Raw genomic sequence first — 57,059 nt, forward strand, 5'->3', positions numbered from 1 at the left:
ACCTCTTCTCCCGTGCCTTTTTTTGTTGGGGGGGGGGAGGACCCGCTTCATGGGGAGGGGTTGGGGGGGGGGGGGTGGGGCAAACCTTTTGTGGGTTCGTCCCCCACACCCCTGTCATGCCCGGTGATCAGAGCGGGCGGCCGCCGAACGGCGGAAAGCCGTAGTACGTGCCCAGCTCCTCGCGGTACCCCGTGTCGCCGAGGTGCTTCTCACGGTGGAACTCGGGGGCGCCCTTGATCTGATCCTTGGTCAGGTCGACGAAGATCTTCCCGTCCTCCGGGACGACCCGGGTCACCGTGCTCGCCGGCAGGAGGACCTCCTTCCCGAAGATCCACACACCGGTGTCCACGACCAGGTAGGCGTCACCGACCTCGTCGGAGTGCTTGTCGACCTTGCCGATGCTCCCGTCGGTGGCCTCCACCTTGTAACCGGTGAGATCGGCACCGGCCAGGTGGCCCGAGGTCGACTTGTAACTCCACGCATGCTCAGTCACGCGAAAACAACTCCTCCTGTGAAGGGAGGACGGCGAGGAAATTCCCGCCGCCTTTCTTTTCCGTACGTCGTGCGCGGCGGACTTCACGTCCCGCCGAAATTCCGCCTACCCCGGTTCCGGGCTCCCATTCACATCATCCGGATGGGCGCTCGGCGCGGATCGGGGAAACTGGCCGGCTACCACCGATACCATCGACCACTACCGGTCTTGGGACGTGCGACGAATCCGAGAATCCAGACGACGAGCAGGGCGATCGCGATCCACCAGAGAATCTTCAGCGCGAAACCAGCGCCGAAGAGAATCAGGATCAGCAGAAGAACGAGAAGCAGGGGAACCATGATTGTTTACCTCCGGAAAATCATGTGCCCCGGTCTCCTGCTCACACACCTGCGAAATTTCGGGCGCCGAAATCGTCGTACGAGGAAGGGCCTTGCCCCCGGGGAGGGAGGGGTGCGCCGATCTCCGCGACGACGGCGAGCAGTTCATGGCCCGTCGGGGCGGGCGGCCACGACCCGAACAGCGGGGGCGGGCCCGGAGTGCGGACCGGCGGGTCCATAAGGTGGGCCCATGTCTGCCACGTTGAGTTCCACGAAATCCGCCGCCGCTCTGCGCACAGCGGCTCGCGTGTCCGCCGAGTCGTTGTTGGTCCTGCTGCTGGCCGGGGTGGCCCTGTGGATCCTGGGTCGCATGTGGTCGGTCGTCTGGCCTCTCATCGTCGGGCTGATCCTCACGACCCTGACCTGGCCGCTGGCTCGTTTCCTACGGCGGCACGGCTGGCCTCCCGCCCTGGCGGCAGGGGTCGTCACCGTCTCGTTCGTCCTGGCCGTCGCCGGCATCGTCGCGCTCATCGCGGTGCCGGTCGCATCCCAGTCCGGGGAGCTCTCCAAGGGCGTGGTCGAGGGAATCCAGCGACTCCGTGAGTGGGCGGCCGGGCCGCCGCTGAACATCGGCGACGCCGAGATCTCCGGCGCGTTGGACACGGCCATGACCCGCGTTCAGGACAGCGTCGGCAGCATGGTCACCGCGGTCGCGACCGGCGTGGGCACGGTGTTCAACGGCGTAGTCACGGCCTTCCTCGCCCTCTTCCTGATGTTCTTCTTCCTCAAGGACGGCCCCCGGTTCGTGCCGTGGCTCGCCCGCCAGCTCCCCGGGCGGCTCGCCGTCGACGTCCCGATCGTGGCGGAGCGGAGCTGGGACACGCTGGGGGCGTTCGTGCGCAGCCAGGCATTCGTCGGCCTCCTCGACGCCGTGCTCATCGGCCTGGGCCTGTGGATACTCGACGTCCCCCTGGTCCTTCCCCTCGCGGTGCTGACCTTCGTCTCCGCGTTCGTGCCGATCGTGGGCGCCCTGTTCGCCGGCCTGGTCGCGGTTCTCATCGCGCTCGTGTCGAACGGCGTCACCGACGCGCTGATCGTTCTGGCGATCATCGTCGTGGTACAGCAGTTGGAGGGAAACGTCTTCCAGCCCATGATCCAGAGTCGCGGACTCGGCCTGCACGCGGCCGTCGTCCTGCTGGCGGTGACCCTCGGCGGCAGCCTGGCCGGCATCGTGGGCAGTCTGCTCGCCGTCCCGTTGGCCGCGCTCATCGCGGTCTTCTGGAACTACCTGCGTGAGCAGCTCGGTGACGGAAGGCCGGAACAGGACCCCGACGAGGCACACACCCCCGTCCCCGTCACGTCGTGACCTGACGACGGGCCACCTCTCCATATGCCCCGCACGGGAACGAATCAGGGGCCCGACGGGAACAAGTCACGGGCGCCTGGAGGGGGTTCGGCCCCCTCCAGGCGGACCGGGACATCAGCTTCTGCGGGCGTGGAGGGCGTGGGCGCCCAGTGCGAGCGGGGTGTGGCCGACGAGTTCGAGGCCCTGCTCCTCGAGCAGCCGGGCGTAGTGGTCGGCCGTACGCTCGCGGCCTCCGGTGTTGCACATCATGTGGAGGTCCCACGCGGTGGCGAGCGAGGGGGTTGCGTCGGCCGGCAGGAGGCGTTCGACGATGAGGAGGTCCCCGTGCGGGGGCATGGCGTCGGCGCAGTGCCGCAGGATGCTCCGGCAGCGGTCGTCGTCCCAGTCGTGCAGGACGCGGGAGAGGATGTACACGTCGCCGCCCGGTGGTAAGTCCGCGAAATCGCCCGCCCGGTATCCGCACCGCTCGCCGGCCTCGGTGGTGGCCAGGTACGTGCGCGCCGCCGCGAGGACCTGCGGGCGTTCGAGGAGGACGCCGCGCAGGCCGGGGTGGGCGGTCAGGACGCGGCCGAGGAGTTCTCCGGTGCCGCCCGCGATGTCGACGACGGTACGAGGGCGGCCGGAGGCGGTGGCGGCGGCGGTCAGGACCGGGTGCGACGGGAGAGCGTCGAACATGGCGGCGCTCGACACCATGGACTGGTCGAACAGGGTGGCGAGTTCGGGGTCGCGGGCGAAGTGGTCGAAGTGGTTCTCGCCGTAGAGGTGCTCGAAGCCGGGTCGTCCTGTGCGCACGGTGTGGGTCAGGTGTGCGAAGGACTGGTAGAAGGGGCCGCCGTACATCAGCGCCAAGGCGCGCATCGAGCCCGGCGCCTCCGCGTCCAGGAGTGCTCCGGCCCCGGTGAGCCGGAAGCCGTCGGGGCCTTCGGAGACCACGCCCAGCATGGCGAGGTACCGCAGCAGGGTCGCCAGGCTCTGCGGGTCGGCGCCCACGGCCCGGGCCAGCTCCGCGTTGTCCGTCCCGGTGTGACGGTTCATGGCCTCCGGTAGCCGAAGCCGCGCGCAGGCCGCCAGGGCCTGGGTGGTCCAGGCACCGGTCAGCAGCCACAGGAGTGTTTCCGCCGGCTGTTGTTCGCCCGTCTGTCGCACCTGCCCCGCCGGGGCGAGGGGCCGGCCGAGGTGCTCGGTCAGTACGTCCCGGTGGTCTCCGCTCGCGTACAGCTCGACGCGCCGGTAGGCCGTCTTCGTGTCGGCGGGCGCGGTGAAGTAGAACACCGTGCCGTCCTCATGCGGGTTGTAGCCGCCTCCGTCGGCCGCCGCACCGTGCCACGCGAAGCTCGCCAACAGCCCGCGCAGCACCAGTGGGTCGGGCCGCTCGACGTCGAAGGCGAGGTGCGCCTCGTGGTCCAGGCGGCGCTCCTGGGCGGCGATCCCGGACAGCCCGGAACCCGGTGGCACCGTCAACGCGAAGACCTCGACCGCCCGGTGCTCTCCGGCGGGGCCGCGGACCACCGGACGGAGAATCCTTACGTCAAGATCCGCCGGATCGCGGCGGTGGCGGGACGCGAGGCGTTCGCGCACGACGACGCTGGGCTGCGCCGGCGCATCGGCGGGCAGCCCGCACGCCGCCAGGTCCGTCCGCAGCGCCTGCTCGTCCGGCGGAAACACGAGCACGGCGGCGTGCGCGAAGCGGCACCGGTCCGTCAGCGCCCGCAGTTCGGGACCGTCGAGACCGGGCAACACGCGCGAGAGCAGCACGGACGTGTCCTGCTCACGGACGAATGCGGCCGTCGCGCTCAGCCGCTCCGCGTCGTCACCGGCGTTCGCCGTCGTCGTGGTTGCGGGCATGGTGAAGGGATGTTCGGAATGCATTCCCTGTCCGTGTGTGAAGGAGGAAGCCCGGGGCCTGGCCCGGAAGGGGGACGAAGACGGGAGAAGAGAAGAAGTGAGGCCGGTCAGATGCCGACGTAGTTCTCGGCGAACCAGTCCTGTTGGGTACGCGAGGTGCGCAGCGAGGCGATCCGGGAGTGGCGCAGACGCTCCTGGAAGAGGGAGGTTCCCTCGGAGCCCGGGTCGTCGTGCAGGAGGCGGATCATCCAGTGCGAGAACTCCTGCGCACGCCAGATGTGGGCCAAGGACCGCTCCGAGTAGGAGGCGAGCGGCTCGGGGTCGCCGTGGGCGAGGTCTGCGGTCAGGGCCTGGGCCAGGATCTCCGCCTCCAGCACCGCCAGGTTCGCGCCCTTCGCGGCGGACGGGCTGATCAGGGCGGCGGCATCGCCCACGAGGAACAGCGAACCGTGGCGCAGCGGTTCGAGCACGTCGGACTCGAGGTCGACGACGGCGCGCTGGACGACCCGGCCGCGCACCAGGGGTCCGTACTCGGTCGCGCGCATGCGCAGGTCGAGTTCGTCCCAGACACGGTCCTCGCTCCACGCGTCGGCCCGGGTACCACGTTCACACTGCAGGTAGTAGCGGGTGATCTCGGCGGAGCGGGCCATGTGCCCGGCGAATCCGCGCGGGTGGCTCGCGTACCCGACGGCGTCCAGGCTCGGCGGCGCCTCCGCCAGCAGGCCCAGCCAGGACACGCCGTGGTCGCGATGGTGGCGGTGGACCACGCCGGGCGGAAGCGAGCGCCGCCCCGCCCCGTGGCGGCCGTCGCAGGCGGCGACGTACCGTGCCCGCCACCGTCCGGGGCGCCCGTCGCTCTCCCGTACGGTCACCGTGGGCGTGGGGCCGTCCGCGCCGGACACGGCGACCGCCTCCGTGTCGAAGCGGATCCGCCCCCCGGCGTCGATGAACTGCGCCAGCAGATCGGCGACCAGCTCGTGCTGCGGATAGACGGTGTGCGGCTCACCTCGGCCGAGCCGTCGGTAGTCCAGGCGGAAGCGGCCGTCCTCGCTGCGGAACTCGCAGACGCTGTGCTCCTGCCCGCGCCTGCGCAGCCCCTCGTCGAGACCGTTGCGTTCCAGGATCCGCACCGTGTTCGCGGCGAGGAATCCCGCCCGTGCGCGGTTCTGGACGTGGTCACGACCGGCACGTTCCAGCACGACGCAGTCGATTCCGCTGCGAAGTAAGAGGTTCCCCAACACCAAGCCGGCCGGGCCGGCTCCGAGGATGACCACATCGGCCGAGTTCTGGGCGACCCGGGCGTACTGACTCTCTGTCACAACAGTGGATCATAGGCACTGAAAAACATGTGGACAGCCAAATATCACCCGAATGGGTCGCATGATGGGAAAAGGATTCTGCCGATGGCGAGGAACGGGTCGAGCGCGCAGGACCCTGCCGGGTACCCCCTCCGGGCCCCTCTCGCACAGCGGGGCGGCGATGATCCATGTCACTGTCGTGGGTCCTTCAGAAGGCCACGGCGGAGCCCTTAGCGTTGCCGAAACGAGCCGGGCGCGACGCGGGCGCGTGCCGTTCCCAGGCACGAGGTACGCGGGGAGGTGTCGGCGACCCGTTGCTCATCACCGGCAGGGTGAAGGGATCAGGATGTTCCGCAAGGTACTGGTGGCCAATCGCGGGGAGATCGCGATTCGCGCGTTCCGCGCAGGCTACGAACTGGGCGCGCGCACGGTGGCCGTCTTCCCGCACGAGGACCGCAACTCGCTGCACCGGCTGAAGGCCGACGAGGCGTACGAGATCGGCGAGCCCGGACATCCGGTGCGGGCCTACCTCTCCGTGGAGGAGATCGTCCGTGCGGCCCGCCTGGCCGGCGCCGACGCCGTCTACCCGGGGTACGGGTTCCTGTCCGAGAACCCGGAACTGGCGCACGCCTGCGAAGAGGCGGGCATCACGTTCGTGGGCCCGAGCGTGCAGACGCTGGAGCTGACCGGGAACAAGGCGCGTGCCGTGGCCGCCGCCCGGGAGGCGGGCGTACCCGTGCTCGGTTCCTCGGCGCCCTCCACCGACGTGGACGAGCTGGTGGCGGCCGCCGATGACATCGGCTTCCCGGTCTTCGTCAAGGCCGTCGCGGGCGGTGGCGGTCGCGGCATGAGGCGGGTCGAGGACCCGGCGACGCTGCGCGAGTCCATCGAAGCGGCGGCCCGCGAGGCCGAGTCCGCCTTCGGCGACGCGACCGTCTTCCTGGAGAAGGCCGTCGTCGACCCGCGCCACATCGAGGTGCAGATCCTCGCCGACGGCGAGGGCAACGTCATCCACCTGTACGAGCGCGACTGCTCGATGCAGCGGCGCCACCAGAAGGTGATCGAACTCGCGCCCGCCCCGAACCTCGACCCGGAGGTGCGGCAGCGCATCTGCGACGACGCCGTGAAGTTCGCGCGCCGGATCGGCTACCGCAACGCGGGCACCGTGGAGTTCCTCCTCGACCGCGACGGCAACCACGTCTTCATCGAGATGAATCCGCGCATCCAGGTCGAGCACACGGTGACCGAGGAGGTCACCGACATCGATCTGGTGCAGTCGCAGCTGCGCATCGCCGCCGGCGAGACCCTCGCCGACCTCGGCCTGGCGCAGGAGTCCGTCGTCCTGCGCGGCGCCGCCCTGCAGTGCCGGATCACCACCGAGGACCCGGCGAACGGCTTCCGCCCGGACACCGGCATGATCAGCGCGTACCGCTCTCCGGGCGGCTCCGGCATCCGGCTCGACGGCGGCACGACCCACGCCGGTACGGAGGTCAGTGCCCACTTCGACTCGATGCTGGTCAAGCTGACCTGTCGGGGCCGGGACTTCAGGACCGCCGTCGACCGAGCCCGGCGCGCGGTGGCCGAGTTCCGTATCCGCGGCGTGTCCACGAACATCCCCTTCCTGCAGGCCGTGCTCGACGACCCGGACTTCCAGGCGGGGAACGTCACGACGGCCTTCATCGAGCAGCGGCCGCACCTGCTCACCTCGCGCCACTCCGCCGACCGCGGCACCAAGCTGCTCACCTACCTCGCCGACGTCACCGTGAACAAGCCGCACGGCCCCAGGCCCGAGCTGATCCCCCCGGCAAGCAAGCTGCCCGCGCTGCCCGCCGGCGAGCCGGCCGCCGGCTCCCGGCAGAAGCTCCTCGCGCTCGGCCCGGAGGGCTTCGCGCGGAGCCTGCGCGAGTCGCCGACCATCGGTGTCACCGACACCACGTTCCGCGACGCCCACCAGTCGCTCCTCGCCACCCGGGTCCGTACCAAGGATCTGCTGGCCGTGGCCCCCGCGGTGGCGCACAACCTGCCGCAGCTGCTGTCCCTGGAGTGCTGGGGCGGTGCCACCTACGACGTCGCGCTGCGCTTCCTCGCGGAGGACCCGTGGGAGCGCCTCGCCGCGCTGCGCGAGGCCGTGCCGAACATCTGCCTGCAGATGCTGCTGCGGGGCCGTAACACCGTGGGGTACACCCCGTACCCGACCGAGGTGACCGACGCCTTCGTGGAGGAGGCCGCCGCCACCGGCATCGACATCTTCCGTATCTTCGACGCGCTCAACGACGTCGACCAGATGCGCCCCGCCATCGAGGCCGTACGGGCGACCGGGACCGCGGTGGCCGAGGTCGCGCTCTGCTACACGTCGGACCTCTCCGACCCGGCGGAGAAGCTGTACACGCTGGACTACTACCTGCGGCTGGCCGAGAAGATCGTCGCCGCGGGGGCACACGTGCTGGCGATCAAGGACATGGCGGGCCTGCTGCGCGCCCCCGCCGCGGCCAAGCTGGTCTCCGCGCTGCGCGCGGAGTTCGACCTGCCGGTGCACCTCCACACCCATGACACCGCGGGCGGCCAGCTCGCCACGTATCTCGCGGCGATCCAGGCCGGGGCGGACGCGGTGGACGGCGCGGTGGCCTCCATGGCGGGTACCACCTCCCAGCCGTCGCTGTCGGCGATCGTCGCCGCGACCGACCACTCCGACCGGCCCACCGGACTCGACCTGCAGGCGGTCGGCGACCTGGAGCCGTACTGGGAGAGCGTCCGCAAGGTCTACGCCCCCTTCGAGGCGGGTCTGGACTCGCCGACCGGGCGCGTGTACCACCACGAGATTCCCGGCGGGCAGCTCTCCAACCTGCGCACGCAGGCCGTCGCGCTCGGCCTCGGCGACCGTTTCGAGGACGTCGAGTCGACGTACGCCGCCGCGGACCGGATGCTGGGCCGGCTGGTGAAGGTCACGCCGTCGTCGAAGGTGGTGGGTGACCTCGCGCTGCATCTCGTGGGGGCCGGGGTGGCGCCCGAGGACTTCGAGGCGGCACCGAACCGCTTCGACATCCCCGACTCGGTCATCGGCTTCCTGCACGGCGAGCTGGGCACGCCTCCCGGCGGCTGGCCGGAGCCCTTCCGCACCAAGGCGCTGGAGGGCCGCGCCGGCCCCAAGCCGATGCGCGAGCTGACCGCCGAGGACCGCACCGGCCTGGCCAAGGACCGGCGCGCGACGCTGAACCGCCTCCTCTTCCCCGGCCCGACGAAGGCGTACGAGACACACCGCCAGGCGTACGGCGACACCAGCGTGCTCGACAGCAAGGACTTCTTCTACGGGCTGCGCCCCGGGAAGGAGTACACCGTCGATTTCGGGCCTGGTGTGCGGCTGCTCATCGAGCTGGAGGCCATCGGCGAGGCCGACGAACGCGGTATGCGTACGGTCCTGTCCACCCTGAACGGCCAACTGCGGCCGATCCAGGTACGCGACAACGCGGCGGCCGCCGACCTCCCGGTGACCGAGAAGGCCGACAGGTCCGACCCCGGCCATGTCGCCGCGCCGTTCGCCGGCGTGGTCACGCTGGCCGTCGCCGAGGGCGACGAGGTCGAGGCCGGTGCGACGGTGGCGACCATCGAGGCGATGAAGATGGAGGCCTCGATCACCGCCCCGAGGAGCGGACGGGTCTCCCGTCTGGCCATCACCAGGATCCAGCAGGTGGAAGGCGGCGACCTCCTCGTCGAGATCGGGTGAGTCCCTGACCGTTGCGCGGCCGGGGCACCGAGCGGGGTGCCCCGGCCGCACGACGCAAGTTCCGGCGGAGAACCGGGGACCGGTGCGACACTGAGGGCATGTGTGGCCGGTATGCCTCCTCTCGAGCGCCCGAGGACCTCGCGGGTCTCTTCGACGCCCGCCTCGACGCTGACCACGTCCTCGAACCCTCCTGGAACGTGGCACCCACCGACGAGGTGTGGGCGGTCCTGGAGCGGGCGGCCCGGGGCACCGGCGTCGTCGAGCGCCGACTGCGCCCCGTACGCTGGGGCTTGGTCCCCTCCTGGGCGAAGGACCCGGCGGTGGGGTCACGGATGATCAACGCCAGGGTGGAGACGGTCCACGAGAAGCCGGCCTACCGGCGAGCCCTGGCCAAGCGCCGATGCGTGCTGCCCGCGGACGGCTTCTACGAGTGGGTCGCCGTTCCCGCCACGGGATCGGCCAAGGCGTACAAGCAGCCGTACTTCATCCGGCCCGAGACCGGGTCCGTGGTGGCGATGGCCGGGCTGTACGAGTTCTGGCGCGACCCCGCTGTCGCCGACGACGACGATCCGGCGGCATGGCTCACCACAGCCACCATCATCACGACCGAGGCCACCGACGCGGCGGGCCGGATCCACCCGCGGATGCCCCTCGCCCTCGACCCGGACGACTACGAGGCGTGGCTCGACCCCTCCCACCAGGACACGGAAGCCCTCCGCGCCCTCCTGCACACCCCCGCGGACGGCCGCCTCGCGGTGGCGGCCGTGTCCACCGCGGTCAACAGCGTGCGCAACGACGGCCCTCACCTCCTCGACCCCCTCACCCCCTAGGCCCGAGGGCGAATCCGATGTTCCCCGTGACGGGCCACCGGTAGCGTGGCCGCTTGTGAGGGTGGGAACCGAAGAGACCCGGCTGGTCGTGCTGCGCGGCAACAGCGCGTCGGGGAAGTCGTCCGTCGCGGCCGGTCTCCGTGAGCGGTTCGGCCGCGGCCTGGCCCTGGTCGGCCAGGACAACCTCCGTCGTGTCGTGCTCCGCGAGCGGGACAGGCCCGGTGCGGCGAACATCGGCCTGATCGACCTGACCGCCCGTCACGCCCTCGATGCCGGCTATCACGTCGTCGTCGAGGGAATCCTCACCGCCGCCCACTACGGCGACATGCTCGCGCGGCTGCGCGCGGACCACCGCGGTCCCACGCACGGCTTCTACCTGGACGTGCCGTTCGAGGAGACGGTGGCCCGGCACGCCACCAAACCGATCGCCCAAGACGTGGACGAGTCGCAGCTACGCGACTGGTACCGGCCGCGCGATCTGCTTCCCGGCGAGTGGGAGACCGTGATCGGAGCCGACAGCACCCGGGACCGTCGACCGCATCATGCGCGACACCGGCCTGACCCACCTGCCCGCTCTGGACCGCTGACCGTACGATCACCAGGCTGCGTCAGACGCCCGGCCCGGCCGGGCGGAGAGGGAGGGCGGTTCCGGAGGGGGTGCGGTCCTCCGCCGTCAGGACGGCCATCCCTTCCTGACGGTTTCGTAGGCGGCGCCCGCGAGGACGAGGTCCTCCCATGCCATGCCGACGCTCTTGAAAAGGCGGGGACGGTGCCGTTCGGCCGGGACGCCGCCACGCGCGAGTTCGGCGAGGGTCCAGAGGTCGTCCGGGCCCAACACCCCTGCCCGGATGGGCTGGATGATGTCGCCGGCCTCGCGCAGGGCGGCGGAGCGAGCCTCGACCACGACGGTCGAGCGGCGCACCGTCACCTCGTCGACCTCGCGGGCGTCGGGCTCGTGCGAGCCGACGGCGACCACGGTGGCGTGGTCGGCGAGGAGCGAGCCGTCGAAGAGCGGGGCGCGGGCGGTGGTGCAGCAGGCGACCAGGTCGCCTCCGGCCACCGCGCCGGCGTCCCCGGCCTCGACGGTGAGGCCGGAGCCCTCGTAGCGATGGAGGAACTCCTCCGTCCGCCGCTCGTTGCGCGCGATCACCGTGACATGGCGGAGCGGGCGGACGGCGCGCAGGGCCTCGACATGGCTGTGCGCCTGCGGGCCGGTACCGAAGACGACGAGGCGTGCCGCGTCCGGCTCGGCAAGGAGGTCGACGGCTGCGGCGGAGACGGCGGCGGTGCGGATGGCGGTCAGTTCGACCGCGTCGAGGGTGGCCAGCGGCGTGAGCGTGACCGCGTCGAGCAGCAGGTAGGCCCCTTGGACGCGAGGGAGCCCCCGGTCGGGGTTGCCCGGCGCCACCGAGGCGACCTTCACCCCGGCGAACCGGCTCGACTGCGCGGGCATGAGCAGGAGTTGGCCGGCGTCGACGGGCACCACGTCACGCGGCGGGTCGGTCTCGGGGTCGAGTCCGCCCCGTAGCGCGTCCTGGATGGCGGCGACCGCCACGCGCATCGGCAGGGCGGAGCGCACGTCACCGGCTCCGATGGCGGGGGTGGTGCCGTCGGTCATGTCGACCTCCGTTCAAGGTGGTTCACCTGTGCACTGTTGCCTTGCATGTGCCCCCCATGATCACCGCTCCTCGTCCGTCGCCCGGCCGGACGGACGTGCCCGTACGCGGACGAGCTACATCTGCATGCGGATGCCCCACCCGCGGGCCGTCGCGACGGAGTAGGCGACGTGCGCGGCTGCGACGTCCAGGGCGGCGTGGCCGGTGGACTTGAACAGGGTGATCTCTTCGGCATCCCGCCGGCCCGGGTGGTCGCCGACGAGGACGGAGCCGAGGAGTGTGACGGACTTGCCGGGGGGAAGGTCCTGGAACTCGTGGGAGCCCGAGGGGGGCCGGGTCGTGGCGGCGCCGGGCCACTCGGCGAAGAGGGCCGCGTCGCGGACGGTGTCGGCGTCCAGTTCAGGGCCGTGGGAGCCTCCCACCGAGCTGACGTGGGTTCCCGGGCCGAGCCAGACGCGGCGGACCACGGGCTGGACGGCTCCGGTGCAGCAGAAGACCCGGTCGGCGCCTCGGACCGCCTCCTCGATCCCGGCCCCCGCCCGCGCGGCCGGGTGAAGTGCCGCGGTCTCGCGGGCGCGTCGCGGATCACGACCGGCCACGACGACGGGCGTCGCCGGGTCGAGCGCGGCCAGGATGCCGACCTGGGCGCGGGCCTGGGCGCCGGTCCCGATGACGGCGACGCGGGCGGGACGGGGTCGGGCCAGGGGCCGGGCCGCCAGTGTCGCGGTGACCGCCGTGCGCACCTCGGTCAGGGATTCGGCGTCCATCAGTGCCAGGGGGCGGCCGTCCGTCTCGTCGAAGAGGGCGACCACCCCTCGGTGGCTGCTGCGGCCGGGCGCCGCCCGGTCGGCGAACACGGAGACCAGCTTGGCGCCGAGCCCCAGTCCGGGGACGTACCCGGGCATGGCGCCGAGCAGTCCGTCGGGCGCGCGTGCGGCGATCCGGGGCGGCGCGGAGACCTCTGACCGGGCGATGGCGATCAGCGCCGTCGCCATGGCGTCGACGAGGCGGTGCGGGTCGAGTGCGGCACGGGTCCGTGCGCCGTCGAGGAACAGGATCTCGTTCACTCCGGGGCGTCCGAGGAGAAGGCGGGCGTCGGGTGCGGCTGCGCGGCCGGCTCTCCCCGGGTGGAGAGGACGCGTGCGAGCTCGTCGGCCGCCTCGCGCAGGAGCTGCCGCAGTGGGGGGAGCCGGGCCGCGTCGAACTCCGGGCCGAGGCCGACGAGGGTCAGCGCGCACATGGGCGAGCCAGGCCGTGGGACGACGGCACGGCTGAGGGAGGCGACGGGCTGCTCGTTCCGCCCGTACTCGACCGCGAACCCGGACCGCTCCGTACGCTCGATGTCGGCCAGCAGCCCTTCGGGCCCCTCCAGTTGGCACCCGTCCTCCTCGGCCACGCGCAGGTACGGCGCCCGGTCGGCCGGGGCGAGCGCCGCGACGAGGGCGAGCGGGCCCGCGAAGCGGTGGACGGGCAGAGACCGGCCCATCAACCGGCTGACCATGGCCAGGCGATCGGGGCGTACGACGTCGATCACTCGGGACCGGTCCGCCTCCGGCACCTGCAGATTGACCATCATGCCGGTGCGTTCGGAGAGCTCCGCCAGGACCGGTCGGGCCAGGACCCCGAGTGAGTTCCGGGACGCGGCGGTCGACAGCTGGAGAACGGCGGCGCCGGGGAGGTACCGGTCGCCGGCGCGCAGCACCCAGCCGCGCCGGACCAGGTCGAGGAGGACGCGGTACGCGGTCGCGCGGTGCAGGCCGACCTCCTCGGCCAGATCGGTGAGGCGTGGCGGCTGGGACGCGCGGGCCACGGCCTCGACCAGGTCGAGGGCCTTGTCCACGGCCGTGCGGGGCGCTTCGGGCAATCCGACCACTCCTTGTGGCGTCGGGGGTGCGAGCGTACGGTAGCGCACGTTGCAACCAGCGATACACCTGTTACGTAGAGCGTAACAACTCTGGTCGAGTACGCGAGGTGGAGATGACCAGCGAAACCCCGGGCGCACCAACCCCCTACGCTCCGGCACGGAAGGGGGCGGTCGCGGTCTACCGGAACGCCACCCTGTTCGACGGCACCGGGCGGCCGCCCACGGCCTCGACATCGATCGTCGTCGACGGCCCCACGATCCGCGCCGTCGCCGACGACGCCGAGATCGCCGCGCGGCTCCCGGCCGACGCCCAGGTCTTCGATCTGGACGGCCGCTTCGTCATTCCCGGCCTGATCGACACCCACCAGCACCTCGCCACTCCTCCCGACCGGCCGGCCGCCGAGGCGGTGCTGCGCCGGCTCGTCCACAGCGGCGTCACCGCGATCCGCGACATGGCCGACGACCTGCGCCAGGTGGGAGACCTCGCGCGCGCCACGCTGGTCGGGGAGATCCCGGGCCCCGACATCCGGTACGCCGCGCTGATGGCGGGACCGGGGTTCTTCGACGACCCGCGTACCCATCAGGTCTCCCAGGGAGAGATTCCGGGCACCGTGCCGTGGATGCAGGCTGTGACGGGCGAGACCGACCTGCGCCTCGCCGTGGCCCTGGCGCGCGGCACCCACGCCGCCGCCATCAAGGTCTACGCGGACCTCGACCACGCCACCGTCGCCGCGATCACCGCCGAGGCACACCGTCAGGGCATCCCCGTCTGGGCCCACGCCACCGTCTTCCCCGCCACGCCCCGGCAGGTCGTCCTGGCGGACGTGGACAGCGTCTCCCACGTCACGCTGCTCGCCTTCGACGGCGCCGACGGACAGTTGTCCAGCTACAAGCACAAGCCACCCGTCGACCACGCGAGGTTCGCGGACGGTGACGACCCCGGCATCGAGGAGCTCTTCGCCCTGATGCGACGGCACGGAACCGTCCTCGACGCGACCGCCGCGATGTGGGCGAGCGACGTCATGGCCGGCTCGGGCCCGCGGGACGCGGCCCGAGCGGCCGCCAACACCGAACTCGCCGCGTGTCTCACCGCCCAGGCCCACCGGGCGGGCGTCGACATCTGCACCGGCACGGACTACGAGACCGACCCCGCGGACCCGTTCCCCGCGCTGTACGCGGAGCTGGCCTTCCTCGTCCACCGCTGCGGGATCCCTCCCGAGCACGTGCTGCGCTCGGCCACCCTGATCGGCGCGCGCAGTGCCGGTGCCGAGGACACCATGGGCAGCGTGGAAGCGGGCCGACTGGCCAACTTCGCCGTCCTGGAGAGCGATCCGCTGCAGGACATCGACCATCTGCGCACGATCACCCTCACGGTCAAGCGCGGTCGCCGCTTCGAGCGCGGCGCCTACACCCCCGCCGGCGGCCGCACCCCGGCTTCCCACGGTGTCGAGGAGACCCGATGACCACCACGCCCATGATCATCAACGCTCTCGGCCAGCTCGACAACCCCAACGCTCCGCGCTCCGCCGAGGCGGCCGCCGAGCTCAACCAGTCGAGCGCGCAACTCACCATCGACGCACGGACCCTGGCCGACGCCCGCGCCTCCGGCCTCACCGCCGTCAACATCACCCTGGGCTACACCATGGGTGACCTGCCTCCCTACGAGCACACGCTCCATGAACTCGACGTGTGGGACGGCATCATCCGGGACAACGCGGCCGACCTCACCCCGGTCCGCAGCGTCGCCGATCTGCGCCGCGCGAGAGAGGAAGGCCGGATCGGCATCATCTACGGATTCCAGAACGCCGTCGCCGTCGGCGAGGACACCGGACGGATCGCCACCTTCGCCGACCGGGGCGTCCGGGTCGTCCAGCTCACCTACAACCAGGCCAACCACATCGGCGACGGCTCCATGGCACCGGAGAACCGGGGCCTGACCGACTTCGGCAGGAGCGTCGTCGAAGCACTCAACGACCACCACCTCATGGTCGACCTCTCCCACAGCGGTGAGCGCACCTGTCTGGAGGCCGCGAGGGTCTCGCGCGCCCCCGTGTCGGTCAACCACACCGGCTGCCGTGCCCTGGCCGATCTGCCCCGCAACAAGACCGACGAGGAACTCCGCCTGGTGGCGTCCCGCGGCGGGTTCGTCGGCGTCTACTTCATGCCCTTCCTCAGCCTCTCCGGGCACGCGAGCTCCGCCGACGTCGTCGAGCACATCGACCACGCGGTGAACGTGTGCGGCGAGGATGCCGTCGGCATCGGTACCGACGGCACCATCACCTCCATCGACGACCTCGACTCGTACCGCAGACACCTCGCGGAACACGTGGCGCTGCGCAGTGCGGCAGGGGTCGGCGCGGCCGGGGAACGCCCCGACACCCTGCCCTTCGTACTCGACCTGCGGGGGGTGGACCAGTTCCGCGAACTCATCCGTCTCCTGGAGGCGCGCGGATACCGCTCCTCGCGTATCGAGAAGATCATGGGGAAGAACTTCGCCGACTACGCGGAGAGGGTGTGGGCGCCGGAGATCGCCTGATCAGTGGCGGAACGCGGCACGGGCTCAACGCAGTGTCGAGGCGCCCCGCGGAATTCGTCCATGCTCCCCGACGGAGCCGCACCGGACATCGTGGAGAGTTCTACGCGCGTCCGAATAGGCATCGGCATATCGGAAAACACCACTCGGAATCCTCCCCGTTGGAGCTATCACCACAACTGTTCGGCAGGGGGCGAAACACACACCGGATCAGGAGAGAATTTCGGACGCACTGTCCGAAAAGATCAAGAGGAAAGATCCATGCGACGAAGACTCTTCGGCATGACCGCCTCCGTGGCCGCGTTGGGACTATTGGGCTCCCTCGTCACCGCCTGCGGCTCGTCCGGGAGCGACGGCTCGACACTGCGTCTGGTGGTGCCCGAGTACGGCACCAGCCCGGCGACCAGCTCGAGGGCGTACTGGGACAAGCTGGCCGCCGCCTTCGCCGCCGCCCACCCCGGCAAGAAGGTCGAGGTGACGCTCAGTCCGTGGACCGACGTCGACCGCGAGGTCACCCGCATGGTCCAGGAGAACAACGCCCCGGACGTGGCGCTGATGGGCGCGTACTCCGACTTCGCCGCGCAGGGCCGCCTCTACGCCGCCGAGGAGGTGATGTCGATCAGGGCGGAGGCGAACTTCCTGCTGCCGCTCGCGGAGGCGGGATCGGTCGACGGCACCCTGTACGGCTTGCCGTTCGTGGCCAGCAGCCGGCTGCTCTTCTACAACAAGGAGCTGTTCGACCAGGCCGGGGCGAAGCCGCCGAAGACGTGGTCGGATCTGAAGGACGCGGCCGAGACGCTGAAGAAGGAGGACGTGCTCTACCCGTACGCCCTGCCGCTCGGCCCGGAGGAGGCGCACGCCGAGGCCATGATCTGGGAACTGAGCAACGGCGGCGGGTACACCGACAGCACCGGCGGGTACAGCATCGCGTCCGAGCAGAACACCCAGACCTTCCGCTGGATCAAGGACAACCTGGTCGTGCCGGGTCTGACCGGCCCGGTCCCGCCGGCCGAGCTCAACCGGCAGGACGCGTTCGCCGCCTTCCTGCGCGGCGACGTCGGTATGGTCAACGGCTATCCCTCGCTGCTTCACGAGGCCCGGGCGAAGGGCGTGAAGGTCGGCACGCTGCCCATGCCGGTGTCGGACACGCTGGATTCCAGGGAGGCCCCACCGGCGGCAGGCGTCGCCGACTGGATGATGGCTTTCAAGCACGAAGGAAATCGCGAACTGGTGGGCTCTTTCCTGGACTTCGTCTACGAGGACAAGAACCTCAGCGAGTTCGCCGGGCGCTATCACCTGTTGCCGTCGACGGTCTCCGCCTCCCAGGCGTCCCGTTACGCGGCGGCGGACCCCAGCGCCGAACAGTTCCTGACCGCATTGCGCAGTGCGCAGCTGTACCCGGTCAACGACCCGTCCTGGCTTCAGGTCAGCGATACCATCAAGCGGAACATCGGCAGGGCCGTCGCGCCCACCGCCGACCCGAAGACCGTGCTGGAGCAGATCGCCCAGCAGGCCCAGGACGTGGCTCGGCAAAGGTAGCGGCCGCCGGAAATCCGGGGACTATTTCCGCCCCTCCCCCGCCGCCGGTTCTCCCTTCCGGTTCATTCGTCCGCACTTCGTTCTCGCTTTCTCTCCCGCATCCCGTCCGGATGCGCATCCGGGCCGTACGGCGTCGACCGGACGCCCGTCTCGTCGCTCCCGAAGCACCCACAAGGTGCGCGGAGCGACGACCCTTCTCGGCGGCGGCTCGCGCGACGTCGTCTCAGGGGACCGAGCGGATGCGGCGCACCAGGACCGAGCCTGCGACGGCCAGGGCGCCCGCGAGCGCGTACAGGGCCGTGTATCCGCCGAAGTGGGTGACGACCGGGGCCGCGATCACGGGGGCCAGCACCTGGGGCAGGGCGTTGGCGATGTTGATGACGCCCAGGTCCTTGCCGCGGTCCTCCGCCGTCGGCAGGACGTCCGTGAGCAGGGCGAAGTCCACGGCCGTGTACACACCGAACCCGAGGCCGAGCACGAGCGAGGCGACGACCGCGCCCGTCCAGGTCTGCCAGACGGCGAGCAGCAGGGTGGCCGCGGAGATGACCAGCCCCGACCAGATCACGTAGGACTTCCGCCGGCCGCTGCGGTCCGACCGGACACCGCTGATCACCACGGTGGAGAGCAGGGTCAGCGCGTTGAGCGCCGTGAGGATCAGGACGCCGTTGTCCGCGTCGCCCTCGTAGTGCACGGCGTCGGTCAGGTAGTAGAGCAGGTACATCGTGCTGATCGAGTACGACAGGTTCATCAGGAACCGGGTGAGCCAGGCCCACCCGAAGTCGGGATGGCGCCGCGGGTCGATCCAGAAGCCGCCGAGGAACGACCCCCACCGGAAGGCCGGCCGGGCGGCGCGGGAGAGCGGGGTGTCGCGCCGCATCAGGAGGTACGGAACGGCGGCGAGCACCGAGAAGACCGCGCAGGCCAGATAGCCGGCGACCACCCCGCCCGCGGCCGTGGCCAGCGCCGTACCGGCAAGGACGCCGCCGACCTGGGAGACACCGAGCCAGCCGCCGACCAGACCGCGCTGCCGCGCCGGCACCTGGTCGGGGACGGCCGCGGTGAGGGCGGCGAAGGCCGCGTTGAGGGCGAGCTGGACCAGGCACCAGCCCGCGATCACGGTCGCGACGTTCCGGGCCCCGGCGAGGACGAGCAGCCCGGCCGCTCCGCCCGCCACTCCCCCGGCCACCCAGGGGATGCGCCGGCCCACGGACGCCGTCGTCCGGTCGGAGAGCGCGCCGAAGACGGGGTTGGCGACCATCGACACGGCTGCTCCGACCCCCGTCACCAGGGCGAGGGTGGACGCCTTGTCGTCGGGGGTGAGGTGCTCGGCCTGGCGTGCCAGGAGCAGTTGCAGCGGGCCGAACCAGCCGACCCAGACCCCGAGGTTGGCGAGGGACAGCGCGCCCACCCAGCGCCCGCAGGACGGGGCACCGGTCGTGGGGGCCGGCTCGGCCGCGGTGCCCTCCGCCGTCCCCTCGGCGGTCATCTGCCGCTCTTGATCAGGTCGCGGTACCAGGCGTACGACTGCTTGGGGGTCCGCGCCAGCGTCTCGTAGTCGACGTGGACGAGCCCGAACCGCTGCCGGTACCCCTCCGCCCACTCGAAGTTGTCGAGGATCGACCAGATGAAGTACCCGCGGACGTCGGCGCCCTCCGCCATCGCCTCGTGCAGCGCGCGCACGTGGCCGTCGTGGTACGCGACGCGGCGGGCGTCGTCGATCCGGCCCGTGTCGGGGTCCGGACCGTCACCGTACGAGCAGCCGTTCTCGGTGATGTACAGGGGCGGCAGCCGGTCGCCGTAGCGCTCGCGCATGGTGGCGAGCAGTTCGCGCAGTCCGTCCGGGACCACCGGCCAGCCGAAGTCGGTGAGTTCACGCCCTTCGATCTGCCGGATGGCGAAGGGGAGGTCCGACGGTATGCCGATGCCGCCGAAGGAGGTGGCGTCGGCGTTGTCGGCGGTGGGCTGCGGGGCGCCGACGAGCATCGGGTTGTAGTAGTTGATGCCGTACCAGTCCAGCGGGGCCGAGATCGTCCTGAGGTCCTCCGCGACCGGGCCGGGGAGGAGAGAGGCCAGGCCCTCGTCCGGGTAGGCGCCGGTCAGGACGGGGTCCGCGAAGAGGCGGTTCGTGAGGGTGTCGTACAGCTCGGCGGCTGCGCGGTCGTCGTCGCTGTCTCCGGCGGTCCAGACGGGACTGTGGGAGGCGGCGATGCCGATCTGGCGGGCGCCCGCGGAGCGCAGGGCCTGGACGCCCATGCCGTGGGCCAGGAGCTGGTGGTGCGCGGCGGGCAGGGCGTCGAACACGAGACGCCGGCCGGGGGCGTGCTCGCCGAGGCCGTATCCGAGCAGGGTGACCTCGGCGGGCTCGTTGATGGTGATCCACATGGGCACGCGGTCGGCGAGCCGCTCCGCGACCACAGAGGCGTACGCCGCGAACCGCTCGGCGGTGTCCCGGTCGAGCCAGCCGCCGTGCCGCTCCAGGGCGAGCGGGGTGTCCCAGTGGAAGAGGGTGGGCACCGGGGCGATCCCCGAGGCGCACAGCTCGTCGACGAGCCGGTCGTAGAAGTCCAGCCCCTTGTCGTTGACCCGGCCGTGGCCGTCGGGCAGGACGCGGGACCAGGAGACCGAGAACCGGTAGGCGTCGACGCCGAGTCGGGACATCAGCGCCACGTCCTCGCGGTAGCGCCGGTAGTGGTCGGTGGCCACGGCGGCGTGCGAGCCGTCCTTGACGCGTCCCTCCTCCCCGGTGAAGGCGTCCCAGGAGGAGGGACCACGGCCGTCGGCCGTGAGGGAGCCTTCGATCTGGAAGGCGGAGGCGGAGACCCCCCAGAGGAAGTCGGCCGGGAACTCGGGTACGGGTGCTGTCATATGGACTCGCTTCGATCGCCGGGTGCGGGTTGCTCACGGCACTTTCGGGTCCCAGGGTCCGCGCTGTCAATGGAAAGTGAACAACTCTCAGCTTTTCCCCGGCGTGTCCCACCAAGGCCGCGCGGTTGGGTCGCGGCCGTCAGGTCCGTGCGGCCGGCCAGGCGCAGCGCCCCCGGGCTGAGGGTGAGGTCCGGCCGACAGCCCACCGCCGGTCCGCGTCCGTGAGGGCGGCACTGCCGGGCCTTCCCGCCCCGCCGAAGTGCGTCGCGGGACGACGGGGGTCAGATTGGAGGTATCCGACCCACGGGACGGAGACGCGGGCAGACGATGAAGGAGCCTGTCATGACAACCCACACGGGAGCACCCGGCCGACAAGGGGAGACCCACAGCAGCGGCTGGCTGGTGTTCGCCGGCGTCATCATGATCTTCAGCGGCGTGATGACGCTGCTCGGCGGTATCTCGGCCATCGCCAAGGACGACGTGTTCCTGGCCACGCGCAACTACGTCTACGAGCTCGACCTCACCGGCTGGGGCTGGATCCATCTCATCCTGGGCATCCTGATCGCGCTCACGGGTGCCGCCCTGTTCACCGGCGCCACGTGGGCCAGGGTCGTCGGCGTGGGGCTGGCCGGTCTCAGCATGATCGCCAACTTCATGTGGCTTCCCTACACGCCGTGGTGGGCGCTGTTGTTGATCGCCATCGACGCACTCATCATCTGGGGACTGTGCGTCGCTCCCCGGCCGGTGAGGGACTGACGTCCGGGAACGGCACGCGTGGCACGGGAAGCAGCGACCGGCGAGCCGCCGCGGATGGTGCTCGTCGTCGGTGTCGCCGGGTCGGGCAAGTCGACGGTGGGGCGTCTCCTCGCCGAGCGGCTGGGCTGGGCGTACCGGGACGCGGACGAGTTCCACTCCGCGGCCAACCGCGCCAAGATGGCCGCAGGTCAAGCCCTCACGGACAGCGACCGGGGGCCGTGGCTCGCAGCGGTCGGCGAGTGGATGGACCGACTGGTCGCGGCCGGCCGGCACGCCGTGGTCTCCTGCTCCGCGCTCAAGCGGAGCTACCGGGAGGTCCTGCTGGCGGGGCGCACCGGAGTTCTTCTGGTGTACCTGCACGGCTCACGGGAACTCCTGGAGTCCCGGCTGGCCGCGCGGGACGGCCACTTCTTCCCGGCGGACCTGTTGGACAGCCAGCTCGCGGTTCTCCAGGAGCCTGAGCCCGACGAGCACCCGCTGGTGGCGGAGATCGACCAGCCTCCGGAGGCCGTCGTCGCGGCGGTGCTGTCGCTGATGCCCCGGGATCACGCAGCCGGGGCACCGGCGGCCGGGCCGGACACGGAGCGAGCCGCCCTTGCCGGCGCTTCCGCGTCCCCCGGCCCCACGGGCGCGTCGTGGCGGCTGGTCCGCGGAGACCAGAGCGCGGTGGTGGTGCAGCTGGGCGGCGCCCTGCGCGACTACGGCGTGAACGGCCGACCGCTGCTGGACGGGTTCCCCGCGGGTTCCCCCATCACGGGCGGGCGGGGGCAACTGCTCGTCCCCTGGCCGAACCGCGTGGGCGACGGGCGCTACCGCTTCGACGGCAGGAGTCTGCAGCTCCCTCTGAGCGAAGTGGAGAAGGGCAACGCGATCCACGGACTGCTTCGCTGGGTCCTGTGGCGGCTGCTCGCCCGTACCGAGGACTCGGTGATGCTCGGCACCACGCTCTGTCCCCAGCCGGGATATCCGTTCCTCCTCGATGTCCGTGTCGAGTACCGGCTGGGTCCGGACGGTCTCTCGACCGCCGTCCACGCCACCAACACCGGCACGGGGCCGGCGCCGTACGGGGTGGGGCAGCATCCCTACCTGACGGTCGGCACCGACCTCGTCGACAGCGCCGTGCTGACCGTTCCCGCACGCTACCTGCTGCGTACCGACAACAGGGGCCTGCCCATCGGGCGGGAGCCGGTCGACGGGACCCCGTACGACTTCCGCACCGCCCGGCCCATCGGCGATCTGCGGCTGGACACCGCCTTCACCGGGCTCGACCGCACCCCTGACGGGCGGGCGACCGTGCGGCTCGCACACCCCTCCGGGCTGCGGGGCGTCGATCTCCGGCTCGGCGAGGGAACCCGCTGCGTGCAGGTGTACACGGGCGACACCCTGCCCGAACCCGAACAGCGGCGAGGGGTCGCCGTGGAGGCGATGTCCTGTCCGCCGGACGCCTTCCACAGCGGCACGGACCTCACCGTCCTGCAGCCGGGCGCGACCCATGTGCTCCGATGGGGCCTGAGCCCATGGGGGTACGCGTGACCCCGTCCGAGGAGCCGGTGACAGCGGGCGGGATGAGCGCGCACGACTTCCGGGTGCTCTACGAGCGACTGCGGAGCCGGGCATCGCCTCCGGCGGTGGAAGGCCGGTGCGGCGCGCTGCGCCATCTCACTCCCGAGCGGGTGGCGGCGGCCGCCGCGGAGGTCCGCAGCGGACGTACGGTCTCGCTGGCGGCTCCCATCGACACAGTGCCGGGCCTCGACGACCCCGAGCCGGCGGTGCACAGGATGACCGGACCGAGCCCGGACGACATCGGCTCGGACGCGCTGCACTTCGCCACGGACCGCTTCGCCATGAACGTGCACGGGGACGCGGACAGCCATCTCGACGCGCTCTGCCATGTCCTGTTCGACGGAGAACTCTACGGCGGTGTGCCCGCGAGCACCGTGACGGCCGAGGGTGCCCGGAGGCTCTCCGTGGACCTGCTCGCGGCCGGCATCGTCGGCCGGGGTGTCCTGCTGGACATCCCACGGCTGCGCGGGGTGCCCTGGCTCGAACCGGGCGACCACGTCACCTCGGGCGATCTGACGGCTGCCGAGGCCGCGCAGGGCGTCCGCGTCGGCCCGGGAGACCTGCTGTTCGTCCGGGTGGGGCACCGTCTTCGGCGCACCGAACGCGGGCCGTGGAACGCGGCCGAGGCACGGGTGGGGCTTCATCCGACCGCCGTCGAGTTCCTGGCCGAACGCGAGATCTCGGTCCTCGGCGGAGACGGCAACAACGACACCGCGCCCAGCGCCGTGCAGGACATGCCCTTCCCCGTACACGTCCTGGCCATCCACGCCATGGGCATCCACCTCATGGACTATCTGCGGTTCGAGGACCTGGGCGCGGCCTGCGCGGGGGCCGGCCGCTGGAGTTTCCTCTGTGTGGTCGCCCCCCTGCGGCTGCCCGGAGCCACGGGGTCGCCCGTGAACCCGATCGCGGTGCTGTGACCGGGGCAGCGGGGTCGCGGACCGGGGCGCCCACCGGCCGGCCCGCTCGGGTCGCCGACCACGGGGAAGGCGGCTACGTTCGAGGGAGGTGGGACCTCTTGGGACTCTCGCCCAGGGGGGCGCCCGGTGCCTGACACCCGGTCGGGGCCATGACCCCAAGGACGGTGGTCGCCGTGGGCGACACCCCTCACTACGACGTCATCATCATCGGTACCGGTGCCGGCGGAGGGACCCTCGCCCATCGCCTCGCCCCCACGGGCAAGCGTGTGCTCCTCGTCGAACGCGGCGGCTACCTCCCGCGTGAGCGCGACAACTGGGACTCGACGGCCGTCTTCGTCAAGGGCAAGTACCGAGCCCCGGAGTTCTGGCTCGACAAGAACGGCACCGAGTTCCCGCCCGAGGTCAACTACTACGTCGGCGGAAACACCAAGTTCTACGGAGCCGCCCTCTTCCGGCTGCGCCCCGAGGACTTCGGCGAGCTCCGCCATCACGGCGGCATCTCTCCCGCCTGGCCGATCCGGTACGAGGATCTGGAGCCGTACTACACGCGGGCCGAGCACCTCTACCTCGTCCACGGACGGCACGGCGAGGATCCCGGTGAAGGGCCCGTGAGCGCGCAGTACGCCCATCCGCCCGTGGAGCACGAGCCGCGCATCCAGCAGCTGAGCGACGACCTCGAGAAGCGTGGCCTGCACCCGTTCCATCTGCCGATCGGCGTCAATCTGAGCCAGGAGAACGGGGGCCGGCCCACCCACTCCAGTGTCTGCATCCGGTGCAACCGGGTCGACGGCTTTCCGTGTCTGGTACGCGGCAAGTCCGACGCCGAGGTGATCTGCGTCGAGCCGGCTCTGCAACACGCCAACGTCGAGATGGTCACGGACACACAGGTGGTGCGCCTGGAGACCGACGCCCGTGGGCGCAGGGTCAGCGCGGTCGTCGGCCGGCTCCCCGACGGCTCGGAGGTCCGGTTCACGGCCGACGTGGTCGTCGTCTCCTGCGGGGCGGTCAACTCCGCGGCGCTGCTGCTGGCCTCGGCGAACGAGCACCATCCGCGTGGTCTCGCGAACAGCTCCGACGTGGTCGGCCGGTTCTACATGCGGCACAACAACCTGGCCCTGATGGCGGTGTCGAAGGAGCCCAACGACACCCAGTTCCAGAAGACCCTGGCCCTGAACGACTGGTATCTCGGTGCGGACGACTGGGACTTCCCCCTGGGCGGCATCCAGATGCTGGGCAAGTCGGACGCCGAGCAGATCCACGGCGAGGCCCCCCGGTGGGCCGGTGCGGTGGCACCCGACATGCCGTTCGAGGTGCTGGCACATCACGCCGTCGACTTCTGGCTGTGCGGTGAGGACCTGCCGCTGGCGGACAACCGGGTCACCCTCGACGGCGACGCGCGGATCCGGCTCGCTCTCGACGAGACGAACAACGTGGAGGGCCTGAGGCGCCTGCGGCACAAACTGCAGGGAATGCTGGGCCACTTGGGCATGCACGAGCACCATCTGCTGTCCCACAGCATCTACCTGCACAAGGGCATGCCCATCGGAGCGACGGCGCACCAGGCGGGCACCGTGCGCTTCGGCACCGATCCCGCCGCCTCCGCGCTCGACGTGAACTGCAAGGCCCACGATCTCGACAACCTGTACGTCGTCGACACGAGCTTCTTCCCAAGCATCGGCGCGGTCAATCCGTCCTTGACGGCCATCGCCAATGCCCTCCGGGTCGGCGACCACCTCGTGGACCGGCTGGGGTGAGAAGACGCCCGGCCGGGTCGCGAGCGGCGCCCGGCCGGGTGCGGAACGACGTCGGCCGGGTGCAGAACGACGTCGGCCGCTCATCCGTCCGGACGAAGATGCTGGACCCAACGGCCTAAAGCCGATTCCGAGGACATGCCGACCGCCTCACCGGGTGGTTGCGTGACGGTGCCCGGCCGAGCCCGACGCCGGGCCCGGCGCATCCGCGCAGCGAGGAGGCAGGACGGCATGGATTCCAGCGTGGAAGCACCGCAGGGTGTGATCCCGGCGCGTTTGCTGCGCGGCCAGAAGGCTCTGGTCACCGGCGCCAATTCGGGCATCGGCAAGGCCACGGCGATCGGCCTGGGCCGGGCTGGCGCCGACGTGGTCGTCAACTACGTGGCGGACCCCGAGGCCGCGGAGAAGGTCGTCGAGGAGATCGCCTCGTTCGGGGTGCGCGCGTCGGCGTACCAGGCGGACGTGTCCCAGGAGGACCAGGTCGTCGCCATGATGGACCGGATGGTCCAGGAGTTCGGCACCATCGACATCCTCGTGGCCAACGCGGGACTGCAGCGGGACGCTCCGTTCACGGAGATGACCCTCGCCCAGTGGCAGAAGGTCCTCGACGTCAATCTCACCGGCCAGTTCCTGTGCGCGCGGGAGGCCGCCAAGGAGTTCCGTCGCCGGGGCGTGGTCCCCGACGTGTCCCGGTCCGCCGGGAAGATCATCTGTATGAGTTCGGTGCACCAGCTCATCCCCTGGGCGGGTCACGTCAACTACGCGTCCTCCAAGGGCGGCGTGCAGATGATGATGGAGACCCTGGCCCAGGAGCTCGCGCCGGAGAAGATCCGGGTGAACGCGGTCGCCCCGGGCGCGATCAAGACGCCGATCAACCGCGCGGCGTGGGAGACGGCCGAGGCCCGGGAGGACCTGCTGAAGCTCATCCCGTACAAGCGGATCGGTGACCCCGACGACATCGCCTACGCGGTGGTCGCCCTCGCCTCCGACCTCATGGACTACGTGGTGGGAACCACCCTGTACGTCGACGGCGGCATGACGCTCTTCCCCGGATTCGCCACCGGCGGATGACCCCCTCCCGGCCCTGCACATCCACGAACGGCGAAGGCGCGTATGCCCACCTCGCTCCACCTGCTGGCGGATGCCCCGGCGCAACTCCTGCCCGCCCGGGAGCTCATGGCCTTCACCCTGGCCTCCCACATCATCCTGGTACCCCTCGGCGTGGCCTTCCCCTTCATCACCCTGGTGATGCACTACCGCGGACTGCGCCGCAAGGACGCCACGGCACTGCTCCTGGCACGGCGCTGGTCGGCTGTCATGGCGGTCCAGTTCGCGCTCGGCATCGTCACGGGCACGGTGCTGTCGTTCGAGTTCGGCCTGTTGTGGCCGGGACTGATGGGGCGGTGGGGTGATGTCTTCGGGGTCGGGTTCGGCGTCGAGGCCTGGGCGTTCTTCCTCGAAGCCGTGCTCATCGCCATCTACCTGTACGGATGGCGGCGGCTGAAGCCGCGGACGCACTTCCTCCTCGGGCTGCCCCTGCCATTCGCCGCGCTGCTCGGGGCGTTCGGCATCCTGGCGGCCAACTCCTGGATGAACACCCCCCAGGGCTTCTCGCTCGACTCCGAGGGCAACCCCGTCGACGTGAACGTCTGGAAGGCCATCTTCACGCCGATGTTCGGACCGCAGTACTGGCACTTCGTCGTGGCGATGATCCTCACCGCGGGCTTCATGGTGTCCGGTGTCTACGCGATGGGCTGGCTGCGCGGCCGCCGGGACCACTACCACCGACTCGGCTTCGCCGTCCCGTTCACCATCGCCGCTGTCGCCGCACCGGTGCAGTTCTTCCTCGGCGACTTCATCGCGCGGTCGGTCTTCCACAAGCAGCCGGTGAAGTTCGCCGCGCTGGAGATCGTCTGGAAGACAGACACCCGTGTGCCGGAGTACCTCTTCGGGAGGCTGAACGAGGACGGCACCGTCTCGGGCGGCATCAAGATCCCGCTCCTGGACTCGATGCTGGCCGGATTCAGTGCGAACACCGAGGTGAGGGGGCTGACCTCCGTCCCGGCGGACCAGCGTCCCACGGTGACTCAGGCGACCATCGCCCACTGGGCCTTCGACCTCATGGCCCTCATCGGGTCCGTCCTGGTGCTGCTCGCCCTCTGGTACGGGCTCGTCTGGCTGCGGCACCGCCGGCTGCCCGCCTCGAAGTGGTTCTACCGCTCCGCGGCCTGTGCCGGTGTCGCCTCCGTCGTGGCCGTCGAGTGCGGCTGGATCGCCACCGAGGTGGGACGCCAGCCGTGGATCGTGTACCAGAACATGCGCGTCGCCGAGGCCGTGACCTCGACCCGCTCCACCACCCTGTGGATCATGCTCGGGGTGGTGATCGTCGTGTACGTCTTCCTCTTCGGCTCGTTCCTCGTCGTCCTGCTGAAGATGCGCACGCGCTGGCGGCTCGCCGACGAGCGGCAGGCCGCGACCGGTCTCCACACGCCGGAGGCCGACATCCCCTACGGGCCGCGGGGTTCCCTTCCCGCCGGTGACGTGCCCGCCGGCAACGGAGCCGGACGACCCGGGGGTGACGGCCCATGACCGCCGACCTCATCGCCGTGGTGCTGCTCCTGGCCGTGACCGCGTACGCCTGCGCGGGCGGCACGGACTACGGGGCCGGCTTCTGGGACCTGACGGCCGGAGGGACGGAGCGCGGCAGGCGTCCCCGCTGGCTCATCGACCACGCCATGGCTCCCGTATGGGAGGTCAACAACGTCTGGCTGATCTTCGTTCTCGTCATCATGTGGACCGGGTTCCCCGTCCTGTTCCAGACCGTGTTCACGGCGATGTGGCTCCCTCTGGCCCTGGCCGTCGTGGGCATGGTCCTGCGTGGCGCCGGATTCGCGCTGCGCAAGCCCTCCCGACGGCTCGCCGGCCGGCGGTTGTACGGCGCCGTGTTCGCCACGGCCTCGGTCGTCACACCGTTCTTCCTCGGTGCGGCCGTCGGCGGGGTCGCGTCGGAACGCGTGGCTCCCGGCACCGAGGCCTCGGCGGACGTCTGGACCGGCCCGACCTCGCTCGTCTTCGGACTGGTCGCCATCGCGACCACGGCGTTCCTCGGCGCGGTGTTCCTCAGCGGGGACGCCCGCAGGTTCGACGCGCCCGATCTGGTCGGCTACTTCAGGCGGCGCGCGCTGTGCAGTCTCGCCGTGCTCACCGTCCTGGCCGTGGTCACCGGTTTCGTCACCCATGAGGACTCCCCGTACGTATGGCACGGACTGACCCGCGGTCTGGGGCTGTTCTTCGTCGTCGTGGCCGGGGTGGCCGCTCTCGCGACCGTCTGGCTGCTCCGGCGGACGCCGGGAACGTGGGTGCGCGTCACGGCGGTCGGAGTCGTCGCGTCCGCCGTCGTCGCCTGGGGCATGGCCCAGCGCCCCTACCTGCTCCCCACCTCGCTGACCGTGGCCGAGGCCGCGGGTTCGCCCTCCACGCTCACGTGGCTGGCGATCGTCACCCTGGTGGCCCTGGTGGTCGTCGTGCCGGCCGTCGTCCTCCTCTACTGGCTGGACACCCACGGCGAGCTGGAAGAGCTCACCGAATCCGAGCTGCGCCGAGGAAGCGGCACCGCGGGTGGCGGTGCGGTGGACGACGGCTGACCGTCCGCTCGTGTCCCGCCCGGACGTCCCCTTCGCCCGCCCCCGACGGAGGAAGCCACAGTGACCGACGACGAGATCCTTCTCGGCCTCGCCCTGACGGTGGTGCTCGCCACCGGCTCGCAGATCCTGGCGGGCAGACTGCGCGTCCCCGCCCTGATCATCCTGCTTCCCGTCGGGTTCGCCGCCGGTGCGATGACGGACGTCATCCATCCGGACAAGCTGCTTGGGCCGACGTTCTCCGCCCTGGTGTCGCTGTCCGTCGCGGTGATCCTCTACGACGCCGGTCTGGGACTGGACCTGCGCAAGCTGGCCCACCACACCCGGGGGATCGTGGGCAGGCTGCTGGTGTACGGCGTGCTGCTCACCTTCCTCGTCACCGGGGCGGTGGCACCGGCGATGTTCGACATGCCCCTGCGCGTGGCCGCGATGCTCGGCATGATCCTCGTCGTGTCGGGACCCACGGTCGTGGGGCCGATCCTCGACTTCGTGCGACCGAGCGACAAGGTGCGGCGCATCCTGATCTGGGAGGGGACGCTGACCGACCCGATCGGCGGCATCCTCGGCGCCCTGACGTTCCACGCGGTCGCCTCGTCGCACCAGATCGACATCGGTCGGGGCTACCAGCTGGGCCAGTTCCTCCTCAGCATGGCCGTCGGGCTGGCCGGCGGGGCCGTGGGCACCGCTCTGCTCTGGTTCACCCTGCGCACCCTCCGGCTCGGCGAGACCCTCGGCACGCTGGCGCAGCTCGCCATCGTGATCGGCGTGTCGGCGGTCTGCGACGTCGTGCGGGACGACACGGGACTCATCGCCGCGATCGTGGCGGGACTGGCGGTCGCCAACATCCGGGGCTTCGACATGCCCTCGCGCCGGCCCTTCTTCGAAACGCTGGTCCAGCTGATCATCGGGCTGCTGTTCGTCTCCATCTCCTCCACCGTCACCCCGGCGTCCGTGGTGCCGGTCCTCCTTCCCGCGCTCGGCCTGATCGCGATCCTCGTCCTGGTGATCCGCCCCCTCGTGGCCTTCGGCGCAGCGGCGCGTTCGGACCTGTCACGGGGGGAGCGCGCCTTCATCGGATGGATGGACCCACGCGGCATCGTCGCGGCGTCCACGGCCTCGGCCTTCTCCGCCGGTCTGGTCCAACGGGGGGTGCCCGGGGCGTCGAAGATCCTTCCGGTGACCTTCCTGGTGATCGTCGGAACCGTTCTGTTGTACGCGCTGACGGCGGCGCCGGTGGCAAGACGGCTGGGGGTCGTCAAGGCGGCGGGCACGCGCGTTCTCCTGGTGGGCGGCCAGCCCTGGGTCGTCGACCTGGGCAGGGCGCTGCGGTCCGCCGGCCTCGACATGCTGATGTGGGCGGGGCTCGACGAGGAGCGGGAACGCATCAAGGGAGCGGGGCTCGAACTGGCCAAGGGCGATCTGCTGGCCACGGCCATCAACCCCGGGGCGCGTCTGGAGGGCGTGACGGCCGTCTTCCTGGCCACCGACGACGACGACTTCAACGCGCTCGCCTCGATCGTGATGCAGGACAACGTGGACGGGCCCGTCTACCGGGTGGGTCCCCCGCACGACAGCCACGGCGTGGTCGCTCCGTACACCGGCGGCGACATCCTCTTCGGCACCTCCCTGGTCCGCCATGTGCTCGCGGAGCGCTACGCGCGGGGCGCCCGGTTCGTGGTGCAGCCGGCCGCCGCCCCGCTGCCACCGGAGCACGAGACGCTCTTCGTGGTGCGGGCCGACCACCAGCTCGTACCTGTCACGGAGACCAGGGAGAGCGCCCCACAGGAAGGGGACACCCTCGTCCTCCTCGGGCCCGCGCCGCCGGCGGCGGCCACTCCCCCGCTCTGAGCACTCGTGGGGCGGCTCCGCGCTCTAGACCTCGTCCCGCCGCTCCTCCCGGAGCATCGAGTCCAGGGTGATCGCCGCGTCGATCAGTGCCAGGTGCGTGAACGCCTGAGGGAAGTTGCCCAGTTGTCGTCCCGTCAGGTCGATCTCCTCGGAGTAGAGGCCCAGGTGGTTGGCGTACGTGAGCATCTTCTCCAGCACCAGCCTGGCCATGTCGGTACGCCCGGCCCGTGCCAGGGCGTCGACGTACATGAACGTGCACAGGGAGAAGGTTCCCTCGGAGCCGCGCAGCCCGTCGGGGGACGCCTCGGGGTTGTAGCGGTAGACGAGGCTGTCGCTGACCAGCTCACGTTCCATCGCGTCCAGGGTGGACTTCCACCTCGGGTCGCCCGGCGTGATGAAGCCGACCGTCGGCATGCGCAGCAGCGCCGAGTCGAGCACGTCGTCGCCGTAGTGCTGCACGAAGGCCTGTTTGCCGGTGTCCCACCCCCGGTCGAAGACCTGCTCGTAGATCTTGTCCCGCGCCTCCACCCAGCGTCCGCCGGCCGCGGGACGGCCGTCGTCGTACGCCATCCGGAGAGCACGGTCGAAGGCCACCCAGGACATCACGCGGCCGTAGGTGAAGTCCTTCCGGCCGCCGCGTGTCTCCCAGAGCCCTTCGCCGGGCTGATCCCAGTGGTCGACCAACCAGTCGAGCAGGGTGTGCAGCGCGGTCCAGCCCCCGTGGTCGAGATGCATGCCGTGTTCGTGCGCGAAGTAGATGCTGTCGAGCGCCTCACCGTAGATGTCCAACTGGAGCTGGTTCGCCGCACCGTTGCCGATACGGACCGGGGCGGAGCCTCGGTACCCCTCCCAGTGGTCGAGGGTCTCCTCGACCAGATCGGCCGAGCCGTCGACCCGGTACATGATGTTCAGCGGTCCGGAGCTGTTCGCCTGCCCGGCCTTCTCCTTCACCCGGTCGTGCAGCCAGTTGATGAACGCTGCCGCCTCTTCCTTGAAGCCCATGCCCAACAGGGCGTACACCGAGAACGAGGCGTCACGGATCCAGGTGAACCGGTAGTCCCAGTTGCGCTCTCCGCCCAGTTGCTCGGGCAGGCCCGTCGTGGGGGCGGCGACCAGGGCGCCGGTCGGCGCGTACGTCATGAGCTTCAGCGTGACGGCCGAGCGTTCCACCGCCTCCCTCCAGCGGCCGGAGTAGGTGGACTGTCCCAGCCAGGAGCGCCAGAAGTGGACCGTCTCGTGGAAGAGCCGATCGAACTCCTCCACCCGGACCTCGTGCGGGGGGCCCGCGGGGGACGATTCCATGATCAGGCCGCGCCGCTGACCCGCCCGCAGGGTCAGGGAGAAGCGCAGGTCGTTCCCGTCGACCGAGAGGACGTTCAACAGCCGTTCGTCCTCCGGCTCACGGACGGGGTGGACGGCGAGGTTCAGGTCCTCCGAGGTGAACACGGCCCCGTGCTCGGTGGGGTGCAGCTCGTGGGGCTTACGGCCGTAGTCGAAGCGCGGAGCGATCTCCCCTTCGAACGTCATGCTGCCGCGGACGCAACGCAGCAGACGGACGATGCGGTGCCGGTCGGTCGCGGTCGTTCCGGTCACCGGCATGAAGTCGACGACTTCCCCCGCCCCCGCCTCGGTCATGAAACGGGTCACCAGAACGGCGGTGTCCGGATGGTAGAGCTGTTTGGTGGTGTACGTTCCCGCGGCCGGCCGCACGGTGAAGTGGCCACCCTTGGTCCGGTCGAGCAGGGCGCCGAAGACGCTGGGCGAATCGAACCGCGGACAACAGAACCAGTCGATCGTGGCATCGGTCGTCACGAGGGCCGCCGTCTGCAGATCACCGATCAGTCCGTGGTCCTCGATCAGGGGAAACTCGTCCATCGTCGACCCCTTTCAGCCCCGGTCGACCACACTCGGGGCACCGTCACGCCGCGGACGAGGTGGGCCGGGCGCCACTCGCTCAGCTTAGGCCGCCGACGACGGTCCGTCCTGACAAGGGGTTCGCCCGAGGTGGCGGCGGTGCTGCCGCTGCGCGGGTGGGGGAATCGCCCTACCGTGAGGTGATGGCGCTCCCGCCTGGGGAGCCCGCCGTCCCGTGTGCCTCGAGAGCACCTGACTCCTCCGGTGAAGGGGGCGTGGCGTGGGTGTCATGACGTCCTGGGCCGCCCGATTCAGGCTGCGCCAATACGTCAAGGCAAGCCTGTGGATCGTTCCGATGCTCGGTCTCGTCCTCGGCGCCCTTCTCGCCGAACTCGCCCTCGCCGCCGACAGCGCCGATTGGCTGCCCAGCGGCTGGCACTACTCCGCCACGACGGCGAGCGGGGTGCTCGCCACCATCGTGGGCGCGATGGTGGCGTTGCTCGGGTTCGTCGTCACCATCGGCGTGCTGGTGGTGCAGCAAGCCACGGGAACCCTCTCCCCCCGGTACATGCGCCTGTGGTACCGGGACCGGCTGCAGAAGGCGGTTCTGGCTACCTTCACGGGGACGTTCGCGTTCGCCTTCTCGTTGCTGCGCAGCATCGAGTCCGACTCGGTTCCGGACCTCGGGGTGACCCTGGCCGGCGCGGCCGTGGCCGTCAGTCTCGTGCTTCTGCTCATCTACCTCAACCGGTTCACCCACAGTCTGCGGCCGGTGGCCATCGCCGAGTTGGTGGCGCGTATGGGAGAGGACGTGTTCACGCGGGGCGCCGAGGCGATCCGGGGCGCGGCGCCACGCGAAGCCCGAGCAGGAACGGAAGCAGGAGGGGAAGCTCAAGCGGAAGCCGGAGCCGTGTCCGAGGTCGGAGCCGTGCCGTCCGGCGGTCCTGTGATGCGCATCCGTTCCGCACGGGGAGGTGCCATCCAGGCCCTGGATCCCACTGGTCTGGTCGCGGAGGCGGTGCGTCACGACTGCGTCTTCGTCGTGACCCGGCTGATCGGAGACTTCGTACCGCCCGGCACCGTGCTCGTCGAGGTCCACGGAGGCAGGTCCGTACCGAACCCCGTGCGCGTGACCGGACTCATCGCCCTCGGGCCCGAGCGCACCATCGAACAAGACCCCGCCTTCGCTCTGCGGGTCCTCGTCGACATCGCCATCCGGGCGCTGTCCCCGGCGGTGAACGACCCCACGACCGCCGTACAGGTGATCAACTACATCGAGTGGTTCCTGCACACGGCGGGCAAGTCTCCTCTCCCAGGTCGTTACGTTCTCGCCGACGGTCAGGGGGAAGCCCGGCTCGTGCTGCCGGGGCGTGACTGGGACAACTACCTTCAGCTCGCCGTCTGCGAGATCATCGACTACGGCAGCTCGTCCGTGCAGATCTGCCGCAGGCTGCGCGCCATGCTCGACGGCCTGCTCGACGCCCTCCCACCGCAGCAGCACCCCGCGGTGCGCACGCTGTCGAGCCTGCTGGAGGAGTCGGTCGAGCGGGAGTTCACCGACCCGGCCCGCCGGGCCATCGCCCAGCAGGCCGACCACCAGGGAATCGGCGGTCGGCACTCCCCCTGACCCTCGCAGAATCTTCACCCCGGTGGCGCACGTCGCACGGCATCCGGGGAAGCCGCACCGGAAGAGGACGACTGGGACACGCAGAGGAGGCAAGGCCGTGACCGCCGTCGCCATACTGTTGATGCCCACGCTGGCGCTGCTGCTCTACGCGATGGACCGGCTCGAGGACCGGATGACGGACGAGGACGCGGCGGAGGTGCCCTCGGGGCGGCCCCGGCACGCCCGGCCCCGGCATCTGCGTCCCGTACCGGACACCTTCCCCCGCGCGGACGAGCCCGCGCACGGCGACCGCCCGGACGCGGCGGACGCGGCCGACGCAGCCTGAGGGCCTACCCGCGTGCGCTGCGGGCATCGCGGGCCCGGCCCCGGGCCTCCGTGCCACGGTCGCCCGGGTGCCACTCGGTGAGCAGGATGGTGGCGTCGTCGCGCAGCTTGTGGTCCTGGTGCTGCCGCAGGCCCTGGATCAGACGGCGGAGGGCTTCCGGGGCGGGGTCGCCCGCCGCGGTGGCGCGGATGACGGTGTCGGCCAGCCGTTCCTCGCCGTACAGGTCCCCTTCGCGCGAGCGGGCCTCGGTGACGCCGTCACTGTAGAGGAGGATCCGGTCACCGGGCTGGAGGCGCTGGGAGTGCTCGGTGGGCGGTGATTCGGCGACGAATCCCCACCCGAGCGGAAGGTCGGGCTCCCGGGCCAGTACCTGCGGCAGAACCCTTCCTTGACGGATGAGCAGCGGCGGCGGATGTCCGCAGTTGATCCAGGTCAACCGTCCGTCGGCGGTGTCCAGATGGGCGACGACGGCGGTCATGAGCCGGTCGGTGAACCACTGTTCGAGGATCCGGTCGATCGCCGTGACGATGTCGGTCAGCGAACCCCCGGAGCGGCGCGTCGCGCGGCAGGCGGCCAGCCCGGCGGCACTGGCTCCGCCCGAGGCGAGGTCGTGGCCCATGGAGTCGATGACAGTGAGGTGCAGGCCCCGGTCGTCCAGGGTGTGGTCGAAGGTGTCGCCGCCGATGTCGTACGCGGGCTCCAGCACGGCCGAGGAGGTCACCTCCGCCGTGCCGATGGTCCGCGGCGGCAGGAAGGCCCACAGCAGTTCGGCCTGTACCGTCATGGCCCGCATGCGCTCCGCCTCGACCAGTATGTCGCTGTGGGACGACTTCGACACCAGGAGCAGGGCTGCCACACCGGCGAGCGTCTCGCTGCGCTTGAGCAGCGCGTCGTCCAGCGAGGGCGCCGTCACCATCAGCACGCCGAGGCGTTCGATTCCGTCGATCATCGGCAGCCAGGCGGTGCTGCCGTCCCTGGACCGCTGCGCCTGCTGCGTTCGGTAGGCCAGGCCCGCCAGTGACGTGTCGACGTCGACCATCTCGGGCCGCGTGGCACCGGGCTGGGGCAGCGCGACGAGCCGGATCTGCTGCAGGTCCGCCACGTACATGGCTGTCCCCTGGAGCCCCAGACCCCGACCGGCGTCGTGAACGAGGCCGGCGAGGTCCCGCCCGGACAGCAGGTGGGAGCGGGCCAGCAGATCGGCCAGGACATCCTCGTACGTCGACACACGACCTCCGCGGCTCTCCCCGGACGTCTCGCGAGGCGGCGGCAGGGTGCTGCCGTCCTCCCCAGGCGTCCCTTGGAGTGGCTCTCAGGCTACGCAGACCGTCCGGTGATCGCCTCCTCACGGGCCGGGCGCTCCGCCAGGTGGCGCGTCGGGACCCGGACCTCCCGGGCGGGCTGGAGGCGTGAAGGAGGGCCCGCGCTCGCCGAGCACGGACCCTCCTCACACGAGCCACACGCGAACCTCAGACGAACGTCACGCGCGACGACTCAGACGATGCGGCCCCCGAAGGGGCCTCCCAGCCCGTAGTACGCACCCAGCTGGTGGTGGTAGTCGGGGTCCCCGAGGTGCTTGTCACTGTGGAACTCGGGAGCGTCCTTGATCTGCTCCTTCGTCCGGTCGACGAAGATCTTCCGGTCGTCCACGTCGATCCGCACCACGGTGCCGGCCGGGAGGAGGACCTCCTTGCCGAAGATCCAGACCCCGGTGTCCACGACCAGATAGGCGTCACCGACCTCGTCGGAGTGCTTGTCCACCTTCCCGATGCTGCCGTCGATCGCCTCGACCTTGTAGCCGGTCAATTCGGTTCCGGCCAGATGACCCGAGGTCGACTTGTAGCTCCACACGTGCTCAGTCACGCGACAACAACTCCTCCGGTAGGCGAGGGCAGCCGGCGGACCGCCGGCTCCCTCCTCTTCCGTGTGCCTTGCGGGGCGGGGTGAATGCCCGCCTGAACTCCGCCTGCCCCGACCCCGGCATCGCATTCACCCGATCTCGCGCCGAGCGGAGAAGCGGCCGTCGCGCGCGCTCACAGGCCGAGGTCGAGGAGGGCGTTCTCCACGACCTCGGTGAGCGCGGGGTGGATCCAGTACGGAGACGTGGCGAGGGTCGCGGCGTCGATGCCGAGGGTCGCGGCCAGGACGAGGGGCTGGATGAGGGTGGAGGCCTGCGGACCCATCAGGTGGGCGCCGAGGAGCCGCCCGGTCCCGGCCTCGGCGAGTACCTTGCAGAAGCCGGTGATGTCCTCCATGGCCCAGCCGTAGGCGACGTCGGCGTATTCGGCCCTGCCCACCAGATAGTCCAGGCCTTGGTCGCGGCACTCCTGCTCCGTGGCGCCGACGGAGGCGATCTGCGGGGAGGTGAAGACCGCCGCCGGCACCAGGCCGTGGTCGGCGGAGATCAGGTCGTCCGGGTGGCGGAGGTTGTGCGCGACGACCTTCGCCTCGCGGTTGGCCACGTGCTTGAGGGGCACCGGCGAGCAGATGTCGCCGAGCGCGTAGACACCGTCCGCGGTGGTGCGCTGGTGTTCGTCCACGATCACCCGACCGTCGCCGTGGGTGGCGATGCCCGCCGCCTCCAGGTGCAGCCGGTCGCTGTTCGGGACTCGGCCCACCGCGACGAGCAGCATGTCCGCCTCGACCGTGGACCCGTCGTCCAGGTTCAGGCGCAGCTCGCCCGGGCGGCCGCCGACCGCCGTGAGCTCCTGGCCGAGCCTGAGGTCGTATCGGGAACGGACCAGCGCGGTGAACCGCTCCGCGACCGTCTCGTCCTGCGGGCCGAGCAGATGGTCCTCCTTCTCGACGATGGTGACGGAGCTTCCCGCCGCGGCGAACACCTCGGCCAGCTCCGCGGCGATGTAGCCGCCCCCGAGGATCGCGAGCCGCCGGGGCGGAGCGTCGATCCGCATGACGGTGTCGGACGTCTCGTACGGCAGGTCCGCGTCCGCGACGGGCTCGGGCACGAGCGGACGACCGCCCGCCGCGACGACGATCTGCCCGGCGCTGACGTCCAGAGCTCCGTCCGCCCGCTCGATCCGGAGCGTCCTGGGGCCCGTGAACCGGGCGCTGCCCTCGTACACGGTGACCGAGTCGTCTTCGATTCGGCCGCGGCGACCCCGCTCCCTTTCCGCGTCCAGCCGCCCGAAGACCCGGTCGCGCACGTCCCGCCACCGCACGGCTCTCAGGGCCGCGTCCACGTCGAACGCCCCGGCCTCCCTGACACTCCGTACGACGTCCGCGGTGTGGGCGAGCATCTTGCTCGGAATGCATCCGGCGTTCAGACAGGTGCCGCCGAACCAGCGCTCCTCGACGACTGCCACATCGAGATCGGCCATTGAGTCGTCGACGACGGCGTTGCCGGATCCCGCACCGATGACGACAAGATCGTGGTGGCGCATCCGTCCAGCGTACGAGGGCGCGCGCCGATCAGGCGCGAGGGCACGCCCGGCCCCTCGTGCGCAAGCGCGGAGCCCACCCCGGTAAGGGAGTTCGTGAGGGAACGCGGCAGCCGAGCCTTCCGGCCGCGGGCGTGCCTTTCACGCCCCGCTCCCGGAAAGCATGCGTGAAATCCTCGTCCGGGGTTACGAGCGAGAGTACGGCGCCGTTCGGGTTTGCGGCGCAATCTCCCCGACGGAACTGGTGACGATGTCTGAACCGAGCCGGCAGCACGAGACCACCCAGCCGCCCCCGGCGCCACCGGTGCGGGAGTGGCACACCACGGCCCGTCAGGTCCAAGGAGGGATCGGCGTGCCCGTCGAGGCCACGTTCCACTACGACCCCGACGACCCCTGGGCGGTACGCATCGCCTTCCGGCTTCCGCTGGGCAGCGTCGTCGAGTGGACCTTCTCCCGGGAGCTGCTGAGCTCCGGAGCCCGGGTCCTGAGCGGCGAGGGCGACGTCCGGCTGTGGCCGCTGCGCCTCGGTGGCAGGGAGGGCCGCGTCCGCATGCGGCTCGGCCCGGCAGGGGCGTTCGCCGTGGTCGACGTCGACCGCGCGGGCCTGCGGAGCTGGCTGGGCGAGACGTACGCCGCCGTGCCCGAGGGGGCGGAGGCCGCGCGGATCGGCTGGGCGGCAGAGACCTCTCAGCTCTTCGCTCGGCCGTAGAGCCGGAGTTCCGCGCGACGGACAGAGACGAATGCTTGTGACAGGAGGAACTGATGCTGGACAGCTGGCGTGCACGTGCGGCCTGCCAGGATGCCGACCCCGACCTCTTCTTCCCGGTGGGGACAGGCGCACCGGCGCTCATCCAGGCCGAGGAGGCCAAGGAGATCTGCCGGCGCTGCCCCGTACGCGAGGAATGCCTGCGCTGGGCCATGGACGACTCCCGCCAGGTGACGGGTGTGTGGGGCGGCCTGCGCGAGGACGAGCGGCAGTCGCTGAAGCGCAGGCGCCGCCGGGCGAACAAGGCGAATTGAGCGCTTGTACGAAGCGCGCGGCGCCACGCCGTGACGGCTTGGCGTCGGACCCGAGCCGGGTCGGCATCGCGGGTCCGGGCGACACCGGACACCCGGATGGGAGACGAGACGACGGAATGGGACGGACGACGGGATGGGCAGACCGGATGGACGGACGACGGGTGGGCGCTGAGCGGACATCGCCGGCGCCCGCTCGTGCAGGGCGAGTTCACGGCGACAGCGCCGTCGCAGCACGGAACGGCCTCACCAGAAGGGCGTTGGTGAGGCCGTTCCGCCGAGGGCGAGCCGTCGGCGCCGGTCCGTGGCTACGACTGGTCGAGCATGCCCTTGCGCAGGTGTGCCAGATTGCGGGAGAGCAGTCGGGAGACGTGCATCTGGGAGATGCCGAGCTCTTCACCGATCTCCGACTGCGTCATCTCCTCGACGAAACGCAGATGCAGGATCCGGCGGCTGCGGTCGTCGAGCTCGACGAGCAGCGGCGCGAGGGTGTGGAAGTCCTCGAAGAGTTCGAGCGCCGGGTCCTCCACGCCGATGAACTCGGCGAGCGCCGCGGCATCGTCTTCGCCGTCGGGGCCGATGGCAGCGTCGAGTGACGCCGAGTTGTACCCGTTCGAGGCTATCCGCGCCTCGATCACCTCGTCCTCGGAGACGTTCATATGGCCCGCCAGCTCCGCCACGCTCGGTGCTCGTCCGGGCCGGGAGCTCAGCTCCTCGGTCGCCTTGGCCAGCTCCAGCCGGGCTTCCTGCAACCGGCGCGGTACATGGACCGCCCAGGTGGTGTCCCGGAAGAAGCGCTTGATCTCACCGACGATGTAGGGGATGGCGAAGCTGGTGAACTCCACCTCCCGGGAGAGGTCGAACCGGTCGATGGCCTTGATCAGACCGACGGTGCCGACCTGGACGATGTCCTCCATCTCGTCGCTGCGGGCCCCGCGGAAGCGGCCGGCCGCGTAGCGGACGAGCGACATGTTCATCTCGATCAGGGTGTTGCGTGCGTACTGGTACTCATGCGTGCCCTCTTCCAGCACCGCCAGCTTGTCGAAGAACACCTTCGACAGCGTGCGCGCGTCCTTCGGAGCGACCTTGCGGGGAGAATCGATCACGGGAAGGTGCTCCGTACCCGTCTCGACACCTGCCCTCGTCTCCGTCGTCACCTCAGTCGGCACTCTGATGACCTTCTCTCGTCGGTTGGCAACGGTTGTGCCCCCGTGGGGATTTCGCCTACCCCCACTTCCGCGAGACATGTCACCGCTCACGACTACGGCAGCGCGGCGCCGCGGGCGGAGATCCACAGGGCGTACCACTCGTCGTGGCTCAGGTCGGGCTCGCTCGTCGCGGCGTCCCGGCAGGCACGGATGCGTTCCGGGTTCGACGTTCCGATGACGGGGGCGATACGGGCGGGGTGGCGCCGCAGCCACCAGAGCACGATCGTCTCCGGCGTGGTGCCCTTGGCCTCGGCGAGCGAGGTCACCAGCGCGGCCGTGGCCGTCTCCTGCGGGGTCTCCTGTGCCCCTGTGTAGCGTCCCTGGGCCAGCGCCCCCCACGCCTGGAGCCCGATGGCGTGGGTCAGGCAGTGCTCGACCGTTCCGGCGGGGAACCCGTTGCCCGCGGACTCCGGGGTGTTGACGAGGACGCCGTCCTCCAGCCAGGCGCGCCGGTGCAGACTCATCTCCAGCTGGTTGGCCACGAGCGGCAGGTCCATGTGGGCCTGGAGCCGGGCGATCTGCGCGGCGTTCATGTTCGAGACCCCGAAACGGCGCACGAGCCCCTGCCGGTGGAGCGAGGTCAGGGCATCGCCGATGTCGGCGGGGTCGGCCAGCGGGTCGGGACGGTGCAGGAGGAGGACGTCGAGGACGTCGGTGCGCAGCCGCTCCAGGCTCGCCTCGACGCTGCGGACGATGGAGGTGCCTCGCAGGTCGTACAGGCCCGGCCGGTCCCCCTCGGCCAGGCGGATGCCGCACTTGGTCTGCAGGGTGATCCGCTCACGCAGTCCGGCCGAACGGGCCAGGACCTCGCCGAAGACGGCTTCCGACTTTCCACGCTGGTAGATGTCCGCGTGGTCGAACGCGGTGATGCCGCTGTCCAGCGCCGCCTCGACAGCGGCCTCCGCCGCGTCGATGTCGGCGGCCGTGTGGGGCCCCGCGTCCCAGCCTCCCCCCAGGCCCATGCAGCCGAAGAGGAGGCGGTGGTCGGTCTTCTCAGGCGTCGTCACCAGGTCACCTTCGCACACGTACTCGACACGGTGCCACGGGACGGCGTGCGAGGCCGGCCCTGGTCAGGTGGTGCGCCGCGACCACCATCGGCGCCGGCGTGGATACACCGCCCGGCCCATGCGACGGCCCACCAGGGCGTAGCCCAGCAGCGCTCCCGTGGTGTTGAGCAGGACGTCGTCGATGTCGAAGGCGCGCCCCGTGATCAGCGCTCCCTGGATCAGTTCGACCAGGAGCATCGTCGCCACCGTCAGCAGGGCGACGCGTACGAACCCGCGGGTGCGGGGGGACACGACCGGCAGCAGCAGGCCGAACGGCACGCCCAGAAGAATGTTGCCGCCGAGCTGCTTGACGGTGTCGCGGAAGGCGGGCTGCTCGAGGTAGGCGCGGATCGAGTCCCCCGGCCGGAGGTTGTCGTGGGTGAGCATCTCCGAGGCCGGCGACGGCTGGAGGGTCAGCCGGGCGAGGACGACGCCGAAGGCCACCATCGCCGCGAGAGCCAGCACGGTGATGCCGAAGCGCAGCAAGGGCCCGGGTCCCGCCCCTCGGGTCTTCTCGTTCTCTCTCTCCTCCTGTCGCTGCTTCTGCTTCTGCTTGAGCTTCTGCCGCCGCTCGGACATGATGCGGCGCCCTGCGATACGTGATGTCATGGTCCCCAACTCAGCTGTAGTTCAAGAAGGTTGCGTATACGTGACGGTGACCTGTTCGAAGCCGAGGGCACGGAGCAGGCCTTGGAGCATCGACGTGGTGTTCTTCTCGGCGCGCAGCGTCAGATCGCTCTCCTTCGCGGCGTCGCCGATGCGGTCGGCGGCCAGGATGTGGACGGCGCGCTCGTCGGCCGGGTTGTCGGAGAACAGGTCTCCCAGTCGGTCGATCAGGCCGCGCTGCTTCGAGACGGTGTAGGAACGCTTGGGGTCCACGGTCGGCTCGGCGAGCTGCGCGTGCGGCAGACGGAGGGTGGCGGTGGTGCGCTTCTCGTCGACGGTCACACTGCCCTGGCCGATGCCGGCGAAGTCGACGTACGCGGCCACGCTGCCGCTCGCGACGAAGAGCGTACGCGTCCCGCGTATCGAGTCGGGCAGCAGTCGGGCGTCCTTCTCCAGGTCGACGACGACCTGGTAGTTGCCGGCGGCGCCCTCGTACCGGTGCATGTCCTGGATGGACTTCAGCACCGCTGGACCGGAACGGTCGTGTGTGTCGACGCCGAACAGGTCGTCCAGGCCCGGCACATGGACGAACCGCCCCAGGAGGAAGAGGACCAGGGACAGCACGACGAGCACGGCGGCCGCGGTGCGCCAGCCGCGCGAGGCCCGATCGCGATCGCGTTGCGGCGTTCTGCGCGGTGGCTTGTCTTCTGCGTCTTCTCGCATGGGTTGCTGGTGCCCCGCGAGTGGGTGGTCACTCCCAACCTGACTCATTCTGGGGCTGGTTGACGTCCCCGGGGCGAATGCGGCGCGCCACCGGTGCACCAGCGAGGAAGCGGCATGGCAGAAGCCCCCATGGCGTCCGGTCCATGGGGGCTTCTGCGCTCTGTGGCGGGTGGTGCCGGGTCACGCCCGGAGCAGCCGTTCCGTCACCTCACGGTAGGTCCGCAGGGTGAGCCGGAGCTGCTCGGTGTCGGGGCCCGGCCCCTCGGGATCGCCGTTCTCCTGCCAGCCCGCCCGCAACGCGATGCGTCGGTCCCTCAGGGAGGCGACGAGCTGTTCCTCCGCCGCCGCGAGGACCTCGGCCGCCTCGGCGACCGAGTCGCGGGGCGAGTCGACGAACCCTGCCAGTGCGTGGTGCAGGCGCTGGCCGAGACGGTCGCGTTCGCCGTCGCCGAGCAGCTGACCGGCCGGGCCTCCGCCGCCGTCGACGGCGGGCGCGTGTCCTGTACCGGACGCAGGGCCGCCCAGACCGCCGACGTCACCGCTGACGTCGTGCTCGCCTCGGTCGCCGTGGCGCGGGCCTCGGCCGTCGCCGGGGCGGTCCGTCGTGTCCCGCCCGCGCGGCGCGGCGGGGGACGCGGTGGGAGCGTTCGTACGGCTCCCGCCGTTCCGGCCCGTGGCACCGGGGTCGTCGGACGGGACTGCGGACTGTGGCGCCTGCGACAGCGGCACCGCCGGAGGCGGAGGCGGGGTGGCCGGCGGGGTGGCCGGCGGGGTGGCCGGCGGTGCGGTGGGAGGTGTCGCGGGATGGCCGGTGCGCTGGGCCGGCACGGCCTCGGCAGGGGCTCCCCCGCTGCCGACGCGCGCCGGACCGCCCGCACCGCCCACCGCGCCCGGGGCCCTCGGCGGCGGCACGGGCGCGCGCCGCCCGTCTCGCTCGGCCTCGTCCGCTGTCCACCGGTCCCGGTTCTCGCGTGCCATCACGCGCCACTTCCCTTCGGCTTGAGGAGATGCCCGCGGTTTCGGCCGGACGCCGGGCGGGTGCGGGTGGCCCCGGTGCCGGCCGGACTCCCGACCGCCGTCAGGTCTTCGAACAGGGCGCGTGCGTGCACCAGCGCCTCTCGCAGCTCCTCGGTGGACGCGGACGTGGAGTGCATCGCACGGCGTACCGTGCGCAGGCCCTCCACATGGTGCGGATGGTGCACCGACAGGGCTGCGAGCTGCTCGTCGGGCCGGTCGGGCTCCGGGAAGCCCCGGGTCGCGGCGATCCGCGTGAGGAGTTCGTCGGCGTCCGCGACGGCCTGCCGCGGCGCGTCGACGAAGCGCTCCTGGAGCATGGTCCATTGGGCGGCGTAGTGCTCGCGGACCGCCGGCTCCAGCGGCAGAGTGCGCAGGCCGCCGTGGCGCTCGACCCGCTCGCGCAGGTCGTGCTGGGCGGACTCGCTGTCGCCGCCGTGCCGTTCGAGGGTGCGGTCGTACTCGGGACCGAAGCGGCGCTTGAGGGACCGCGTACCGCTACCCGGGCCCGTACGGGCCCGGAGCACGAAAGCGGCCGCCAGTAGCGCGGCGACCGTCGCCACGATGATGAGAACTGCGGTCAGGGTCGACATGGCTGCCTTCCTGGATGGTGGTGACTCCTGGCTGGCTGTTGGTCACTTCTTGCTGGGCGCCTGTCGATTCGGCTTGCCGCTTCTCGGGCGGTCAAACCCGAGCCGGGCCAGAGGAGTGAAGGCGAGGGAGGCAGCTTGTTCCAGATGTGTCGACATGCCGCGGGCGTGTGCCCCGTCAGCCCTTGTTCCGCGGGCTGTAGGGCTGAAGGAGCTGGTCGACAGGTGCGTAGTCGTCGGTGAGCACGTGAGCATCGCCGATCCAGGAGGTGAGGTCGCCGCCCGTGACGATCTTCCAGCCGGTCTGCCGGGCGTCCAGCGCTTCCTGGGTCGCGCGCACATCGACCGGCCGGTCGGACGCGAGCACCACCAGATTGCCTCCCTTGGAGGTGGCCGTCGGATCGAGGCCGATGTCGGCGGGTTCACCCATGAGGGCGATGTGCTCGAAGGTCGCGCCGAGGGTGGCCACTTCGGCACGTGCGAAGGCCAGCTCACCGTGATCGATGAGGTTGGCGACGTACACCCCGTCCTCCTTGAGCACCCGCCGTACGTCAGCCATCGCTTCCACCGTCGTGAGATGCCACGGCACGCTGACGCCTCCGAAGGCGTCGCCGACGACGAGGTCACGACTGGCGGCGTCGAGGCGCCGCAGGCCGAGCCGACCGTCCTCGACGCGTACGTCGATACCGTCCTGTGCTCTCAGGCCCAGCTGGTCGCGGTCGATGCGCACGACCCCGCTGTCGATCTCGGACACCAGGCTGCGCGTCCCGGGCCGCGTGGCCGCGAGGTAGCGGGGAAAGGTGAGCCCGCCGCCGCCCACGTGGTGGGCGGCAAGCGGCTCGTCTTCGGGGAAGGCTGCGTCGACCGCCGACGCGATGGCGCGCACGTACTCGAACTCCAGGAAGGTCGGGTCGTCGACGTCGACGTAGGAGTGGCGCACGCCGTCCAGCACGAGCGTGCGACCGCTGCCCCGGTCGGGGTCCGCGACGAGCCGCGCGCAGTGGTACCGGGTCTCCGTGTCGCAGCCACCGGGCGCGACCATGGTGCCGAGGCTGCCGGCAACCACCACGAGCGTCAGGGCAGGCGTGATGCCCCACCGGCGCGTTCGCCACTCGACCAGCGCGGAGCCGACCACCAGCAGTGTTCCGAGGCCGATCAGGATGCCGCTGACCGGCCACCGCGCGATGAGGACGAAGCCGGTGAGGACCGTGCCCACGATGGCGCCGACGGTGCCGACCCCGGACAGCCGGCCGACGACCGTTCCGGTTTGGGTGAGGTTCGTGAGACGCAACTTGGTCACGATCGGCGTCACCGCGGAGAGCAGCGCGCCAGGTACGAGGATGGTCAGCGACGCGATCAGCAGAAGCAGCGCCGGTGCCCACTCCGCAGTGGTCCGCAGCACGGCAGGGGTGAGCGCGACGACCGCTCCCGACACTCCCAGCGAGGGGCCGATGAGCCGACGTGGATCGACCTGGTCCGCGATGCGCCCACCCAGCCAGGAGCCGACGGCGATCGCGGTGAGGGCGATGCCGATCACCATCGTACTGGTCTCGAGGGTGAGGCCGAGGTAGGGAGCCAGCAGTCGCAGAGCGACGATCTCGACCACCAGGACGGCGGCCGACGACCCGAACACGAGCGCGGCAGCGGTACGGGGACCGAGGCCGTCGCTGCGAGGCGTGTCACAGGCGGCAGGTGAGGAGGACAATCCGGTCACGGGCGACATCCTTGTAGGCGAATCATCGACAACACGGCAGAGGTTCTCACCACCTTGGCGCACGAAGGCCCCGTCGGTACGTGGGATGCGAGTCCCGGGTGCCCACCGCGGGCCGAGCCCTGGAAGAGCGGGGCCTGGGCGACGAGTTCGCCGAGCATCGCCATGGTCCCGGAGACAGCACCGAGGTGTTCTCGAAACCCACCGGCATCACTCTCCCGTGGAACCGGGCGTCCTCCGCGTTCACCGGGGTGACCGGTGTGGATGAGGCTCGACATGGCTAGGCTCGGAGCATGGCTGGTGACGGCGAGTTCAAGCGGGACAAGAGCTACATCACGACACGCATCACGGCCGACGGTCGCGACGGGTATCCCGTGGAGCCCGGGCGCTATCGCCTGATCATCGCCCGGGCCTGCCCGTGGGCGAACCGGGCGGCGATCGTCCGGCGCCTCATGGGTCTCGAGGACGTGGTGTCGATGGGTGTCGCGGGGCCGCTGCACGACGAGCGGAGCTGGTCGTTCCATCTGGACCCGGGCGGCAAGGACCCGGTGCTGGGTATCGAACGGCTGCAGGAGGCGTTCTTCGCCCGTCAGCCCGGCTATCCGCGCGGCATCACCGTGCCCGCGATCGTCGACGTCTCCACGGGCCAGGTCGTGACCAACGACTTCGAGCAGATGACACTCGACCTGGGGCGCGAGTGGTCGGACCACCAGCGGGACGGCGCGCCGGACCTCTACCCGGAGGAATGGCGCGACGAGATCGACGACGTGGCGGACAAGGTCTTCCAGGACGTGAACGACGGTGTCTACAAGTGCGGCTTCGCAAGCTCGCAGGAGGCGTACGGCACGGCGTACCAGCGGTTGTGGGAGCGGCTGGACTGGCTGGAGCGGCGCCTGGGGAGCCGGCGCTACCTGGTGGGCGACACCATCACCGAGGCCGACGTGCGGCTCTTCCCGACACTGGTCCGGTTCGACGCCGTCTACCACGGCCACTTCAAGTGCAACCGGCAGAAACTGACCGAGCTTCCGGCTCTGTGGGCCTACGCGAGGGACCTGTTCCAGACGCCCGGTTTCGGCGACACTATCGACTTCGAGCAGATCAAGGCCCACTACTACGTGGTGCACCGCACCATCAACCCGACCGGGATCGTCCCCGAGGGCCCGGATCCGAGTGGCTGGCTCACCCCGCACGGTCGGGAGTCTCTCGGTGGGCGGCCGTTCGGCGACGGCACACCGCCCGGTCCGCCACCGCGGTCCGAGCGGGTGCCCTCGCTCACCTGAGCCGGGCGGCAGCGGCCACGTTCGCAGGGGCGTGGGCACGCCGGCACGCAGGAGCCCGGACCGGTCGAACGGCAGGCTCCTGCGTGCTCCGTGTCGGATGTCAGATGCGCGTCAGCAGCGCCTCGACGGCCTCTGCCGTGGTGGGGTGACGCGCCATCAGGGCCAGGCCGGACCGGCCGGTCGCCGCCGGCTCCCACGGGCCCTCGCAGCCGAGCAGTGCGGCGACCGCGTCGCAGGCCGCGGGATGGGCGTCGAGCAGGATCGCGCGGTCTCCGGCCCCCGGGGCGGACGTCGTGCGGGTGGGGATCGGCTGCGTCTCCCGCCACGGCGGGACCCAGCTGTCCAGCTCCCCGAGCCGCGAAGGGAAGATCCTCCCGGCCTCACGGATGAGGAGCGGGGCGAGGTCGGCCCCACCGGCGCGCAGGGTGGTGATCAGGGTCGGCAACCAGGGCAGGAGCACCGGGTCCGGCAGCCGGCCGAAGGCGTTCGACACCGCTTCCACCACGAAGTCGGTGAGAGCAGGTGCGGGCTCCAGGGCGTGCAGGAGGCCGCTGAGATAGCGCGGGTACGTCGGCAGGGCCAGGGGGTTGTCGAGGAGTCCGTCGCAGCGCTCCCTGAGCTCGCTCCGGGTCATGGTTCCGAGCTGGGTCTGTGCGGCCCACAGCAGCGCGGTCTTGGACGGGTCCTCCGGGTGTGACTGCGCGACCGCGAGCTCGAGCTGGGTGCGGTCGCAGCCGAGCGACAGCGCCAGGGACTCCATGCTGAACAGGAAGCCGAGCATCGCCGCCACCTGCCGTACGCCCGCGTCCTCGTCGGCGAACGCGGTCGGCAGCAGCGTGCAGTAGTGGGCATAACCCGTCTTCACGAAGGACTCGATCCACGCGGGCAGCACCGGCTCGCTCGTCCGGTAGTACGCGAGGAGCCGGCGGACGCGGCGGAGCACTTCGGGCGCTCCGTCGACGCTCCGCTCGGCCGCGAGCACCTCCAGGGCGCGCGTGCCCAGTTCGTCGGATAGGCGGCGGCTGCGCAGATGAAGGGTCGCGTCCTCGACGGCCTGGAGCACGGTCGCGGCGGTGGCCTGCGGTCCGTACGCCGCACGACGCAGTCGCTGTTCGAGGACCTGCTCGATGCTGACGCCCTCGTAGCCGAGCTCGATGAGGGCGCGTTGGTGGGTGCCGAGGGCGAGGTCCCAGGACTCCTGGATCGGGCGCTCGCCGAGGGTCCGCTCGCCCATGATCGGGCGCGCGGCGCCGTGGGGCATCAGGTACCGCAGCATCCACAGCACATCGGAGCAGGGCTCCAGCTCAGGCCGGGCGGCGATGTCCAGGAGGGCCCGCTTCACGCCTCGTGCCTCGAGTTTCAGCCCGAGCGGTGCGAGCCGGTCATGGACGTCGCGGGCGAGGGGCGGCAGGGCTTCGTAGCCGACCTGCCCGATCCGGTCCCCGCCCATCATGATCTCCACGAGCCGGCGCACGTCGCGCCGCCCGGGCACGGTGTCCTTCTCGATGCAGGTGACGGCCGCGTCCTGGAAGTCGTACGGGGTGGGCCTGGCCCGGTCCCGCATTCCGGCGAGCAGGATCGACGTCTCGAAGACCGCGATGGCGTCGGCGGTGGAGGCGAGATAGCCGTTCCGGCGGGCCGCGCGCACGATGTCCACGGACCAGCCGAGCAGTTCGGACTCGTCCAGCCGGTCGAGGACCGGTGGCTGCCGAAGGAACCCGGTCAGCATGTCCGCCGGCTCGGCGCTCGACGCGCTCGTCACGGCCGAGGTCTTCCTCGGCCGCGCCTTCTTCGCGCCCGCCTGCCCCGCCAGCCGGAAGGGCTGGACGCGGGTGCGCCTGAGGTTCTTCGCCCACACCGTCGCCGCGATCGACACCGAGCCCGCGGCCAGCCCGAACTGCGCCTCGATCGCCGCGTGGCTCGACGGGATCAGGCCGTACTGCCAGGTGGTGCCGGTGCGGGGGCTGATCTCGAAGGTGTCGCCGCCGTCCACGCCGAACTCGGCCACGCGGCTGGCGGCGTGGAAGGCGCCGCAGACGTACAGACAGTCCGCCGGGTCCGTGCCGGTCGCGGCCAGGTGCTCGCGCATCCGCGTCCACATGTACCGCTCGCGGTCCTCGTCGACCCGTACGCGCTCCGCGTCACCGGGGGCCAGGCGCCGGAAGAGGCTTCCGATCAGGAACATGGCCTGGCGGTACGTGTCGTGGTCGCTGTCGCCCAGCGGCAGTTCGACGTACTGGTGCCACCACTCCGACCAGTGCCGCACCCGGCCGTGCCGCAGCAGATGCTCCTCGAGTTCGGCGAACCTCGGCCGCAGGTCGCCGATCTCCACGCCGACGGCGTCGCCGTGGAGCGCCGCCTCCTCCTCGGCCGCCGGCGTGTCCGTCCCGGCCGTCTCCGCGCCGCCGCGGCGCGTGTCCCACTGGAAGACGTGGTCCGAGGAACGGTCCACGAGGACGAGCTCCACCCCCGGGGTGTCCAGCGCGTACGCGATCGCCTGGTACTCGGCCGACGCCTCCGTGATCGGGGCGACCACCGACAGGGGCGCCCATTCCTCGGGGAAGCCGTCGAGCCGGGACGCGAACGCCTGGACCGCGACCGGGAGCCTGCAGTTGCGCAGTTCGGTGAGCAGGGGCGTCATGTCCTCGCACAGCTCCAGGTACACGACCTTCGGCTGCTTCTCCCGCAGCCGGCGTGCCATCGCGAGCGCGGAGGCGGGCGAGTGGTGGCAGACCGGGAAGATCTCCAGCGGCTCGCGCGCCGCTCGTTCGACGTCGTCGACGAGTCCGAGGAGGATGCCCTCCAGGGCCGCCGGGCCGTCGGCGAACGCGGCGGCGGCCTCCTGGAGCTGGACGCGGAGAGCCTCGAAGGTCCCCTCCTGGTGGCCGCTCACGACAGGTTCGCGATCGCGTCGCGGCCGCCGTCGAGGAACTCCGGCCACAGGCCGCCTTCCTCCTTGCCCCGGGGCTCGACGACGCCGTGCAGGTACTTGTTGAGAATCGCCAGGTCCTCGGGCTCCCGGCGGGCCAGGGAGCCGACGAGGGAGGAAGCGAGGGTGCGGGCGGTGAGGGCGCGCTCACCGAAGAAGTTGGAGTGCAGGATCGCGTCCTCCAGGACTCCGATCTGCTCGGCGGTGGACAGCGCGGACTCCAGCTTCTCGTCGTCGCTGGTGGCCGCGGTCGCCGAGGCGCGCAGGTCGGCGAAGCTCTGCAGCAGGACGTCCAGCAGGTTCGGCGGGACGTCCAGTTCGATCTGGTGGCGGCGCAGGAGTTCCTCGGTGCGGAAGCGGACGATCTCCGTCTCGCTCTGCTTGTTCGTCACGACCGGGATGCGGACGAAGTTGAAGCGGCGCTTCAGCGCGGAGGAGAGGTCGTTGACGCCCCGGTCGCGGCTGTTGGCGGTCGCGATGATCGAGAAGCCGGGCTTGGCGAAGACGATGTTCTCGCCGTCGGCGCTGTCGAGTTCGGGGACGGAGATGTACTTCTCGGAGAGGATCGAGATGAGCGCGTCCTGCACGTCGCTGGTGGAGCGGGTGAGCTCCTCGAAGCGGCCGATGGTGCCGGTCTCCATCGCGGTCATGATCGGCGAAGGGATCATCGACTCGCGGGACTGGCCCTTGGCGATGACCATGGACACGTTCCAGGAGTACTTGATGTGGTCCTCGGTCGTGCCGGCCGTGCCCTGCACGACCTGGGTGGAGTTGCGGCTGATCGCGGCGGACAGGAGCTCGGCGAGCCAGCTCTTGCCCGTACCGGGGTCGCCGATGAGCAGCAGGCCGCGGTCGGAGGCGAGGGTGACGATGGAGCGCTCGACGAAGCTCCGGTCGCCGAACCACTTCTGCGCGATCTCGCGGTCGAGGCCGTCGGCGCGCTCGGAGCCGAGCACGAACAACCGGACCATCTTCGGGGACAGACGCCAGGAGAACGGCTTGGGGTTGTCGTCGATCGACTCCAGCCAGTCGAGTTCCTCGGCGTACTTGATCTCGGCAGGGGCGCGCAGCAGATCGGACATGTTTCGGAGCCTTTCGTGCAGGTCTGAGGCGGCACGGGGCCGCGTGTCTCTGGGCGCGCCGCGAACGTGGGGCGGCGCGAGAAGGAATCGGTCAGGTGAGGAAGTTCTTCAGCTCGTGGACGAGCTTGCGGATGTGGCCGGACAGCACGGGCGTGCCCTGGTCCTTGAACCGCTCTCGGAACCACGGGTTGACGCTGCCCCGGCCGGCGCTGGTCACCGAACCGACCGGGATGAACCTGGCCCCGGAGCGATGCACGGCGGCCATGGAGGCGAAGAGTTCCTCGCTGCGCCATTCGTAGAAGTCGGAGATCCACACCACGACGGTGTTACGGGGCTCGGCGATCTTCGGCTGGGCGAGCGCCATGGCCACGGTGCCGTCCGTGCCGCCGCCGAGCTGGGTCCGCAGGAGGGTCTCGAAGGGATCGTGCACCCAGGGAGTGAGGTCGAGGGCCTGAGTGTCATAGGCGATGAGGTGGACGTCCACCTTCGGCAGCCCGGCGAAGATCGAGGCGAGGATGGTGCAGTTCACCATCGAGTCGACCATCGAGCCCGACTGGTCGACGACCACGATGAGCCGCTGGGGCGTCGTCTTGCGAGACGTGTGCCGGTAGTAGAGGCGGTCGACGTACAACCGCTCCTCTTCCGGGCTCCAGTTGGTCAGGTTCTTCCAGATCGTCCGGTTCACGTCCAGGTTCCGGAAGACGCGCTTGGGCGGGACCGAGCGGTCCAGTTCGCCGACGGAGGCCTTCTCCACCTGCGTACGCAGGACCTCGGCGACCTCGTCGACGAACCGCCGGATCAGTGCCTTGGCGTTCGCGAGCGCCACCCCGGAAAGGTTGTTCTTGTCCCGGAGGAGCTGCTCGATCAGCGACATGCTGGGCGTGAGCCGGGACGCGAGCTTCGGATCTGCCAGCACCTCCCGCAGATGCATCCGCTTGACGAGGTCCGCCTCGATCGCGCCGAGCTCCGGCCCGATCTGCGGAATGAGCCGGCTCAGGTCCGGCGTACCGCCGCGCCCGCCGGTGCCGTAGGGACTGACACCGGGCCCACCCGCGCCGGCGCGACCCCCGCGCAGGTCACCGGGTCGGCATCCGAGGGCGCGCTCCAGCCATCCCGCGTCGGACTGCCAGCCGGCGAGCTGCCCGGCGCTGACGGATCCCGAGGGGGACGCGAACACATTGAGCAGGACCTTCGACAGCAGTGCCGCGCGGCGTACCTCGGCGGCTCGGTCGCGCGGTCCGTCGCCGTCCTCGGGCACCATCAGCCCGTCGAACTCGTCCGCCAGCTCGGGGTGGCGCTGCACGACGGAGTCGACGGAGGCCTGAGGGTCCAGCAGGCCCGGCGGCAGCCCGATGTCCTCGACGACGGCGAGGCTCGCGGATTCGAGTCCGGGCTGCTCCTCGGCGTCGAAGAGACGCGCCAGCAACCGCCAGTACAGCACCTGGCGCCGGTTCTCGTCCGCGTCGGCGAGGGCGACCTCGGGAGTGGTGTCGGTCATGCGCGCAACAGCCTTCCCGCTCGCTCACGCAGAACGGCGACAGCGTCGGTGGCGGCCTTCTCGCCCTTGGCGCCCGCCTTGTCGGTGGTCCCTCCGGCCCAGGATCCGGCGTGGATCGCGAGGCTCTTCTTCCGTACGGTCGTCTCGACCGCGAGAGGCTGTACGTGGAACGCTCCGGCGTCCCAGCGCAGGAGGCCGATGCACGCCCCGGACGCTGCGACGTTCTCCGGGGTGAGCGGGCCGGCGGCCGGGATGCGGTCGGTGTCGACGGCGAGCGGATGACCGGCGACCGTGAACGTCAGCCCGTCGCCCTCCCGGGACACGGCGTACCCCTCGAGGAACACCGGCTCCGCGATCCGGGCGGGGTGCCGATCCAGCGGGGCCGGGGCGGTGCCGACCGCCGTGGGCAGGACGACGCGGGCGGTGGCGAAGGGGTCGGCCGGCTCGCCCGCGCGGGCGAGGGCGTCGTCCCAGATCAGGTCTCCCTCGGCCGTGATGGGCATCCCGTCCAGCTCCATCGCCCTGCCCTCGCCGACAGCGGCCAGGAGCGACATGTGGGGCCGCAGGAGCTGCCACAGGCCCGCACCGACGACGGTGTCCGGCTTCGGCGCGGAGACGGAGGCGCGCACCAGCCGGGCGGTGCCTCCGTCGGCCGGCTCCAGCACTCCGTGGACCTGCGCCTGCACGGCCGTCGCGTGCTCGTGCAGGTCGACGCCGAGCGGGAGAAGACGGCCGGTCACGGTGTCCGTGGTCGGCACATCGGCTGCTCCGGGCAGTGTCAGGAGCAGAGCGCGCGACCACAGGTCGGCCCAGCGGCGCTCCGGGACCCGCTCGAGCGCCGCGCCGGGGCAACAGGCCGCGAGCTCGGTGGCGAGGCCGTCGAGCAGGACCGCCGGACGGCGCAGCGACGGGTCCGGCAGCATCGCCGAGACCACGGGGGCGGCACCGGACACGGTCTCGTGATCCAGCCCCCGCCAGCCGGTGCGCACGAGGTCGCACAGCCATGACCGGGCGGCGGCCAGCACGTTGACCGGCTCACCGCCGGGGACCGGCCGGGGCGCGTCATCGGCGGTCGTACGGCCCGTTGCCGCGTGCACCCGCTCGGCGAGCGCGTCGTGGACGGAGCCGAGGAGGGCGGTGCGGGCGGCGGCGAGGGCGACGAAGTGCTCCTCCCCGGCGGCGCCCGCGGCGGTCTTCTCGGCCGCCTCGCCGACTCGGGCGGCCAGCGGGGTGCCCGCGACGGCGTCGGCGAACGCGATCAGGCCACCGGCCTGAGCGGGCCGGGGACGCAGGAGGCCGTCGGTCAGAAGGGCGTCGAACGCGTCGACTGCGGCGAGTGCCTCGTCGAGGCCGGGAACCGGCTCGGTGAGCAGGTCGGCGCGCATCAGGCCACCTCTCGGGTCGGAGGGAACCACTGCATCTCGGGCAACGGGCCGGTCGACGGCTGGAGTTCGAGGTAGGACAGATGCCGCAGGAACCGGCTGAACACCGGTGCCGCGGCCGCCGTTCCGCCGGCTGCGGCCGAAGGGCGGGTGGTGGACATGGCGCTCGACACGCCGGCGGCGTGGAGCTGCTCGTCGCCCGGATCGACCTTCAGGTACCGGGCGACACGCTCGGCTCCGTACTGCAGCACCGCCTCACCGATGAGGGCCCGGATGTGGTTGCAGAAGGAGCCCCGAGCGCCGCCGCAGGGCCGGTTGTTGTTGGTGCTGCACGAGAAGGCGTAGTCGCCGGCCGCGACCGACGAAACGTAGACCCGGGCGATGTCCGATCCGCTGGACACCACACCCTGCAGGCGCCCGTCGGCCAGCTCGACGAACGGAACCTTGGCCAGCTTCCGTGGGCGGGCGGGCTGCAGCACCCGCGTCAGACTCGAAGTCTCCCAGTGGGACAACGCAGATCTCCTCAGGGCATGGGAAGGGTAGGGGAAGGCCCACGCCTGAACGGCGGGACGAGTAAGAACCTAGTAGCCGCCACTGACATCGCACCGCGCGCGGGTTGTCGGCGTGACGCGACCGATCCGCCGGACGCTGTGCCGAGCGCCTCCGGGCCGGGCTGCGTGGCCTGCGGTACAAGGAGAGGGAAGGGGGTTCCTCATGACGCCGAAACAGCCCAGGACCGAGCTCGACGCCCGCTACAGCTCCGCGCTCAACCCGCGCCCGGGCGCGGAGGACGTGGTCGCCACCGACTGGGCCGAGGCCCAGCGCCGGCTGCGGGCCGCCGAGGTCTTCTGGATCACCACGGTCCGGCCGGACGGACGGCTGCACGTCACGCCGTTGATCGCCGCCTGGCACGACGGGGCGCTGCACTTCAGCACCGGGCGGGGCGAGCAGAAGGCGAAGAACCTGGCCGGCAATGCGCACTGCGCACTCACCACAGGGCACAACTCGCTCTCCGAGGGCCTCGACATCGTGGTCGAGGGCACGGCGGAGCGGGTGACGGATCCAGCGCGGCAGGACGAGGTCATCGCCGCGTTCGAAGAGCAGTACGGGGAGCACATCACCTCGCCGGAAGGGACCTTCCACGGTTTCGGCGACAGCATCCGCCAGGGCGACGACCTGCTGTTCGCCGTGGCACCCGGTACGGCGTACGGCTTCGGGCACGACGGCCAGGTGTTCAGCCACACCCGCTACACCTTCTAGGGGGCCGGGGTGAAGGGGTACAGCTCGTCCGTGCCTGGCTGAACGATTCTGTAGCTGCTCTCCGGCACCTCGTTCCAGGCGCCGGGCAGGTCGTCGAGGGGTTCGGACACGATGAGGCGCGACTCCTGGGAGATGTCCCGCAGGAACGAGATGTCGGGATGCAGCTCGCGCAGGTCGTCCACCCTGCTGCTGTAGAACAGCGAGCGCGACGCCCGCTCGCTGGAGTAGCGGAACGCCCAGAGGCGTTCACCGTCGGTGATCGCCAGGGTCATCTGGAGCGGGAACTCCACCCCGTGATCGCGGCCGACGCGCTCCACGGCCCCCGCCATCCGGGCCACGGCGGCGGGCGGGTCCTCGTCGAGGCCGAAGGTCAGGGCCAGGTAGAACATGACCTCGGAGTCGGTCGTTCCCTCCAGGTCGGCGAAGAGCGCGGGGTCGATGAGCAGCGAGAGGTCACGGCGCATGAGATGGAAGTCGGCGATGGCTCCGTTGTGCATGAACATCCAGCGGCCGTGCCGGAAAGGATGGCAATTGGACTGCTGTACCGCACTCCCGGTCGATGCCCGGATGTGGGCGAAGAACAGCGGGGAGCGAACGTGATCCGCCAACTCCCGCAGATTGCGGTTGTTCCAGGCGGGGCCCACGTCTCTGAGCAGCGCCGGGGTGCTGCTCTCGTCCGTGTACCAGCCCACCCCGAACCCGTCGCCGTTGGTCGTCTCCACGCCGAGCTTGGCGTTCCGGCTCTGGTCGATCAGCGAGTGGGCCGGCTTGTACAGGATGGTGTCGAGCAGCACGGACGTTCCCGAATACGCGAGCCATCGGCACATACGTGATCACCTGGGTCTCTACAGCACCGTGGAGAGGGATTCGCCGTCCCGCTCCGGCATGGCGCTGCGCACGACTGTCCCGCCCACCACGGGGTGGTGAGCGCCCCCGCAGGGGCTGTTCCTCCCACACGCGGCGGGCGACTTCCGCTGTGAACGCGTCCGACTCTCATTGTCTGCTCCACCCCCCGCTCGGCGCCACGCGGACAGCCGAGCGGAGCCGGCCTCACTCGGATCGGAGCCCGTCGCGCAGGCTTTCCCGAGCGGTCCGTGCCCGGCCCTGACGTCACCGTCTTCGTCTCAGCGCACGCATCATCCGTGGCAATTCGTCGTTGATCATCCGGCCGCACAGCGCACCGCCGAAGACGACCACGCCCACGGCGACGAGCCAGGTCTCGATGACGAGGAACGCTCCGAACGGGCCGTAGCTGACCGCACTGGACGCGATCAGCGGGGAGAACACGAGCCGGGAGAAGACCCTGAGCCCGAGCAGGCCCAGTGTCGTCGCCAGCGCCCCCGGCAGCAGTGCGATCCACGCGACACGGCCGCCCAGCAGCAGACGCTGCGACCACCACATGAACAGGGTGCCGCCCAGTGCCGTGATGAAACCGCGGGTCGGGTTGTCGCGCCAGAAGGAGGGGACGGCGATCAGATAGAGGAGACCGACGAGGACGGCGAGCCACACCACGTGCCGCCACCGCGCCCGCCACCGCGCCGGGGGTAGATTCCAGGCCTTCTCGTAGCCGCTCTGCACCACCGTGCCGAACGAGATCCCGAAAGCGGCCAGCAGGGCGAGGCCGAACGCCGTCGTGGTCCGCCGCACCTGCCCCGGCAGAGCGAACAACCGCTCGATCTCGCCTCTGGCGCCATCCGACATCCCGACGCCGTCCGCGAGCCACTGCGCGAACCCTTTCCCGCT

The 57,059-nt window shown here is 70.9% G+C and carries 47 protein-coding genes and 1 pseudogene (1 of these 48 cut by a window edge); 21 read left to right on the forward strand and 27 right to left on the reverse strand.

Features of this window, described 5'->3' with window-relative positions; genetic code table 11:
• Window positions 1–127: 127 nt before the first annotated feature.
• The gene (locus tag ACZ3OF_RS24345) at window positions 128–493 is read right to left on the reverse strand and encodes a PRC-barrel domain-containing protein (RefSeq protein ID WP_361674326.1); all 366 of its coding nucleotides are present in this window, start codon (window positions 491–493) and stop codon (window positions 128–130) included.
• 176 nt (window positions 494–669) lie between these two features.
• On the reverse strand, window positions 670–831 hold the full coding sequence (locus ACZ3OF_RS24350; protein ID WP_361674324.1) for a hydrophobic protein: 162 nt from the start codon (window positions 829–831) through the stop codon (window positions 670–672).
• A 229-nt stretch (window positions 832–1,060) separates the two neighbouring features.
• Between ACZ3OF_RS24350 and ACZ3OF_RS24355 the strand changes: the two genes are divergently transcribed.
• Window positions 1,061–2,176: an AI-2E family transporter gene (locus ACZ3OF_RS24355; protein ID WP_361674322.1), complete on the forward strand. Its 1,116-nt coding sequence runs from the start codon at window positions 1,061–1,063 to the stop codon at window positions 2,174–2,176.
• Between the two features lie 114 nt (window positions 2,177–2,290).
• Here ACZ3OF_RS24355 and ACZ3OF_RS24360 read toward each other — a convergent pair whose 3' ends face one another.
• Together ACZ3OF_RS24360 and ACZ3OF_RS24365 are read right to left on the reverse strand one after the other, a co-directional pair.
• Window positions 2,291–4,021: a methyltransferase gene (locus ACZ3OF_RS24360; RefSeq protein WP_467306738.1), complete on the reverse strand. Its 1,731-nt coding sequence runs from the start codon at window positions 4,019–4,021 to the stop codon at window positions 2,291–2,293.
• Window positions 4,022–4,128: 107 nt separating this feature from the next.
• Entirely contained in the window at window positions 4,129–5,340 is a 1,212-nt protein-coding gene (locus ACZ3OF_RS24365) for a 4-hydroxybenzoate 3-monooxygenase (RefSeq protein ID WP_467306740.1), read from the reverse strand.
• 325 nt (window positions 5,341–5,665) lie between these two features.
• Between ACZ3OF_RS24365 and ACZ3OF_RS24370 the strand changes: the two genes are divergently transcribed.
• The 3 genes and pseudogenes from ACZ3OF_RS24370 to ACZ3OF_RS24380 all read left to right on the forward strand — a co-directional run bounded on the left by ACZ3OF_RS24370 (window position 5,666) and on the right by ACZ3OF_RS24380 (window position 10,457).
• Window positions 5,666–9,040: a pyruvate carboxylase gene (locus ACZ3OF_RS24370; RefSeq protein ID WP_361674316.1), complete on the forward strand. Its 3,375-nt coding sequence runs from the start codon at window positions 5,666–5,668 to the stop codon at window positions 9,038–9,040.
• A 98-nt stretch (window positions 9,041–9,138) separates the two neighbouring features.
• Window positions 9,139–9,870 carry an SOS response-associated peptidase gene (locus ACZ3OF_RS24375; protein WP_361674314.1) on the forward strand — a complete coding sequence of 244 codons (732 nt, stop codon included), beginning with the start codon at window positions 9,139–9,141 and terminating at the stop codon, window positions 9,868–9,870.
• Window positions 9,871–9,925: 55 nt separating this feature from the next.
• Window positions 9,926–10,457: pseudogene (locus ACZ3OF_RS24380) on the forward strand (AAA family ATPase).
• An 86-nt stretch (window positions 10,458–10,543) separates the two neighbouring features.
• On the opposite strand, the gene ACZ3OF_RS24385 reads toward ACZ3OF_RS24380, so the two are convergent.
• From ACZ3OF_RS24385 to ACZ3OF_RS24395, 3 genes are all read right to left on the reverse strand, one after another.
• Window positions 10,544–11,488: an ornithine cyclodeaminase family protein gene (locus ACZ3OF_RS24385; RefSeq protein WP_361674310.1), complete on the reverse strand. Its 945-nt coding sequence runs from the start codon at window positions 11,486–11,488 to the stop codon at window positions 10,544–10,546.
• Between the two features lie 114 nt (window positions 11,489–11,602).
• Window positions 11,603–12,553 carry an ornithine cyclodeaminase family protein gene (locus ACZ3OF_RS24390; RefSeq protein WP_467306744.1) on the reverse strand — a complete coding sequence of 317 codons (951 nt, stop codon included), beginning with the start codon at window positions 12,551–12,553 and terminating at the stop codon, window positions 11,603–11,605.
• Entirely contained in the window at window positions 12,550–13,350 is an 801-nt protein-coding gene (locus ACZ3OF_RS24395) for an IclR family transcriptional regulator (RefSeq protein WP_361674306.1), read from the reverse strand. Before ACZ3OF_RS24395 ends, ACZ3OF_RS24390 begins: the two co-directional genes overlap by 4 nt.
• Before the next feature lie 113 nt (window positions 13,351–13,463).
• Between ACZ3OF_RS24395 and ACZ3OF_RS24400 the strand changes: the two genes are divergently transcribed.
• From ACZ3OF_RS24400 to ACZ3OF_RS24410, 3 genes are all read left to right on the forward strand, one after another.
• Window positions 13,464–14,813 (forward strand): amidohydrolase family protein, encoded by a 1,350-nt coding sequence (locus tag ACZ3OF_RS24400; RefSeq protein WP_467306746.1) that lies wholly within the window; start codon window positions 13,464–13,466, stop codon window positions 14,811–14,813.
• On the forward strand, window positions 14,810–15,886 hold the full coding sequence (locus tag ACZ3OF_RS24405) for a dipeptidase (protein ID WP_467306748.1): 1,077 nt from the start codon (window positions 14,810–14,812) through the stop codon (window positions 15,884–15,886). Before ACZ3OF_RS24400 ends, ACZ3OF_RS24405 begins: the two co-directional genes overlap by 4 nt.
• Before the next feature lie 258 nt (window positions 15,887–16,144).
• Window positions 16,145–17,422, forward strand: coding sequence for an extracellular solute-binding protein (locus ACZ3OF_RS24410; RefSeq protein ID WP_467306750.1), 1,278 nt, complete (start codon window positions 16,145–16,147; stop codon window positions 17,420–17,422).
• Window positions 17,423–17,645: 223 nt separating this feature from the next.
• Here ACZ3OF_RS24410 and ACZ3OF_RS24415 read toward each other — a convergent pair whose 3' ends face one another.
• Both ACZ3OF_RS24415 and ACZ3OF_RS24420 read right to left on the reverse strand, forming a co-directional pair.
• A complete protein-coding gene (locus ACZ3OF_RS24415) occupies window positions 17,646–18,908 on the reverse strand; it encodes an MFS transporter (RefSeq protein WP_467306752.1) in 1,263 nt (420 codons plus the stop codon).
• Window positions 18,905–20,287, reverse strand: a complete 1,383-nt coding sequence (locus ACZ3OF_RS24420) for a GH1 family beta-glucosidase (RefSeq protein ID WP_467306754.1) — start codon at window positions 20,285–20,287, stop codon at window positions 18,905–18,907. Before ACZ3OF_RS24420 ends, ACZ3OF_RS24415 begins: the two co-directional genes overlap by 4 nt.
• Window positions 20,288–20,629: 342 nt before the next feature.
• On the opposite strand from ACZ3OF_RS24420, the gene ACZ3OF_RS24425 reads away from it, so the two are divergent.
• From ACZ3OF_RS24425 to ACZ3OF_RS24460, 8 genes are all read left to right on the forward strand, one after another.
• Window positions 20,630–21,043 carry a DUF7144 family membrane protein gene (locus tag ACZ3OF_RS24425; RefSeq protein ID WP_361674294.1) on the forward strand — a complete coding sequence of 138 codons (414 nt, stop codon included), beginning with the start codon at window positions 20,630–20,632 and terminating at the stop codon, window positions 21,041–21,043.
• A gap of 18 nt (window positions 21,044–21,061) precedes the next feature.
• Window positions 21,062–22,576: a gluconokinase, GntK/IdnK-type gene (locus ACZ3OF_RS24430; protein ID WP_467306757.1), complete on the forward strand. Its 1,515-nt coding sequence runs from the start codon at window positions 21,062–21,064 to the stop codon at window positions 22,574–22,576.
• Window positions 22,577–22,608: 32 nt separating this feature from the next.
• Entirely contained in the window at window positions 22,609–23,526 is a 918-nt protein-coding gene (locus tag ACZ3OF_RS24435; RefSeq protein ID WP_361674350.1) for a cyclase family protein, read from the forward strand.
• A gap of 149 nt (window positions 23,527–23,675) precedes the next feature.
• Window positions 23,676–25,280 carry a GMC oxidoreductase gene (locus ACZ3OF_RS24440; protein ID WP_467306759.1) on the forward strand — a complete coding sequence of 535 codons (1,605 nt, stop codon included), beginning with the start codon at window positions 23,676–23,678 and terminating at the stop codon, window positions 25,278–25,280.
• A 228-nt stretch (window positions 25,281–25,508) separates the two neighbouring features.
• Complete coding sequence (locus ACZ3OF_RS24445) at window positions 25,509–26,348, forward strand: SDR family oxidoreductase (protein ID WP_467306761.1); 840 nt, start codon at window positions 25,509–25,511, stop codon at window positions 26,346–26,348.
• Between the two features lie 42 nt (window positions 26,349–26,390).
• A complete protein-coding gene (locus tag ACZ3OF_RS24450; protein WP_361674286.1) occupies window positions 26,391–27,866 on the forward strand; it encodes a cytochrome ubiquinol oxidase subunit I in 1,476 nt (491 codons plus the stop codon).
• On the forward strand, window positions 27,863–28,921 hold the full coding sequence (locus ACZ3OF_RS24455; protein WP_361674284.1) for a cytochrome d ubiquinol oxidase subunit II: 1,059 nt from the start codon (window positions 27,863–27,865) through the stop codon (window positions 28,919–28,921). Before ACZ3OF_RS24450 ends, ACZ3OF_RS24455 begins: the two co-directional genes overlap by 4 nt.
• Window positions 28,922–28,981: 60 nt before the next feature.
• A complete protein-coding gene (locus ACZ3OF_RS24460; RefSeq protein ID WP_467306764.1) occupies window positions 28,982–30,766 on the forward strand; it encodes a cation:proton antiporter in 1,785 nt (594 codons plus the stop codon).
• 24 nt (window positions 30,767–30,790) lie between these two features.
• On the opposite strand, the gene ACZ3OF_RS24465 is transcribed toward ACZ3OF_RS24460, so the two are convergent.
• Window positions 30,791–32,641: a glycoside hydrolase family 15 protein gene (locus tag ACZ3OF_RS24465; protein WP_467306766.1), complete on the reverse strand. Its 1,851-nt coding sequence runs from the start codon at window positions 32,639–32,641 to the stop codon at window positions 30,791–30,793.
• Between the two features lie 268 nt (window positions 32,642–32,909).
• Between ACZ3OF_RS24465 and ACZ3OF_RS24470 the strand changes: the two genes are divergently transcribed.
• Window positions 32,910–34,247, forward strand: coding sequence for a DUF2254 domain-containing protein (locus ACZ3OF_RS24470; RefSeq protein ID WP_467307012.1), 1,338 nt, complete (start codon window positions 32,910–32,912; stop codon window positions 34,245–34,247).
• A 97-nt stretch (window positions 34,248–34,344) separates the two neighbouring features.
• Window positions 34,345–34,572, forward strand: a complete 228-nt coding sequence (locus ACZ3OF_RS24475) for a hypothetical protein (RefSeq protein WP_361674278.1) — start codon at window positions 34,345–34,347, stop codon at window positions 34,570–34,572.
• Between the two features lie 4 nt (window positions 34,573–34,576).
• Here the strand turns inward: ACZ3OF_RS24475 and ACZ3OF_RS24480 are convergent, their stop codons facing one another.
• The 3 genes from ACZ3OF_RS24480 to ACZ3OF_RS24490 all read right to left on the reverse strand — a co-directional run bounded on the left by ACZ3OF_RS24480 (window position 34,577) and on the right by ACZ3OF_RS24490 (window position 37,973).
• A complete protein-coding gene (locus ACZ3OF_RS24480) occupies window positions 34,577–35,800 on the reverse strand; it encodes a PP2C family protein-serine/threonine phosphatase (RefSeq protein WP_361674276.1) in 1,224 nt (407 codons plus the stop codon).
• Window positions 35,801–36,066: 266 nt separating this feature from the next.
• A complete protein-coding gene (locus ACZ3OF_RS24485) occupies window positions 36,067–36,435 on the reverse strand; it encodes a PRC-barrel domain-containing protein (protein ID WP_361674274.1) in 369 nt (122 codons plus the stop codon).
• 170 nt (window positions 36,436–36,605) lie between these two features.
• Window positions 36,606–37,973 (reverse strand): mycothione reductase, encoded by a 1,368-nt coding sequence (locus ACZ3OF_RS24490; protein ID WP_361674272.1) that lies wholly within the window; start codon window positions 37,971–37,973, stop codon window positions 36,606–36,608.
• A gap of 247 nt (window positions 37,974–38,220) precedes the next feature.
• Between ACZ3OF_RS24490 and ACZ3OF_RS24495 the strand changes: the two genes are divergently transcribed.
• Window positions 38,221–38,679 (forward strand): SsgA family sporulation/cell division regulator, encoded by a 459-nt coding sequence (locus ACZ3OF_RS24495; RefSeq protein WP_361674270.1) that lies wholly within the window; start codon window positions 38,221–38,223, stop codon window positions 38,677–38,679.
• A gap of 53 nt (window positions 38,680–38,732) precedes the next feature.
• Window positions 38,733–38,990, forward strand: coding sequence for a WhiB family transcriptional regulator (locus ACZ3OF_RS24500; RefSeq protein WP_467306769.1), 258 nt, complete (start codon window positions 38,733–38,735; stop codon window positions 38,988–38,990).
• A gap of 305 nt (window positions 38,991–39,295) precedes the next feature.
• Here ACZ3OF_RS24500 and ACZ3OF_RS24505 read toward each other — a convergent pair whose 3' ends face one another.
• The 7 genes from ACZ3OF_RS24505 to ACZ3OF_RS24535 form a co-directional block, all read right to left on the reverse strand.
• On the reverse strand, window positions 39,296–40,144 hold the full coding sequence (locus tag ACZ3OF_RS24505) for an RNA polymerase sigma factor SigF (RefSeq protein WP_467307014.1): 849 nt from the start codon (window positions 40,142–40,144) through the stop codon (window positions 39,296–39,298).
• A gap of 104 nt (window positions 40,145–40,248) precedes the next feature.
• Window positions 40,249–41,202, reverse strand: a complete 954-nt coding sequence (locus ACZ3OF_RS24510) for an aldo/keto reductase (protein ID WP_467306771.1) — start codon at window positions 41,200–41,202, stop codon at window positions 40,249–40,251.
• A 63-nt stretch (window positions 41,203–41,265) separates the two neighbouring features.
• A complete protein-coding gene (locus tag ACZ3OF_RS24515; protein ID WP_361674264.1) occupies window positions 41,266–41,850 on the reverse strand; it encodes a VanZ family protein in 585 nt (194 codons plus the stop codon).
• Window positions 41,851–41,871: 21 nt separating this feature from the next.
• Entirely contained in the window at window positions 41,872–42,570 is a 699-nt protein-coding gene (locus ACZ3OF_RS24520; RefSeq protein ID WP_467306773.1) for a DUF4230 domain-containing protein, read from the reverse strand.
• Between the two features lie 180 nt (window positions 42,571–42,750).
• Complete coding sequence (locus ACZ3OF_RS24525; protein ID WP_467306774.1) at window positions 42,751–43,548, reverse strand: hypothetical protein; 798 nt, start codon at window positions 43,546–43,548, stop codon at window positions 42,751–42,753.
• Entirely contained in the window at window positions 43,548–44,177 is a 630-nt protein-coding gene (locus ACZ3OF_RS24530; protein ID WP_467306776.1) for a hypothetical protein, read from the reverse strand. Before ACZ3OF_RS24530 ends, ACZ3OF_RS24525 begins: the two co-directional genes overlap by 1 nt.
• A gap of 175 nt (window positions 44,178–44,352) precedes the next feature.
• Window positions 44,353–45,897 carry a fused MFS/spermidine synthase gene (locus ACZ3OF_RS24535; RefSeq protein WP_361674344.1) on the reverse strand — a complete coding sequence of 515 codons (1,545 nt, stop codon included), beginning with the start codon at window positions 45,895–45,897 and terminating at the stop codon, window positions 44,353–44,355.
• A gap of 281 nt (window positions 45,898–46,178) precedes the next feature.
• On the opposite strand from ACZ3OF_RS24535, the gene ACZ3OF_RS24540 reads away from it, so the two are divergent.
• On the forward strand, window positions 46,179–47,165 hold the full coding sequence (locus ACZ3OF_RS24540) for a glutathione S-transferase family protein (protein WP_467306779.1): 987 nt from the start codon (window positions 46,179–46,181) through the stop codon (window positions 47,163–47,165).
• Window positions 47,166–47,265: 100 nt separating this feature from the next.
• Here the strand turns inward: ACZ3OF_RS24540 and ACZ3OF_RS24545 are convergent, their stop codons facing one another.
• The 5 genes from ACZ3OF_RS24545 to ACZ3OF_RS24565 form a co-directional block, all read right to left on the reverse strand.
• A complete protein-coding gene (locus ACZ3OF_RS24545) occupies window positions 47,266–50,058 on the reverse strand; it encodes a hypothetical protein (protein ID WP_361674255.1) in 2,793 nt (930 codons plus the stop codon).
• Window positions 50,055–51,176 (reverse strand): ATP-binding protein, encoded by a 1,122-nt coding sequence (locus ACZ3OF_RS24550; RefSeq protein WP_361674253.1) that lies wholly within the window; start codon window positions 51,174–51,176, stop codon window positions 50,055–50,057. The genes ACZ3OF_RS24545 and ACZ3OF_RS24550 overlap by 4 nt, the downstream gene beginning before the upstream one ends.
• 91 nt (window positions 51,177–51,267) lie before the next feature.
• A complete protein-coding gene (locus tag ACZ3OF_RS24555; protein WP_361674251.1) occupies window positions 51,268–52,674 on the reverse strand; it encodes a vWA domain-containing protein in 1,407 nt (468 codons plus the stop codon).
• Complete coding sequence (locus tag ACZ3OF_RS24560) at window positions 52,671–54,059, reverse strand: hypothetical protein (RefSeq protein ID WP_361674250.1); 1,389 nt, start codon at window positions 54,057–54,059, stop codon at window positions 52,671–52,673. Before ACZ3OF_RS24560 ends, ACZ3OF_RS24555 begins: the two co-directional genes overlap by 4 nt.
• Complete coding sequence (locus ACZ3OF_RS24565) at window positions 54,059–54,544, reverse strand: hypothetical protein (protein ID WP_467307016.1); 486 nt, start codon at window positions 54,542–54,544, stop codon at window positions 54,059–54,061. The genes ACZ3OF_RS24560 and ACZ3OF_RS24565 overlap by 1 nt, the downstream gene beginning before the upstream one ends.
• 226 nt (window positions 54,545–54,770) lie before the next feature.
• On the opposite strand from ACZ3OF_RS24565, the gene ACZ3OF_RS24570 reads away from it, so the two are divergent.
• Window positions 54,771–55,316 (forward strand): pyridoxamine 5'-phosphate oxidase family protein, encoded by a 546-nt coding sequence (locus ACZ3OF_RS24570; RefSeq protein ID WP_361674248.1) that lies wholly within the window; start codon window positions 54,771–54,773, stop codon window positions 55,314–55,316.
• Here the strand turns inward: ACZ3OF_RS24570 and ACZ3OF_RS24575 are convergent.
• Both ACZ3OF_RS24575 and ACZ3OF_RS24580 read right to left on the reverse strand, forming a co-directional pair.
• The gene (locus ACZ3OF_RS24575) at window positions 55,313–56,143 is read right to left on the reverse strand and encodes a class II glutamine amidotransferase (RefSeq protein WP_361674246.1); all 831 of its coding nucleotides are present in this window, start codon (window positions 56,141–56,143) and stop codon (window positions 55,313–55,315) included. The genes ACZ3OF_RS24570 and ACZ3OF_RS24575 overlap by 4 nt on opposite strands.
• A gap of 283 nt (window positions 56,144–56,426) precedes the next feature.
• Window positions 56,427–57,059: the 3' portion of a ribonuclease BN gene (locus tag ACZ3OF_RS24580; protein WP_467306785.1), read on the reverse strand. The gene runs 192 nt beyond the window's last position; the window shows 633 of its 825 coding nt (coding positions 193–825); the start codon falls outside the window, past its right edge; its stop codon occupies window positions 56,427–56,429.

Source organism: Streptomyces sp. NPDC022552, assembly GCF_055561875.1.

What these genes read in the sequence shown, in the direction of transcription:
- ACZ3OF_RS24350 (WP_361674324.1), bottom strand. Translation starts at nt 831, where the DNA reads ATGGTTCCCCTGCTTCTCGTTCTTCTGCTGATCCTGATTCTCTTCGGC.
- ACZ3OF_RS24355 (WP_361674322.1), top strand. Translation starts at nt 1,061, where the DNA reads ATGTCTGCCACGTTGAGTTCCACGAAATCCGCCGCCGCTCTGCGCACA.
- ACZ3OF_RS24360 (WP_467306738.1), bottom strand. Translation starts at nt 4,021, where the DNA reads ATGCCCGCAACCACGACGACGGCGAACGCCGGTGACGACGCGGAGCGG.
- ACZ3OF_RS24370 (WP_361674316.1), top strand. Translation starts at nt 5,666, where the DNA reads ATGTTCCGCAAGGTACTGGTGGCCAATCGCGGGGAGATCGCGATTCGC.
- ACZ3OF_RS24375 (WP_361674314.1), top strand. Translation starts at nt 9,139, where the DNA reads ATGTGTGGCCGGTATGCCTCCTCTCGAGCGCCCGAGGACCTCGCGGGT.
- ACZ3OF_RS24385 (WP_361674310.1), bottom strand. Translation starts at nt 11,488, where the DNA reads ATGACCGACGGCACCACCCCCGCCATCGGAGCCGGTGACGTGCGCTCC.
- ACZ3OF_RS24400 (WP_467306746.1), top strand. Translation starts at nt 13,464, where the DNA reads ATGACCAGCGAAACCCCGGGCGCACCAACCCCCTACGCTCCGGCACGG.
- ACZ3OF_RS24405 (WP_467306748.1), top strand. Translation starts at nt 14,810, where the DNA reads ATGACCACCACGCCCATGATCATCAACGCTCTCGGCCAGCTCGACAAC.
- ACZ3OF_RS24410 (WP_467306750.1), top strand. Translation starts at nt 16,145, where the DNA reads ATGCGACGAAGACTCTTCGGCATGACCGCCTCCGTGGCCGCGTTGGGA.
- ACZ3OF_RS24415 (WP_467306752.1), bottom strand. Translation starts at nt 18,908, where the DNA reads ATGACCGCCGAGGGGACGGCGGAGGGCACCGCGGCCGAGCCGGCCCCC.
- ACZ3OF_RS24420 (WP_467306754.1), bottom strand. Translation starts at nt 20,287, where the DNA reads ATGACAGCACCCGTACCCGAGTTCCCGGCCGACTTCCTCTGGGGGGTC.
- ACZ3OF_RS24425 (WP_361674294.1), top strand. Translation starts at nt 20,630, where the DNA reads ATGACAACCCACACGGGAGCACCCGGCCGACAAGGGGAGACCCACAGC.
- ACZ3OF_RS24435 (WP_361674350.1), top strand. Translation starts at nt 22,609, where the DNA reads ATGAGCGCGCACGACTTCCGGGTGCTCTACGAGCGACTGCGGAGCCGG.
- ACZ3OF_RS24440 (WP_467306759.1), top strand. Translation starts at nt 23,676, where the DNA reads ATGACCCCAAGGACGGTGGTCGCCGTGGGCGACACCCCTCACTACGAC.
- ACZ3OF_RS24445 (WP_467306761.1), top strand. Translation starts at nt 25,509, where the DNA reads ATGGATTCCAGCGTGGAAGCACCGCAGGGTGTGATCCCGGCGCGTTTG.
- ACZ3OF_RS24450 (WP_361674286.1), top strand. Translation starts at nt 26,391, where the DNA reads ATGCCCACCTCGCTCCACCTGCTGGCGGATGCCCCGGCGCAACTCCTG.
- ACZ3OF_RS24455 (WP_361674284.1), top strand. Translation starts at nt 27,863, where the DNA reads ATGACCGCCGACCTCATCGCCGTGGTGCTGCTCCTGGCCGTGACCGCG.
- ACZ3OF_RS24465 (WP_467306766.1), bottom strand. Translation starts at nt 32,641, where the DNA reads ATGGACGAGTTTCCCCTGATCGAGGACCACGGACTGATCGGTGATCTG.
- ACZ3OF_RS24470 (WP_467307012.1), top strand. Translation starts at nt 32,910, where the DNA reads ATGACGTCCTGGGCCGCCCGATTCAGGCTGCGCCAATACGTCAAGGCA.
- ACZ3OF_RS24490 (WP_361674272.1), bottom strand. Translation starts at nt 37,973, where the DNA reads ATGCGCCACCACGATCTTGTCGTCATCGGTGCGGGATCCGGCAACGCC.
- ACZ3OF_RS24495 (WP_361674270.1), top strand. Translation starts at nt 38,221, where the DNA reads ATGTCTGAACCGAGCCGGCAGCACGAGACCACCCAGCCGCCCCCGGCG.
- ACZ3OF_RS24500 (WP_467306769.1), top strand. Translation starts at nt 38,733, where the DNA reads ATGCTGGACAGCTGGCGTGCACGTGCGGCCTGCCAGGATGCCGACCCC.
- ACZ3OF_RS24515 (WP_361674264.1), bottom strand. Translation starts at nt 41,850, where the DNA reads ATGACATCACGTATCGCAGGGCGCCGCATCATGTCCGAGCGGCGGCAG.
- ACZ3OF_RS24520 (WP_467306773.1), bottom strand. Translation starts at nt 42,570, where the DNA reads ATGCGAGAAGACGCAGAAGACAAGCCACCGCGCAGAACGCCGCAACGC.
- ACZ3OF_RS24525 (WP_467306774.1), bottom strand. Translation starts at nt 43,548, where the DNA reads ATGGCACGCGAGAACCGGGACCGGTGGACAGCGGACGAGGCCGAGCGA.
- ACZ3OF_RS24530 (WP_467306776.1), bottom strand. Translation starts at nt 44,177, where the DNA reads ATGTCGACCCTGACCGCAGTTCTCATCATCGTGGCGACGGTCGCCGCG.
- ACZ3OF_RS24535 (WP_361674344.1), bottom strand. Translation starts at nt 45,897, where the DNA reads ATGTCGCCCGTGACCGGATTGTCCTCCTCACCTGCCGCCTGTGACACG.
- ACZ3OF_RS24540 (WP_467306779.1), top strand. Translation starts at nt 46,179, where the DNA reads ATGGCTGGTGACGGCGAGTTCAAGCGGGACAAGAGCTACATCACGACA.
- ACZ3OF_RS24550 (WP_361674253.1), bottom strand. Translation starts at nt 51,176, where the DNA reads ATGTCCGATCTGCTGCGCGCCCCTGCCGAGATCAAGTACGCCGAGGAA.
- ACZ3OF_RS24555 (WP_361674251.1), bottom strand. Translation starts at nt 52,674, where the DNA reads ATGACCGACACCACTCCCGAGGTCGCCCTCGCCGACGCGGACGAGAAC.
- ACZ3OF_RS24560 (WP_361674250.1), bottom strand. Translation starts at nt 54,059, where the DNA reads ATGCGCGCCGACCTGCTCACCGAGCCGGTTCCCGGCCTCGACGAGGCA.
- ACZ3OF_RS24570 (WP_361674248.1), top strand. Translation starts at nt 54,771, where the DNA reads ATGACGCCGAAACAGCCCAGGACCGAGCTCGACGCCCGCTACAGCTCC.
- ACZ3OF_RS24575 (WP_361674246.1), bottom strand. Translation starts at nt 56,143, where the DNA reads ATGTGCCGATGGCTCGCGTATTCGGGAACGTCCGTGCTGCTCGACACC.